The sequence below is a fragment of the Carboxylicivirga caseinilyticus genome (genome assembly GCF_050589785.1).
GTDB lineage: Bacteria > Bacteroidota > Bacteroidia > Bacteroidales > Marinilabiliaceae > Carboxylicivirga > Carboxylicivirga caseinilyticus.
Genome location: NZ_JBNGOX010000015.1, coordinates 57672 through 108099, shown reverse-complemented (window position 1 = coordinate 108099; position 50428 = coordinate 57672). Strand labels below are relative to the sequence as shown.

Annotated in this window: 41 protein-coding genes (1 of these 41 running past the window's edge); 23 read left to right on the top strand and 18 right to left on the bottom strand. The window is 36.0% G+C overall.

Annotation, left to right across the window (positions count from 1 at the left end; all coding sequences use genetic code 11):
• Positions 1-328 precede the first annotated feature (328 nt).
• The 5 genes from ACRD62_RS09965 to ACRD62_RS09945 all read left to right on the top strand — a co-directional run bounded on the left by ACRD62_RS09965 (position 329) and on the right by ACRD62_RS09945 (position 4607).
• Positions 329-1900, top strand: a complete 1572-nt coding sequence (locus tag ACRD62_RS09965; protein WP_430819980.1) for a hypothetical protein — start codon at positions 329-331, stop codon at positions 1898-1900.
• Positions 1901-2014: 114 nt separating this feature from the next.
• On the top strand, positions 2015-2608 hold the full coding sequence (locus tag ACRD62_RS09960; protein ID WP_430819979.1) for a hypothetical protein: 594 nt from the start codon (positions 2015-2017) through the stop codon (positions 2606-2608).
• Between the two features lie 78 nt (positions 2609-2686).
• Positions 2687-3181 (top strand): PH domain-containing protein, encoded by a 495-nt coding sequence (locus ACRD62_RS09955; RefSeq protein WP_430819978.1) that lies wholly within the window; start codon positions 2687-2689, stop codon positions 3179-3181.
• Between the two features lie 130 nt (positions 3182-3311).
• The gene (locus ACRD62_RS09950) at positions 3312-3746 is read left to right on the top strand and encodes a hypothetical protein (RefSeq protein WP_430819977.1); all 435 of its coding nucleotides are present in this window, start codon (positions 3312-3314) and stop codon (positions 3744-3746) included.
• Positions 3747-3848: 102 nt separating this feature from the next.
• Positions 3849-4607 carry a DUF1835 domain-containing protein gene (locus tag ACRD62_RS09945; protein WP_430819976.1) on the top strand — a complete coding sequence of 253 codons (759 nt, stop codon included), beginning with the start codon at positions 3849-3851 and terminating at the stop codon, positions 4605-4607.
• A gap of 276 nt (positions 4608-4883) precedes the next feature.
• Here ACRD62_RS09945 and ACRD62_RS09940 read toward each other — a convergent pair whose 3' ends face one another.
• Positions 4884-5810, bottom strand: a complete 927-nt coding sequence (locus ACRD62_RS09940; RefSeq protein ID WP_430819975.1) for an SPFH domain-containing protein — start codon at positions 5808-5810, stop codon at positions 4884-4886.
• Between the two features lie 27 nt (positions 5811-5837).
• Positions 5838-6269 (bottom strand): NfeD family protein, encoded by a 432-nt coding sequence (locus tag ACRD62_RS09935; RefSeq protein WP_430819974.1) that lies wholly within the window; start codon positions 6267-6269, stop codon positions 5838-5840.
• A 195-nt stretch (positions 6270-6464) separates the two neighbouring features.
• Between ACRD62_RS09935 and ACRD62_RS09930 the strand changes: the two genes are divergently transcribed.
• The gene (locus ACRD62_RS09930; RefSeq protein ID WP_430819973.1) at positions 6465-7685 is read left to right on the top strand and encodes a transaldolase family protein; all 1221 of its coding nucleotides are present in this window, start codon (positions 6465-6467) and stop codon (positions 7683-7685) included.
• Between the two features lie 49 nt (positions 7686-7734).
• Here the strand turns inward: ACRD62_RS09930 and ACRD62_RS09925 are convergent, their stop codons facing one another.
• Together ACRD62_RS09925 and ACRD62_RS09920 are read right to left on the bottom strand one after the other, a co-directional pair.
• On the bottom strand, positions 7735-8304 hold the full coding sequence (locus ACRD62_RS09925) for a DUF4494 domain-containing protein (protein WP_430819972.1): 570 nt from the start codon (positions 8302-8304) through the stop codon (positions 7735-7737).
• A gap of 109 nt (positions 8305-8413) precedes the next feature.
• Positions 8414-9568, bottom strand: coding sequence for a BamA/TamA family outer membrane protein (locus ACRD62_RS09920; RefSeq protein WP_430819971.1), 1155 nt, complete (start codon positions 9566-9568; stop codon positions 8414-8416).
• Between the two features lie 225 nt (positions 9569-9793).
• Here ACRD62_RS09920 and ACRD62_RS09915 point away from each other — a divergent pair, with 225 nt between their 5' ends.
• Positions 9794-10033, top strand: a complete 240-nt coding sequence (locus tag ACRD62_RS09915; RefSeq protein WP_321405438.1) for a phosphopantetheine-binding protein — start codon at positions 9794-9796, stop codon at positions 10031-10033.
• Positions 10034-10144: 111 nt separating this feature from the next.
• Here the strand turns inward: ACRD62_RS09915 and ACRD62_RS09910 are convergent, their stop codons facing one another.
• The 5 genes from ACRD62_RS09910 to ACRD62_RS09890 all read right to left on the bottom strand — a co-directional run bounded on the left by ACRD62_RS09910 (position 10145) and on the right by ACRD62_RS09890 (position 19249).
• Positions 10145-11611 carry a carboxypeptidase-like regulatory domain-containing protein gene (locus ACRD62_RS09910; RefSeq protein ID WP_430819970.1) on the bottom strand — a complete coding sequence of 489 codons (1467 nt, stop codon included), beginning with the start codon at positions 11609-11611 and terminating at the stop codon, positions 10145-10147.
• Positions 11612-11686: 75 nt separating this feature from the next.
• A complete protein-coding gene (locus ACRD62_RS09905; RefSeq protein ID WP_430819969.1) occupies positions 11687-12664 on the bottom strand; it encodes a FecR family protein in 978 nt (325 codons plus the stop codon).
• Between the two features lie 46 nt (positions 12665-12710).
• Positions 12711-13280, bottom strand: a complete 570-nt coding sequence (locus ACRD62_RS09900; protein ID WP_430819967.1) for an RNA polymerase sigma-70 factor — start codon at positions 13278-13280, stop codon at positions 12711-12713.
• A 54-nt stretch (positions 13281-13334) separates the two neighbouring features.
• The gene (locus ACRD62_RS09895) at positions 13335-14900 is read right to left on the bottom strand and encodes a LamG-like jellyroll fold domain-containing protein (protein WP_430819966.1); all 1566 of its coding nucleotides are present in this window, start codon (positions 14898-14900) and stop codon (positions 13335-13337) included.
• Positions 14897-19249, bottom strand: a complete 4353-nt coding sequence (locus ACRD62_RS09890; RefSeq protein ID WP_430819965.1) for a response regulator — start codon at positions 19247-19249, stop codon at positions 14897-14899. The genes ACRD62_RS09895 and ACRD62_RS09890 overlap by 4 nt, the downstream gene beginning before the upstream one ends.
• Positions 19250-19425: 176 nt before the next feature.
• On the opposite strand from ACRD62_RS09890, the gene ACRD62_RS09885 reads away from it, so the two are divergent.
• The 8 genes from ACRD62_RS09885 (at position 19426) to ACRD62_RS09850 (ending at position 34036) form a co-directional block, all read left to right on the top strand.
• The gene (locus ACRD62_RS09885; protein ID WP_430819964.1) at positions 19426-20424 is read left to right on the top strand and encodes an SRPBCC family protein; all 999 of its coding nucleotides are present in this window, start codon (positions 19426-19428) and stop codon (positions 20422-20424) included.
• A gap of 89 nt (positions 20425-20513) precedes the next feature.
• Positions 20514-21179 carry an FAD-binding oxidoreductase gene (locus ACRD62_RS09880; RefSeq protein ID WP_430819963.1) on the top strand — a complete coding sequence of 222 codons (666 nt, stop codon included), beginning with the start codon at positions 20514-20516 and terminating at the stop codon, positions 21177-21179.
• 10 nt (positions 21180-21189) lie between these two features.
• Positions 21190-22233, top strand: a complete 1044-nt coding sequence (gene rlmN, locus ACRD62_RS09875) for a dual-specificity RNA methyltransferase RlmN (protein WP_430819962.1) — start codon at positions 21190-21192, stop codon at positions 22231-22233.
• A gap of 118 nt (positions 22234-22351) precedes the next feature.
• Positions 22352-22672, top strand: a complete 321-nt coding sequence (locus ACRD62_RS09870) for a single-stranded DNA-binding protein (protein ID WP_430819961.1) — start codon at positions 22352-22354, stop codon at positions 22670-22672.
• 90 nt (positions 22673-22762) lie between these two features.
• Complete coding sequence (locus tag ACRD62_RS09865; protein ID WP_430819960.1) at positions 22763-23572, top strand: hypothetical protein; 810 nt, start codon at positions 22763-22765, stop codon at positions 23570-23572.
• A gap of 164 nt (positions 23573-23736) precedes the next feature.
• Positions 23737-31551: an Ig-like domain-containing protein gene (locus ACRD62_RS09860; RefSeq protein ID WP_430819959.1), complete on the top strand. Its 7815-nt coding sequence runs from the start codon at positions 23737-23739 to the stop codon at positions 31549-31551.
• Between the two features lie 56 nt (positions 31552-31607).
• Positions 31608-32516 carry a PorP/SprF family type IX secretion system membrane protein gene (locus ACRD62_RS09855; protein WP_430819958.1) on the top strand — a complete coding sequence of 303 codons (909 nt, stop codon included), beginning with the start codon at positions 31608-31610 and terminating at the stop codon, positions 32514-32516.
• A gap of 2 nt (positions 32517-32518) precedes the next feature.
• Positions 32519-34036: a hypothetical protein gene (locus ACRD62_RS09850; RefSeq protein ID WP_430819957.1), complete on the top strand. Its 1518-nt coding sequence runs from the start codon at positions 32519-32521 to the stop codon at positions 34034-34036.
• A 4-nt stretch (positions 34037-34040) separates the two neighbouring features.
• Here ACRD62_RS09850 and ACRD62_RS09845 read toward each other — a convergent pair whose 3' ends face one another.
• The 4 genes from ACRD62_RS09845 to ACRD62_RS09830 form a co-directional block, all read right to left on the bottom strand.
• On the bottom strand, positions 34041-35198 hold the full coding sequence (locus tag ACRD62_RS09845) for an MFS transporter (RefSeq protein ID WP_430819956.1): 1158 nt from the start codon (positions 35196-35198) through the stop codon (positions 34041-34043).
• Positions 35198-36298, bottom strand: a complete 1101-nt coding sequence (locus ACRD62_RS09840) for an SGNH/GDSL hydrolase family protein (RefSeq protein WP_430819955.1) — start codon at positions 36296-36298, stop codon at positions 35198-35200. The genes ACRD62_RS09845 and ACRD62_RS09840 overlap by 1 nt, the downstream gene beginning before the upstream one ends.
• Before the next feature lie 61 nt (positions 36299-36359).
• Positions 36360-36734, bottom strand: a complete 375-nt coding sequence (locus ACRD62_RS09835) for a DUF3127 domain-containing protein (protein WP_430819954.1) — start codon at positions 36732-36734, stop codon at positions 36360-36362.
• Between the two features lie 23 nt (positions 36735-36757).
• A complete protein-coding gene (locus ACRD62_RS09830) occupies positions 36758-37195 on the bottom strand; it encodes a peptidylprolyl isomerase (RefSeq protein WP_430819953.1) in 438 nt (145 codons plus the stop codon).
• Positions 37196-37510: 315 nt separating this feature from the next.
• On the opposite strand from ACRD62_RS09830, the gene ACRD62_RS09825 reads away from it, so the two are divergent.
• Both ACRD62_RS09825 and ACRD62_RS09820 read left to right on the top strand, forming a co-directional pair.
• Positions 37511-38077 (top strand): hypothetical protein, encoded by a 567-nt coding sequence (locus ACRD62_RS09825; protein WP_430819952.1) that lies wholly within the window; start codon positions 37511-37513, stop codon positions 38075-38077.
• Positions 38078-38348: 271 nt separating this feature from the next.
• Entirely contained in the window at positions 38349-39629 is a 1281-nt protein-coding gene (locus tag ACRD62_RS09820; protein WP_430819951.1) for a S28 family serine protease, read from the top strand.
• 81 nt (positions 39630-39710) lie between these two features.
• Here the strand turns inward: ACRD62_RS09820 and ACRD62_RS09815 are convergent, their stop codons facing one another.
• Positions 39711-40082: an arsenate reductase family protein gene (locus ACRD62_RS09815; protein ID WP_430819950.1), complete on the bottom strand. Its 372-nt coding sequence runs from the start codon at positions 40080-40082 to the stop codon at positions 39711-39713.
• A gap of 295 nt (positions 40083-40377) precedes the next feature.
• Between ACRD62_RS09815 and ACRD62_RS09810 the strand changes: the two genes are divergently transcribed.
• The 3 genes from ACRD62_RS09810 to ACRD62_RS09800 all read left to right on the top strand — a co-directional run bounded on the left by ACRD62_RS09810 (position 40378) and on the right by ACRD62_RS09800 (position 42691).
• The gene (locus tag ACRD62_RS09810; RefSeq protein WP_430819948.1) at positions 40378-40656 is read left to right on the top strand and encodes a hypothetical protein; all 279 of its coding nucleotides are present in this window, start codon (positions 40378-40380) and stop codon (positions 40654-40656) included.
• Positions 40657-40892: 236 nt separating this feature from the next.
• Positions 40893-42101 (top strand): hypothetical protein, encoded by a 1209-nt coding sequence (locus ACRD62_RS09805; RefSeq protein WP_430819947.1) that lies wholly within the window; start codon positions 40893-40895, stop codon positions 42099-42101.
• Positions 42102-42118: 17 nt separating this feature from the next.
• Positions 42119-42691, top strand: a complete 573-nt coding sequence (locus ACRD62_RS09800; protein WP_430819946.1) for an FMN-binding protein — start codon at positions 42119-42121, stop codon at positions 42689-42691.
• Here the strand turns inward: ACRD62_RS09800 and dinB are convergent.
• The gene (gene dinB / locus ACRD62_RS09795; RefSeq protein WP_430819945.1) at positions 42678-43751 is read right to left on the bottom strand and encodes a DNA polymerase IV; all 1074 of its coding nucleotides are present in this window, start codon (positions 43749-43751) and stop codon (positions 42678-42680) included. The two genes, ACRD62_RS09800 and dinB, sit on opposite strands and share 14 nt — an antisense overlap.
• 103 nt (positions 43752-43854) lie before the next feature.
• On the opposite strand from dinB, the gene ACRD62_RS09790 reads away from it, so the two are divergent.
• On the top strand, positions 43855-45300 hold the full coding sequence (locus tag ACRD62_RS09790) for an MATE family efflux transporter (protein ID WP_430819944.1): 1446 nt from the start codon (positions 43855-43857) through the stop codon (positions 45298-45300).
• Positions 45287-45949, top strand: a complete 663-nt coding sequence (mnmC2, locus tag ACRD62_RS09785) for a tRNA (5-methylaminomethyl-2-thiouridine)(34)-methyltransferase MnmC2 (protein WP_430819943.1) — start codon at positions 45287-45289, stop codon at positions 45947-45949. The genes ACRD62_RS09790 and mnmC2 overlap by 14 nt, the downstream gene beginning before the upstream one ends.
• An 89-nt stretch (positions 45950-46038) precedes the next feature.
• On the opposite strand, the gene bamJ (ACRD62_RS09780) is transcribed toward mnmC2, so the two are convergent.
• Both bamJ (ACRD62_RS09780) and bamJ (ACRD62_RS09775) read right to left on the bottom strand, forming a co-directional pair.
• On the bottom strand, positions 46039-46860 hold the full coding sequence (bamJ, locus tag ACRD62_RS09780; protein WP_430819942.1) for a BamJ family beta-barrel-assembly machinery protein: 822 nt from the start codon (positions 46858-46860) through the stop codon (positions 46039-46041).
• 66 nt (positions 46861-46926) lie between these two features.
• Entirely contained in the window at positions 46927-47511 is a 585-nt protein-coding gene (gene bamJ / locus ACRD62_RS09775) for a BamJ family beta-barrel-assembly machinery protein (protein WP_430819941.1), read from the bottom strand.
• 260 nt (positions 47512-47771) lie between these two features.
• Between bamJ (ACRD62_RS09775) and ACRD62_RS09770 the strand changes: the two genes are divergently transcribed.
• Entirely contained in the window at positions 47772-49379 is a 1608-nt protein-coding gene (locus ACRD62_RS09770; protein ID WP_430819940.1) for a MutS-related protein, read from the top strand.
• A 390-nt stretch (positions 49380-49769) separates the two neighbouring features.
• Here the strand turns inward: ACRD62_RS09770 and ACRD62_RS09765 are convergent, their stop codons facing one another.
• Positions 49770-50428, bottom strand: the end of a protein-coding gene (locus ACRD62_RS09765; protein WP_430819939.1) for a family 20 glycosylhydrolase. 1621 nt of this gene lie beyond the right edge of the window; 659 of the gene's 2280 nt are visible here — the last part of the coding sequence; its start codon lies beyond the right edge, outside the window — the gene reads right to left on this strand; its stop codon occupies positions 49770-49772.

Here is a 50428-nt window from a genome sequence, read left to right as displayed (position 1 = left end):
CTCCCTTTTAGGGGAGGTTTGGTGGGGTATAATGAAAGTAAAGTTACAATTTGAAAGATTCCTTATTTGCACAATCACTTTTTGGACACCCTCTTGGGATTTCCCGACCCACAAAAAACAAAATAAATTCATGCTTCGAATCAACATAAATGCTGTTTAATAAGATAAAAGATTAGACTTATTAAACTTGAAAAAGATTTGACTTAGCCTCAAAACTGCATTTTTTTAGCAAATTGAATGAGTGCAACAATATCCAATCAGGTATTATTAGGGAAAGTAATCTAATCTAGGTATTCTGCCACAGCAAAGGAAGTATAACAACGATAACATGAAAAAATTTAATTACCTCTTATTACCTGCCCTTCTTCTAACTTTTGCCATCAATACAATACAAGGGCAAGCTCCTTCACCTGATAAAATCAATTTTGTAAGACAAGGAGTACAAAGAATGATATTTGATGAGCATCAATCCATCCCACTGGCAGAGTTGAATCCTGAAAAAATAATTGGTTTGCAGGCAATGCACCCTGTTGATAATTATAAAACGGACCATGCTGATGTTTCAATAAATACGAACAAACTGGTTATTCAATCGAAAAGTACATCACTAACCGGAATATGGATAGGTGGTTTTAATCCTTTTGCAACCTATACAATTGATTTAAAATCTAGTGTTGGCGATGGAGAAATAGGTTTTCAGTTTACTGCAAATGATCAAAAAGAACAATTAATTGTAACAGTAGAATTTAAAGATAGCCTCCTTACTAATGCCAAAATAAGAGTTATCAAAGATGACAATCAAATACATCAACAGTCCATTGCCGCAAATCTCACCGACAAGGATCAGCTTAAGGGTAAAATTATCCTTCAAATGCTGGGAAGCGGATTTGTTCTCTACCAATATAACAAAGGGCTTCCGAAAGTAATTGGCCAATGCGATTTTAATAAATACATCGACTTACGACAAAAAAAATACATTCATTCCTTTCAGTCACGGCTTTTTGTGGAGCTAACAAATGGAACGGTACAGATCAATAAGGCAGCAGTGGCATTTACAACCGGTGTTGGGCAAGCTGACATCCGCGCCATTACCTACGAAAACGGTGAGCCATTGCTCGACCAGGATCGTTTATGGTATACCATGTCAATTCGTGGTCGTGCCCTACCTCATCATATTCAGGGTGTGTTTAGCATGAGTCCAGGCGCTTTCGATTTGAAACTGGAAGGTATCATCGTTTTTGATCGTAATGATGGTATTCTAAGAAATGAAATTGCCTCGCATATTTTTTACGATCGTAACGAAAAAATCTGGCGTGGAACAACAACCGGATTTAGTGCATATGCCAATCCCGAAAAAGAAAAAAAGCAACTTCTTGCAATAGAAAGCAAACACGATCCCCGCTTTGGATTTTCAGTGATGAAAGCCAGCACCTTTGGTGTGGTTGGAGATATTGAGGATCCTCATATCATTTATGATTCGGAGGTGAACAAATGGCGAATACTAACCTGTATTAACAAAGATGGATACAAAGCAATTATAATGGAATCGGATTTCTGGAACAGAGATTTTAAAATAATTGCAGGTCCGGTAAACCATAATTCAACCGGCACTTCCATTCAAAAGATAGGAAATAAGCGATATTGTTTCTCTGGCAGTAACGAAAAAAAACTTTTCATATACAGCTATCCCGACTTGAAAGAAACAGGTACGTTAAAGATGGATCTGCCACCCTGGGATGCAACTTCCGGATCAAGAGTTTGGCCAAATGTTGTTCAGTTGCCGGATGGATATCCGGTTAAATATGTAGCCTTAATGATGGACAGATTTAATTATCCGGGAATGCAGGGACCAAACTGGACATACGGAGCACTCTATCTCTATCATGGATATGATGAATAAATTTTCCACAGAATTTCTTATTTAAAGTTTGCTCAATTATAGATGAAAAAGAAATAAATGAGATATTCACTACCCTTAATCAAATAACTGACTATCCCAAACTAATAATTGAATATGAAACCAATGATCAGCAAAATTAAATCCTACTTAAAAGAACTTACGATTGTTACTATAGGTGTTTTAATTGCCTTATTAATTAGCAATTACAAAGAGAAAAAACAAGCAAAAGAATATTACAACGCCTCTGTAGAAACAATTAAAAATGAAATCGACTTCAACTATGAAATCTTGAAGGATATTATTGAAAACCAATCCCGATTATTGGATACCATCAACGCTCACAAGGCGGATCATATTACATTAAGTGATCTAATTGTTGAAAAAGGAGGTGGATTGCCTGCTGCCAATGTAAATAATTTTGGTCTGGAATTTTATAAAAAAAATGAAATCAATTCGGTTGATTTTGAGATGATGTCACGATTGATTCGATTTGAATATTTATCAAAACTCATAGATATTAAAATGGAAAAGTTAATGGATTATTTATATCCAAACCTTTTTATCGATTCCGAAGAAAGCAAACAGTTAACCATCATATATTTAAATAATTTATTAGAAAGTGAGATTACTTTAATGCTTTCTTATGAAGACTTTATCAATAAGGCTAAAGAATACAAAAACACTGAAAACAAACAGTTGAATAAATAAGTTTTTGCCATTTATTTGTCACAAACAACTTGCTTTAAAGCTTTTACATCCAACACTTAAAACGTAATAAAAGAACACATGACTGATATAAAGAATTCAGCAATAGCAGGAATCGTATTTGGAGTATTATTCGGAACGTTTCTGGGACTGTTTTTCGATATTAAAACAGGCATTATTTTTGGCTTAATATCTGGTTTGATATTTGGTGTTACTATATATTTATTTATCACTTCTAAAACTGTAAAAAAACAAACTCAGATTGCAATTACTGAGGATACAGAAATTATTCACTCCGGAGGTGCCAATCATTTAAAAAATGGAGAAGGTGTAGGAGGAAAACTATATTTACTTAAGGATAACCTTCAATTTAAATCACATCAATTCAATGTGCAAAATCATAGTCTGAGCATTGACCTAAAGGATATAACTGAAATTAGTTTCTATAACTCACTTGGAATTATTCCTAACGGGCTTATCGTTCATACAAGTAATGGAATACATGAAAAATTTGTGGTTAATGGTCGACGCATATGGAAAGAAGAGATTGAAAAACATATCAAAGTGGTTAAATAATTAAGTCATTATTTTATTGTACTGTCCCTTTAGGTCACCATTACAATCTATTAAATAATAAGTAGTCTGCATGACATTGATAGTTTCAGCAGGATTTTGTACCTTAAGTTAAGTGTTAACAATATCTTAGATGCATTTTAGATATCATATATTATCTGATTTAAATCTTATTCTCGAATCCTATTCGGGAGAATATGAGTTTAAAGATATTTTTGAATGCAAAAGGATGGAGATGCAGGATCCAAATTGGAAAGATTACTACGATGTTTTAGGTGATATAAGAAATGGTAAAATCACCTTAACTTCTGACGATTTGGTAAACATTCATAGCTATCTTAAGAATCATCAGGAAATTAATGCTCAAAGAAAATCTGCTATTTTAACGAATCTTCCCTACCAGGTAGTGTTTGGCACTCTTTTAAAAGGAACTAATAATAATATGTCAATGGTTAAACCTGAAGTATTTAGTACCATTGAAGCTGCCCTTTCATGGCTGGGTATTGATACCAGTGAAAGCGAAAGAGTAGAGAAATTACTTTCTCGTTTATCAGAAGAAGAAAAATAGTGTTTGTAAATATATTTAGGCTTCTCTTTAGCCTGAACAACACTCATTTTTCAATAAAAATCACTACTTTATCAAATCAATTTTATAAACACTATTTTCTCTGTGTCAGAACAATATCACATTTTAAATGGAGATGCATTAAAGCATCAGTTTCCTGATGCTATTAAAGGTAAGCTTATAGTGGCTCGTGAATGTCTTGTGGATGGTAGTGTAGAAGGTAAAAATTTATCTGAACTATATGAGACAAGAGCCCTATTTATAAGTCAAAACTTAGAAGGTTTTGAAATCAGGGATTACTATGAGAAAACGGTTACTGAATTTACCAAAATACAAAGCATACCCTCACATTCTGAAATTAACCTTTGGTTTGAAGAGGATTTGTTTTGTCAGATAAATTTATGGTTTGTTATTAATCTTATATACACTAACTACAACAATCAAACTATTTATTTAATCCGTCCGAAAGCTCATTTAGAATATAATTTTGGAGGAATGAATAACGAAGAATTACTTAATGCTTATAGTAATAAAACCAGGATTGAGTTTTCGGAATTAAAAGAATTAAGCAGATTATGGGCACTTTATCAAAAGAACGAATGTGATGAAATGATGAGCATTACCCAGAAGTTGGATCATAAATTTCCTTTTCTGAAAAAAGCAATCAACGCACTTATTGACAGATTACCTCAGAATGGTTCACCTGGCAGACCTGTTAAAACCTTAATTCAGATTATGGAAGAGTTACAAACAGAAGATTTCAATACAATTTTCGGAGAATTTAACCGAAGGGAAGCCATCTACGGATTTGGCGATTTGCAGGTAAAAAGAATTATGAATGATATAATATCCAACCGTTTATAAAATGCAGTTGATGTTTCACATAGCTTTCTTCAATCGTTAAACACTTTAAATTAATAAAAGTATTCAACCATTATTTAGGGCTTCACAAACAATCAATTTGTTTTGAAATAGAATGTGATAACATCAATCATTTGGCAGTTTCATTTATAAATCTATATTTGCACATATGATTTATGTAAAAATGAATCATTACCAGATTTATTCAACAATTGTATTTTTAGAGCAAAAAGAAATCCCGGCGAAAACCGGGATTTTTTGATTACAACACTTTATGTGTTATGATTTCTTCTTAGCAGTGTCGAGTACCGAGGTTGCAGTAGCAATAATACTTGATATATCAGCCATATTAGACGGAATGATCATTGTATTATTCGCCTTGGCCAATTTACCAAACTCACCCAGATACTGTTCGGCAATACGTAAATTAACTGCATCACCACCACCTTTTTCATTAATGGCCGAGGCAATTTCACGAATACCTTTTGCCGTTGCACTGGCCACAAACTCAATTTCAGCCGCTCTACCTTCAGCTTCGTTAATACGTTTTTGCTTTTCACCTTCCGAGCGTGCGATTAATTCCTGTTTGTCACCTTCAGCCACATTAATCTTAGCTTGTTTCTGGCCTTCCGATTGAGCAATCATGGCTCTTTTCTCACGTTCGGCACGCATTTGTTTCTCCATAGCGTCTTTAATACTCTGTGGAGGTGTAATGTTTTTAACCTCATAGCGGGTTACTTTAACACCCCATGGATCGCTGGCCTTATCTACTGCATCAACAATACTTGTATTAATGGTTTCGCGTTCTTCAAAAGTTTTATCCAGATCCAAACGACCAATCACACTTCGCATGGTAGTTTGAGCAATTTGAATGGCAGCAAAACCATAATTATCAATTCCATACGATGATTTCATGGCATCAATCACCTGTAAATACAAAACACCATCAACCTCAACCGCAATATTATCTTTAGTAATACACGATTGCGAGGCAACATCAATAGCCTGTTCTTTCAGTGTATGTTTGTATGCTACCTTATCAATAAGAGGTATCAAAAAATGAAATCCGGCCGTAAGGGTACCAGTATATTTTCCCAATCGCTCAACGATATAAGCTGATCTTTGTGGAACAATTTTAATACACGAAAGGAGTATAAAAAACACAATAACGCCAATCCCAATGGCGACAATAGCAGAAGGATTCATAAAGTTTAGTTTAAATTTTAAATATATTTAAACGGGTTCAACCCGCAGAGTTAAGCCATCTTTAGAGATAATACGTACTTTTTGATTCGCCTCAATTGCAACATCTGATACAGCTGTCCATTGAGTACCTTTAAATTCAATTCTACCCGCTTCCTCTTCAGTAATTGGAGTAAGGCAGGTTCCCTGGTGTCCAATAAATTCTTCGTCCGCATCAACTTCTACATTCTGCGTCTTTTTCACAATAACTTTTCGAAGAAATACCAGCGAAACAATAGAGGTGGCACTAAAAATCAGAAACTGAATACCCAATGATGGTTCAAAAAGATATACACACAAAGCTGTTATCCAGGCTCCAATTCCAAAAAACATGATAAAAATACCCGGAATTACAATTTCGAGTAGAAGTAAAATTACTCCGGCAATAAACCAGATTACTGCAGCATTAGAGAGTATTTCCATTGGTCGTAGATTAGTTTGTTATTTTCATAATAAAGATAACATAACTATGGTAATATTAGCTTCATAATTATGAATAATTCATCCATTCTTTTCTTTATCACACATCCATAAAAAGTTTGTCAATGTAATGAGACAGATAGGTTGATTTTGGATAATATCCTTAGTAAATTTAATTAAACTCAATCCTCTGGAAATATGATACATCCAATCTCATCTGCTACTATTCATCATTTAGCTGATCAATTTAACGATCAACCCCAGAAAGTGAACAACTCCGATTACTGGAATCAATATTTAAAAACCGGAACAAACCTTTGGCTCGATACGGGTGATATAGAAGCATCTTCAAAATTATGGAACAGTGCCTTTACAGCATTAACCACCAATAACACATTGCTAAATGCTGAGGTACAAAAAGGGCTTTATGATACAATCATCCCGGAGTTATCATCCAAATTAAGGTACCTGAGTGATGAAGAGAAAGTGAAAGAAATAGCATTTTGCCTGAATGCCATACATGGTTTACGCATTGCAAAGATCTTTAATTGCAAAGTAAGTGTTGAACTGCACACCGATCTGGCTCATGATGTTAACGGAATAGAAACAATTGGTAAGCGATTGTTCGATATTAATCCCAGCCATTTTATTATTAAAGTTCCGTTTACGGCTTCGGGTTTATTAGGTGCACGCAAATTGCACGAAATGGGAATACCCGTAAATTTCACATTGGATTTTAGCGTTCGTCAGAATGGTTTTGCTGCCGTAATAGCACAGCCGGCATACACCAATGTTTTTCTCGGACGATTAGGCGCTTATCTGAAAAATAACAATCTGGGAGACGGCCAGTATATTGGTGAGAAGGTCACACTTGAATCGCAAAGAAGCTTATTGGCTCTTGCCAACAAAGGAATTAGTAATACTAGGCTAATTGCAGCCAGTATACGTTCAAAAGATCAACTCTATCAGTTATTAGGCTGCGATACTTTTACTATTCCGGTTGGTGTTGCCACTGATGCTGTTCAAAATCTCATTCAAATTTCTAAATCAGATATTGTCATCAATAATCCAACTCTGTTTGATACAACAGATACTCAGGCAGTTCGTCTGCCTCATTTATGGCTAGTTGAAGAACATGAAAAAGAAGTAATCCATCGATTGAATGAAAAAACTCCTTCAACTGCCCAGGAATTGATTGAATATGCATACGAACGTGGATGCCACGATATCTTTCCTATACTTACCAAAGAAGAGCATGAATTTTTAAGGTCGGATGGAAAAATTCCTGTTCACGAGCGTTGGGCAGATAAAATAAGAGACGGCGAAGTAGGAATTGATTCTTTGCTTAACCTGGCAGGTTTATACTCTTTTGAGAAGGATCAGGCTGATCTGGATAACCGCATTAAATCATTTCTATAAAAAAAGGAGTCCAATCTGGACTCCTTTAATATTTTAAATCATGAATTGATTAATCTTCATATTCTTCTTCCGAGATTTCATCCCCGATCACTTCCTCTTCTTCTACTTCGTCTTCCTCTTCTACCTCAGCTGACACCTCATTTCTTTCTATTGGTTTAAGGTGAGAAGGAATTTCGGTATTGACATCATCACTAAAATAGGCGAAGAAATCCATTATCGGACTCTCAGCAATGGCATTAATATCAAAGTCAACAGTCATACCACCCATGCCCTGTTGAATTTTATCATAAGCATCTTTTACATTACTTGCCATCACCAGAATCTGGTTACTTACTTTCTTCTCTTTGCCTGATTTTTCGTCGATCGAAGCAAAAGAGATCTTACTCTTAAACCAACGATCGCCATCTTCGTTATCAAAAATCTCAGTATAATTGGCTTTTCTGATGTTCGTAACAATAAACTCACCACGAACCATCATTTCCATCTCCTTGTATATTCTCGATTCAGCCTCGGTAAATGAAACAGCATCGATCAGGTATGTCTCGCTTACTTTTTTCTCCTTACCCGACTGTTCATCTATCTTCTCGTATTTAACCTTACACTCAAATAAATTTTGCATACTTCTCTATTTTAAGGCTACAAAGATAAGATTGAATCGGAAGTGCAAAAATTTCTAAAACAGTCGGTTTAAGAAAAGTTATCAACATCTTCTGTAACACACGGCTGGCTTAAAAAGCTTCTGAAAACGTTACGTAAGCTCCTGCTTCCCCTTTACCTACACCATAATCGAAACGCATATTCATTCTGGTCTGAAGTTCCAATCTCAAGCCCAATCCACCATTGGGTAACCAGCCATTAAATTCATTGATTGAATGAGATACGGTACCAGCTCCCAACCAGGCCACATATCCCAGGCGGCTATTGTAATTACCTCTTTTATTCAAGGTGCGACGCTTAAACATATGCCGATACTCAGTAGTCATGCTTAAGGCATTCTGATCGCGAAATCGTCCGATGGTGTAACCTCGCATATTAAAAGGCCCTCCCAGCATGGCCATATCTGTCCAGGGCACTTCATCACCAAACGAAAAACGTGATTTTACATTCCAGGCAAGTGTTCTTCTTTCCCTTTTAATTTTCAAATATTGTCGATAATCAACTTCCAACGCTTTAAATTTGGTATTACCACCCAGATAACTTTGAAAAAACACCATAGAGGCACTAAGAAAAACTCCCTTGTATGCATTCTGAACAAAATCACGGGTATCATATTCAACAGCCAGACCAATTCCTGTGTTATTAATACCGGTTCCATTGGATAGCACATATTCATCTGTTAGCATCCGGGCATTTAATTGGGTTGCTTCTGTTCCGTTCATATCTACAACAGCACCAATAAACAGGTCGCTAAAAGTGCGAAACATAAACTTCTCAAAAAAGCGCCAGTATATTCTTTGATAACCAGTATTAGCCGGTGACTTTTCTATATTGATTCCGTTATCATAACCAACTCCCCAATAATTATCCGGCATATCTTTATAAAGAAACTCACCTAACATTCTGATTTTATCATCTGTCAGATAAATGACATTCTGAATATTTACTGAAATGGCTCCCGTTGAACTATATCCGAAAGAAAAAGGAATGGATGATCTGTTCAGCAAATTATTCCAACGCTGAGTTTTGAATGTAATCAACCCTCCGGCAGTCAACAAATACTCTGTTTCTGGAGTATAAGCAGGAGCCAGATAAGGCATTATCCTATAATTTTTATGCTCAATTTTCGCAATTCGTAACGAATCAATATTATTAATAATCAAGTTGGTCGAATCCTGCTGTCCAACCACCGATAACGAGATATAAAAAAGAAGAATGACAACCATTGTCAATTTCTGCCAACATCTATTCACAATAATGCTCCTTTGTAAAATTTTAGCTTCTCTGCTGCAAATGTACATTTTTTATTTACAATTATTTGAACCTGATTTACAATTACTTAAGTAAATAATACTAAGTTTTTTGAATTTTTTTCGAAAAAATTCAAAAAATGCATACGTCCAATTGCTAATTAGTTTGTCCTATAGATGAATTGATAATAGAATTTAGTTATGAATGCAAAAGCGATTAGACGAAATTTGTACAAAGTTTTAAGGAAAACAGGTGTACCAAAGAGTCGAATTAGTGAAGATGCCACCTTTCGTGATGAGCTTTTTGTTGACGAATTAGACATGAATTGTTTCTTATTTTATTTGGAAACAAAATTTGACTTGAATATAAAAAACGACGAAGTATTGCAATTAACATCTGTAAAATCAACCATTGATTATTTGCAGAAACATTGCGCATAAGATTTTTTTTCAATGACCAATCCCATGAGGTTGCTTTCGGAACAGGCAATAAAACCACTCATTTTATCGTCCCATCAACTTTTTTGAAAGCAACCTTATTTTTATTTCCTTCTACTTCCTGTCCTTAAAAACTTTCTCTAACTCATCATCTGGCTTGATAATGTTGTAGTTATCCCAAAACTCTTGATCGGTTTCTTTTATCTCATCGGCCAATATGTAATTGGATTTATAAAGTTCTGAAGTTTTAAACCGTTCTTCTCTATCAATTTTACAATCACTTACCAATAATTCGGAAATACCCACAAACTCAGAATTTATTTTCTCATCCTTATCATTGATATAAACAGCAATCTCGCCACCTATTTTATTTACTATCCATTTATCATTCAACCTGCGATAATCAATGTAATATCTGGCCACTCTGGGTTTGGCCTTAATTCTTCGGGTTGATCTTTTAATTAATGCTTTACGACTATTTTTTAAGGACCTTTTGGTTAGCTCAAAGTCAACATGTACAATGGCATACGATTGAGAATGAGCCATTATAATGCCTTCGTACTTGAGTTCTCCATCATCTTCGATTGGCCGAAAGCCTATCCGATAAACCATCTCATCATTTAAATAATCAATCCCCTCGTACGAATATTGATATACATCGTCATAACCATCTTTTGGCAAAAACTCCAGGTATCGCGCTACATCAATCCTCGAAAACTGATAAGGTCCACCCTCCAATTTAAAATTGACCGATTCCATAGTCTGCAAACCAGATAGCTTTCGACCTTTAACAAACCGAACCCTTTCAAGATTTAAAAACTCATTATACGATGGTTTTTGAATTTCGATAATGGCTTCAGATACCTGAACAAATTTTTGATCCTGTTTTATTGACTCACGGAAGAATCCTGTGAGAATGGTTTGTTCATTTATGTAATTCTTTGATCTGTTTTTGACGATTCCATTGATGATATCCTCAATTGCTTCATATCGGACTTCAATCTCCTGCAGTTTAATATCATGACTTCTCAAACGAACAGTCAGAGTACTTTCAATATTTTTTATTGGATAAAACTCATTTGAATAGCCAATAAATGAAAACACAAGCGTGTCGTTTAAACAATTGGCCGGCACCACAAATTCAAACTCTCCATCCATATTGGAGATGGTACCCATTGCTTTATTCTTAACAGCAATATTTACCATTGGTAAAGCATCACCTTCAGAACCGTCAATAACTTTACCCTTAAATCTCAGGTAAATTGAGACATCTTCCTGAACCTGCTCACTAATGACTATTTGATTATTCCGATAAGAGATGTGTAAGGGTCTGTCTTTTAAAACAGATTTAAGCAAATCAAATGGATGCATTTGACTTACATCCACCTGAACCAGGCTATCGACCGGAACAGCCCTTGCATCGTAGGATACTTTTATATTGGTTTTGGCCGAGATGGAATCCATTAATGCAGAAATAGTAATAGGTTTGTAGCGGAAGTTATAGACCTGAGCATTGACCGGTAACAAGAAGCTACAAATCAATACACACAAACACATTTTCCTGTTAATGGATTTCTTCATTCATTAGAACTTAGGATTGAAATTGTTACAATTACCCGAAGATAACTCTGCATTAAAATACAATTTTCTTTCCAGCTATCTAACTGATTGTATCTGATATTTATCGTTTTGTTGAGTGTATGTCAGATTGAAGGTTTGACATACAACATTTAAAACATGCTCTAAATCATCGTGACTAAACTGAGCATTCAACATCAAACTATCTGGTTTAATTTCATTATCTATCTCAATCTTTATATGATAAACAGACTGAATGACTGCAATTGCTTCGGTAAGTGTTACATCTTCAAATTCAATCTCACGAGTTTTCCACGCATTGTAATTAACATCTGTCACTGAGCTTTTGATCAAAAGATTTGCTTCCAAATTAAAATTAGCTGCCTCACCTTTTTCTAAAACAACATGATCGCCCATATGCCACACCTCCACACGACCAGACGAAACAGAAACATTCTCATCACCATTCAAAGCATTGGCTTTAACATTAAAGGATGTTCCGAGTACTTTAATCTTTAGATTCTGTGTTTCGATAATAAATGGTTTCTGTTCGTTTCGGGCTACATCAAAAAAAGCCTCACCATTCAAATGTACATTCCGTATTTCAGTATTAAAACTTTTTGGATATTGTAACGAACTTCCAATATTCAAATCAACTAATGTTCCATCCTCCAGTTCAACCTGCGTAATTTCATTTTGAGCTAAAACCTGCAATAATTTGTTGTTGGGAACCATATTTTTTATCAGAACATAGGCAGCCATAATAATTATCAGAGATGCGGCAACCGAAACTATTTTCTTCCAATGCATAGAAATATGCTTGTGCTGATTCTGATGAATTTCACTACTAACTTTTGTCCAGGCTTTATCAGTATCAATTGACTTAATTTCCTGAGCATATTTGGTGTCGCCCCAGAGTTGATTCAACTGGCCCAATAAATCTTTGTCTCCGGATAATTCATGACTTAATTGTTCATGCTCCGAAGCACTTAATTCGCCGGCCATATCTTTGGCTACCAAATCCCAATCAATGTTATGTGCTCTTTTTTGTTCCATAATTCAACTAAAGGACATTTAACCCTTCTTTTTCCCTTAATAGATTTTATAAAAATATACTCAGCAATTGCTGTTTTAGGGGCTGTAACTTTTCTCTCAGAAACTTTAAAGCCTTACCCATCTGAACCTCCACTGTCTTTGGCGATATATTTAATTTATCTGCAATCTCACGATATTTTAAACCATCCATCCTGCTCATTCGAAAAATTCTCTTCCGTTGTGCAGGAAGCTGTTCAATTACTTCATTGATCTTATTTAAATACAGCTCATCCTGGTAATGAGGCAATTCTTCCAATTGAATATCCACTCCTGCTTTTTCATAAGTACGTACAACCTTCTGATGCTTTAATTCATTATTGCACTTGTTACGAACAGCAACAACTAAAAAACCTTTCAACGATCTGATGTTAAGCTCGTCTCTTTTTAACCACATATTAACGAAAACATCCTGAACAAAACTCTCTGAAAGGTCACGATCGTGCAGATACTTCTGGGCAAACAAAACCAAATGAGGATAATAGCTTTTAAATACCCATTCAAAAGCTTTCTCATCTCCCTCTTTTATTTTTATCAGGAGAGATTGTTCATTCACATCTAAATTGAAAGATGATCCCATTCAGTATCCGATTTTATGAAGGACAATTTAATAAATAAATACCCCTACCCGCTATTAATCTTTTTCAAAATTAAATACGGTAACAACAGCGGCATGACTTGAGGGAAAACTCACCAGGTGATCATCCAGCACATAACTATCAACCGGATATAAACGATCACCAAAAGAATAAATAAAATCAGTGCGATCAGGGAATGCACTATTGAACTTTGTAGACCAGGTGAAACCCTTTTCAAGTGGCTCCCCAGCATTAAGAGCTTTATATGTATCTATAAAACCAGCCTTTTCCAGTTGCTGACTTACAGGATAATTCACCACCAGCCCCATATGCTGATCCTTGTTTGCTTCATCCCAGTCGAGATGCGACCCACTGTAGAATCCACCTCCCAGAATCATTGGAATATTTTCGTTGGTAAAAATCAGATGTCTTAGTTCACCCAGTATAAAAGTTATTTCTTTACCTCTGAACTCATTTTCGCGATAAACAATGGTATCCGGATCAGCTTCTCCGCTTTTAAGGTATGCATCCAAGCGAGGTTGTTGACTCAAAGCAACCGGACTTGCAAATAAATACCTGTCATCACCCAGATCAACTTTAATGCAACCTGAATTGTAGCTTCTGTAGACATTATTCGCCTCCTGTAATGGATACCGACTTAAAACACCCAAATCTTCATTTCGCTGATAAAAGTAATAACCCAAACCATCAGCCAGATAAGAGCCTTTACCTGCCATTTCCTGCAGTAATATTATATCAGCTTCTGTTGATCTTATGACATCTAAAATACGCTCCGGACCAACTCTCTTTCCTTCATGGATACCTCCCTGCCAAACATCCCAGGTCATCACCTTTAATTGATCACCACACACAGGTTTTGTAAACTTATGCGGATATTTAAGTCCATAAATTGTTTTAACCTCTTCATCTATTAATGAACGGGACCATACTGCCAGATCATCCAACCTTCCATTGAAAACATCCATATTTACCGATGCAGATGACGGACTTACACCTAATCGTATAGGTGTGGATTCGATATTAAATGTATTACCATACATCGAATAGATAGCGACATTGGTTCCATCAAAATACAACCTGGCTTCCTGAATATTTTTATTGTAACTGAAAACCAAATGATGCCATTTACCATTGTTAATTGCCTGATTTAATGATGCCGGTTTATAAGTCCATGTTTGTAAACTATCCCTATAAACCCAGCTCCAGCTCCCACAGTTTTCAGCACGAAGCTCCCATCCCAACAATCGATCATTTACCAATTCCTGTTGCGACAAAATACAGTAGTCTTCATTGTCTGACTTTGTCTTTTGAACCCAGACAGAGAAAGTATAACCTTCATAATCATCAAACGAAAATCCCTCATTATAACTAATAACCAATGGCTTTCTGTATTTAGCTGAAGCCATCAGATCGAGGCAGGTGTCAGGTACATCGTAATGATAACTCACCAAAGCATCACCTTCTATTTGAACATCATAAATTCCTTTATTGATTATCTGCCCATTGAAATCAAGCTCCATAAGAGGTTTACCCGGTGAACGCATATCTTCGTGACAGGCAAGAAGAATAAATGACACAACTACGATGCTAAGAAATCTCATTCTTTTGAGTTTTGGTTTGTTATCCCCTCAATATCCAAGTCCTTGTTTATACTTAGTTCTTTTAAAATGGTTGCCAACACCTTATTCATTTCAATAAATCTTTCACTAAACTCAGGATTACCCATTTTAAAATCCTTCTCTACTTTTATTGCCAGTTCATATAACTCAGGTGCTGCAATGGTTCCGGAAATTCCTTTAAATGAATGTAACATACGTTCAGCTGCTTCCCTGTCTTTTTCTTTTAACTCGTTAAACTCATTCGCAAAATTAAGATGGTCAAAATAAAACCGCTGTAGCAGCCTTTTGAAGAAATCCCAGCGATTGGCAAAACGCTTCACTCCTTCTTCCACATTAATCCCTTTTATAACCGGATATTCAGTATCCTCATAGGTTGCCTCAACCTCAGTCAAATCCGCATTATCATTCACAACAACCGGACGTCGTTTGGCTTGCATGATACCCCTTTGCTTATTTACCCAATGCAGCACTTTTTGATAGACCTGCTCAGGATCAATAGGTTTAGAAATCATATCAACCATACCGGCTTCTAAATACTTTTGCTTGGCCCCATCCATTGCATCCGCTGTCATTGCTACAATAGACATCTCTTTGTATCCCGGAGTCTTCAATATGGCTCTTGTTGCATCAAATCCATCCATAACGGGCATTTGAATATCCATCAGAACAAGATCGTAATAGTTGGGCCCTCTCTTCTGAATCAACTTCACAGCTTCTTTTCCATTGGAAGCAACCTCAACATGTACATTTGCCAATTCGAGTAATTCAATTCCGATCATTTGATTGGCATCATTATCTTCTACCAGCAAGACCAGAACATCCTGCAATTTCTTTAATTCCTTCAGATAAACATCAGGCTCTTTTTTTCGCCAGGAGACGGTTGATTTTTCCTTCCCTAAGGCTTCCATACATCCGTCGTATAAAGTGGAATAATTAACCGGCTTAACAACTGACCATACATTAGGATGTGATTCAATAAAAGACATCAGTTCCTTTTCCTGACTGAATGCCGGAGTCAGCATAATCATCGGAACAACTTTCTCATTATGCCTGAACAATTCCCGGGCAGCATCTGCATTATTCAAACCATTCAGCTCGGAGTCAACAATTACTAAATCATAAGATTTTGTTTGCTTGCTTTCAACCAACTTAACCGTTGCCTTATCGTAGCTATTTACCATGGTCACCTTAAAACCAAGCAACTCCAGCATATCTTTCTGAATGTATGAAGTTACCGGATGTGAGATTACCAATAAGATATCTCTTCCAATCAATTCCTTTGGAGGAATGAGCAAATCGCGTTTCTGTACTTTGTTCTTACCAACCTTAACGGTAAAGAAAAATGAACTACCCGAACCATATTCACTTTCAACCCAAATTCGACCACCCATCAGATCTGATAATCTTTTACAAATTGCCAGTCCTAATCCGGTTCCTCCATATTTTCGGGTAGTTGATATATCGGCCTGTGAAAATGACTCAAATAAAAACTCCTGCAAATCAGGTTTAATACCAATTCCGGTATCTTTTATTTCAAAAAGAAGCTCTACATCGTTATCATCTTCCTGCAACACCAATACACTCGTAACAATTTCACCTTCGTTTGTAAATTTAATGGCGTTGTTGACAAGATTAATCAGAACTTGAGATAATCGTAAAGGATCACCAATCAGATTAAGCGGCACATCGGCATCCAGTGCATAGATAAAATCAAGCCCTTTTTCATGAGCCTTATATGATACCATATTACTCAGATCATCAAACACCTGCTCCAGGTCAAAATCAATATTTTCCAATGACAGCTTACCAGCCTCAATCTTTGAGAAATCAAGAATGTCATTGATAATCCCTAATAATGATTTTGAACTTGCCTGAATTTTATGAAGATAATCACTATGACCGTGTGTTGCTTCCTTTTCAATGGCAAGATGCGTCCATCCAACAATTGCATTCATTGGAGTACGAATCTCATGACTCATTCTGGCAAGGAAATCACTTTTTGCACGGGTAGCAGCTTCTGCTGCATTTTTAGCCTCTTTAAGCAATAAGGCATCTCTTTCTTTGGCGATGGCAATACCCAGAGTTACGGTATAAGCTCTGAAAATAGCCCTGTTAGACTCAACCCAGGGTACGCCTTTAGTTGTATTACCGAAACCAATAAACCCCCAGAACTCATCACGGGCAAATACCGGAACAATTAAAATATTCTCAAGTTTAAGTTTATCGAAAAGCATTTGCTCTTCTTGAATAAAATCTTCCCTAAAACCACTAATCTCTTTTTTATCAGCAAGAAAATGATACCATCTCGAACCAATTTCCTGATAACTTACATGTTGAAGATCGGGACGAACAACCGGCTTAATCTGATCTTTCTGCCATTCGTAATGATGTGAAAAACGGGGTTGTCCATCATTCCCCACCGGATCATTTACAAAAATAAATGAATGATCCACCATTGCACTTTGAGCAACTATTCGCAATGATTTCATAATAGATTCCTCAGGCTCCTGATTGGCAATCAACTCCTTAACAGCCTCAGCCACACCTTCTAAAAACCTATCTCTCAGCATTACCTCAGCAATGGCTTCTTTTTGGGCAGTCATATCAATCATTACCCCTTGCAGGTAATAACCTGAATTATCCGGTAATTTAATAGGCATTCCTTTCTCATGAAGCCATTTTCTTTCGCCTTTTACATCTTCAATGCGATATTCAATTTCGTAAGAATGATTGCGGGCAACAGCTTGTTTAATAGTCTCAAGAACCCTTTCTCTGTCACCTTCAACTATCATGTTGGTAAAAGACTGAATCCCTTTTAAGAAATTCTCCCGGTCAAAACCCGTTACTTTTGAAAATCCACTACTCAAGAAAGACATAGAACGACTATCGTCCATCATACCTGTATAAACAATACCCGGCACATTGGTTACAATGTTTCTGTAATTCTCACGGCTTCTTTCCAGATCGCGCAATGCTTCATTTAGCTCGGTGATGTCGGTTGAAATACTACAGATGGCAATAATTTCCCCTTCTGTATTACGAATCGGAAATTTATTGGATAAGAAATAACGTTGCCCTTTACGCAATTCCATTCCTTCTTCAAACTGAATGGCAACACCACTATTTACAACCTGCTCATCTACCTCCTTCCAACTCTCAACTATTTCTGGTGAAAAGAATTTATCAGCCTTCTGGCCTATTACTTCTGACTCTGTGATGCCTACTTCTTCACACCAGTTATGGTTGACCAGGGTATATCTGCCTTCAAGATCTTTTACAAAGATCATGGCCTTGCTATTATTAATAATGTCGTCGAGTAACCTTCTGTTATCTTCAATGGCTCCTTCAATATCTTTTCTTTTCCGCTCATCAGAAGTGATTGTGTATAAGAAAAATGCCAGCACAATACCGGCACCCAGAAGGGCCACAATTACCAGAACAATTAAAAAATTCATGCTCAGATCACCCCATTTGGTAAGCTGACTGCTTTGAACAAGTGTAGCCTTCTTGGATCTTTTCTGCATCTCGCTGCCTGCCCCTACAAGACCTCTTTGAGCAGAGCTAATGCTTTCGGAAAGAGAAATACCCTGATTATTGGATTGTTCATATGCTCTGACAAGATTACGGAAATCTGTCATGTAGTTTCGAACTTCCAGGTTATTTACAATATTCTCTATCTCAAAAGACTTCTTTAAAATCTTATCGAATTTAATATTTAACGAATCATGTTCTATCCCATTCATACTTCCATCATGCATCTTGTTTTGCATAACTCTGATATAGACAAGATTTCTATGGATTAAATTATATTCCGCTCTTATATCATTAAATTTTGAAGAGCCTGGCTGAAACCATGTATTGATTTTTGATAATTGTAAAGCTTCTAGTTGTTCTATTTGAGTAAATAATGAATCATTTTCCTTTGCAACTTTAACTTTTAAATCAAGTAGTGAGATGTATAGATTGAAATTCTTATTAAATTCAGAAATAAGGCCTGTCATTGGTTCCAGTTCCTCCTTACTCTGATCATTAATATCTGAAATTTTTATCTCATTCAATAAATTAGTAATATTTCTGCTGATTGTATCTACTCTTATTTTCAAGGATGAGCTGCCCGATATAAGAACTCTTTTTTCGTTTAGTCTCAGATCACTGATTTGATCCTGTAAGCGATTTACAACATCAGTATTATTTACTACATGCGATAATCGATGAATACCCCTGATACTCATAAATGAAACGATAAACAGAATCATTATGAGAATACCAAAACCAATGATAACTTTTCTCTGAATAGACTTACCCAGTCCCCCAAATCCAAATTGTCCCATCTAAAATACTTTTCTATTGAATCATTAAAGATAACAACATTTTTAAAGTAATAGTTTGTAATATACAGCCTGCCTAAATTAGATGAATAATTTATCCAAATTTGACTTTGAGAAAATTGCTAATTAATTTAGTGATGATATCCCCGCCAGATTAATAATGAGAAAATTTTTCGGTTATGATGTATTTGATAATTATTTTATTAGTAGTTGTTTTCATTGTACTGATCTGGCTTACTTTGATGGATGGTTCATACTATGTAACCAGGTCTATTCAACTGGATGTTTCAAGAGAAAAAACATTTGAATTAATTTCTAATTTTAATACATGGACCTTGTGGTCGCCATGGTTATGTCTTGAACCCGATGCCAATGTCACAGTTAGCAAAGATGGTAAAGAAGTAGGAGCTGTTTATGCCTGGACAGGTAAAATGGTCGGCTCAGGTGAAATTGAACACAAATCCTTTATCGAAGATATTTCATTAGATCAGGAAATAAGGTTTCTTAAACCCTTTAAGTCAAAATCAGATGTTTTCTGGAAACTGAGTGGTAAAGGTGAAACCTGCGAATTAACCTGGGGCATGAAAGGTAAAATGCCTTTTTTATTTAAATTTATGGCAAAAAATATGGAGCCTTGGATTGGAATGGACTACGAACGAGGATTGAAAATGATCAAAGATCATCTCGAAACAGGTTCCATCGCCTCAGAAATTGAAATCGAAGGCATTACACAGTTACAGAAAGGAAAATTTATTGGAATCAAAACTTCTTGCAACATGCAGGAAATAGCTTCATCAATGAAAGTGGTTTTTAAAGAGTTAAATGAGTTTGCACACACCCATAATTTAGAAGCAGAAAAAGCACTTGCTATTTACCACAATTTTGATTTCAAAAATCCGGTTTGCGAATATTCTGCCGGACTGGTAATTGACAAAGTGCCTACCCTGGATAATGGCTTTATCATTGGAGAACTCACCGATCAAAAAGCTTTAAAAATTACATTTACCGGAGATTACAAACATTTGGGTAATGCATGGTCTGCTGCTTATATGTATGCACGTAATAAGAAACTTAAAATCAATAAAAAATCCGATCCTGTAGAATTTTACTTAAATGATCCATCCAAAGAAACGGATCCCTCAAAATGGATAACAGAAGTTTATCTTCCCTTAAAATAAATTTAAAGCAGCATACTTTTGCTACTTTTTTAATCTATTTAATTTCTAAACAATTCTAAATTTAGTCTGTTTCCTCCCTAAAAAGCTAAATGATCAACCGCAAACGAAAGGAACTCTATCCGGTTACTGTCATAGAGAATAATCTTATCAAAGAGGACGTTCATTACCTCAAACTGGATAAGAAATTCAGTTTCAAGCCAGGACAAGTACTTGCCATAGCATTGAAGCAAAATGATGAGCCTCGCTTGTATTCAATTGCTTCGGGGATTGATAAGGATTATCTGGGAATTTTATTTGATGTAAATCCTGATGGTCAACTTACACCCACAATGTCACAATTAAAATCAGGTGATCAACTTTACATTTCAGAACCCTTCGGTAAGTTTTTGTGCGAAGGGACTCCGGCTATGTGGATTGCAACAGGTACAGGAATTGCGCCATTTGTTTCGCTGGCAGAATCCAATAAGGCAAATAATATTACTTTAATTCATGGAGCAAGAACAATTGATGCTTTTTATCTTCAGGATACATTTATTAAAATACTGGGAGAAAACTACAATCGCTTTTGCACTTCAGAACAACAGGAAGGTATTTACCATGGAAGATTAACAACCTACCTGCAACAGCAAAAACAATTACCTACGGATTATAAATACTATCTTTGCGGAAATTCTCAGATGATAATTGATGTAAGAGAAATACTTATTGAAAAAGGTGTTCCATTCGATCATATTATTGCTGAAATATATTTTTAAATAGAAGGTTATGGCCAAAGAAGCATTGTACGGTAAAACATTAAATGAATTGAAAGAAGTGATGACAGAGTTAAATCTCCCTTCTTTTACCTCCAAGCAGGTAGCCGATTGGTTGTACAAAAAGCATGTAGCATCGATAGATGAGATGAATAACCTGTCGAAAAAAGCCAGAGCCTTGCTTAACGAAAAATACGAACTTGGTCTAATCAATCCCGAGTCATTTCAGGAATCGATTGATGGCACAAAAAAGTATTTGTTTAAAACAGTCGGATCTCAATATATCGAAAGTGCCTATCTGCCTGAAGAGAATAGAAATACCCTTTGTGTTTCATCTCAGGTTGGCTGTAAGATGGGCTGTTTGTTTTGTATGACTGCCCGCCAGGGTTTCCAAAAACAACTTACAAGTGGTGAAATACTAAATCAGATTGCCAGCTTACCCGAAAGAGATACTCTCACCAATCTGGTATATATGGGCATGGGAGAACCCATGGATAACATTGATAATGTTTTAAAAAGTCTCGAAATCATAACGTCTGACTGGGGTTATGGCTGGAGTCCGCGACGAATAAATGTTTCCACCATTGGAGTTGTTCCTGCAATGCGACGTTTTATTGAAGAGTCAGAAGCTCACCTGGCAGTTAGCCTTCATTCGCCATTTAACGAAGAAAGAAAACAGCTAATGCCAATTGAGAATGTGTATACTGCTGAACAGGTTGTTGATACCATCAAACAATATGACTTCGGAAGACAACGAAGAATCTCCTTCGAGTATATCATGTTTAAAGGAGTAAATGATACTGCAGAACACGTTAAAGGGCTCACCAAGCTATTAAACGGAATAAGATGCAGAATCAATTTAATTCATTTTCATCCGATCCCCAACTCTCCGTTACAAGGCAGTGACCGATCGCAGATGGAATGGTTTAGAGACCAGCTAAGCGCTAAAGGACTCAATACAACTATCAGAAAATCAAGAGGTGAAGATATTTACGCTGCTTGTGGATTACTTTCTACCAAAAAATTAATCAGTTCTGGAGAGGAAAAAGATTATTGATTTTATTTATTATCAATAATTTTTGTTTTCTTTATAAAAAATCTCACCTTTCCTTGTTCAACCAAGAAAAGATCATTAAATTGTTTATGTTAATTTTTAACTAAACAATGGTTGTATCATGTTGAAACTAATCTTAAATGGAACAGTAGGTAAAGATGCCGAAATAAAAGAGGTTGGCAATCGTAAGGCCATTAATTTCAATGTTGCGGTATCGATGGATTACAAAGATCATTCAGGAAAGAAAATTGAACGTACAGAATGGGTGCATGCAGTTATCTGGAAGAATGATAATCAAAGCATTAAAATTGCTGAGTATATTAAAAAAGGACAAAAAGTTTTAATTGAGGGGGTTCCGGGAAGTGAAAGCTTTCAGGATAAAGAAGGGCAGGTAAAGAGCAGTTTACATGTCAACGTTAAGGAACTGGAGTTTCTTAATTAATTTTTTCACTAACAGAATTAAGCCACCTTGAGTGGCTTTTTTTGTTTCTCTTGGTTAATCTTTTATATTTTTGAGGTAAAATTATTGATCATGAAAAAGATTTTCCCAATCATATTATTGTTTTCAGTATTATTTGTTGCCTGCGGCCCTAATCGCGAAGAACTGGCTAAAGCTAAATTCGACAAAGCTCAGGAACTGTTCCTGAATAAACAGTTCAACGATGCTAAATTAATGATTGATACCATCAATGAAGATTTTGCTGATCAGATTGAATTTACCACCCGGGCAAACGACTTACTGAGGAAGATAACCATTGACGAACAAAAAAATAATCTTCGTTTTCTTGACAGTCTTCTCGTTGAAAAAGAGAATGAACTGGAACCTTTACTTAAAAATTTCACAGAGTCATCGGATTACGGAGCTAAAAAGATACTGATCCACAAACGTCAGAAGCCAGAAAATTCATATAACCGCGTTTACATCAGAGCTCATCTCGACTGGGATGGCAACTTTTATATTTCAAGTCATTATACAAGCACTTCGCACATTAACCATAACCAGATTAAGGTCTATTTTAGTGGCAACCATGCTTTAAGTGAAAAAGTTGAAGAAGACGGTTTTCAGAACAGACATTTTGAGGATGGTGAAAATGTTTGGGAAGTAGTAAATTACAAGGATGGTAAAGACAATGGAGTAATTGATTTTATTGCTTCTAATTCAGATCAGTCACTTAAGGTTCAATTCATTGGGAAAAAATACTATTACATTGTAATGGAAAAATTTGATAAAGAAGCCATAAGAGATGGTTACGAAATATCGTTTGTTTTAAAAGAAGTAAAACGAATAAAAGATGAAAGAGAGAAAGTTAAGAAAGAGCTATCAAGATTAACAAACGAATAAAACATCCTATTTCACAAGTAATCCCAAATATTGAATCCATAATTTTAAGGTATCAATCTGATTTCGCATGTAAAAACCAGCTTTTCATCAAAAAAGAAGCTTAAAACCCAATTATGGGTGATACTTTTATGTGTTCGAATTGTCATTTATAAAAAATGATTCAGATGCAATCCTATCCTATAACAAAAAAATACTTAGGTATACTTCTTTTAGTGCTGGGTATATCAATTAGTATCAAGGCACAAACTCTTGTTATTAGTGAAATAACTAACAACACCAGTGAATCAGGAGATTTTATTGAATTTACAATCGGAACAGAAGCTGTTCCTGATCATGATTTTACAGTTACAATCGTCTCACTCGATGACACTGAACTAACCGTGAGTCCGGCAAGTGTTAACTTTGTAACCGGAACATCATCAACACATACAATCACGGTTACAGGAATTGACGATACAGTGGCAGATGGTGATATCGATGCCAACATTGATTTAAGAATTGATGGTATCAGTCAGAATTTAGTAACAGTAACCAATACTGATGATGAAACAGCAGATTTTACTTTAACTCCAACTTCAACAAATTTTACTGAAGGCCAAACTGATCAGTTATCGGTTATACTAAGCAGTCAACCTGTATCCGGCCAGGAGGTAATTATCGATTTTAACAGTAGTGATGCCAATGCAGCTTCTTTATCTACCTCATCACTAACTTTTAACTCATCCAATTGGAACATTACTCAAAATATTACCATTACGGGAGTCTCTGATAATGACGCATATGATGAGTCAGCAACCATTACTGCAAGTGTCAATGCCAGTTCTACAAGCATACCTTTTCTTGATATTGTTAAAACAGTAGATTATACCATAACTGATGATGAAACTGCAGATTTTAATTTATCTGCTACTTCGTTAATTATTAATGAAGGTTCCTCCGTTGCCTTTTCAATTGCATTAGCAACACAACCAGCTAATGATGTAGTTATTAATTTAGCCAGCGACAATACTAATGCTGCTGCTGTTAGCCCGGCAAGTATCACCTTTACCAGCAATAACTGGAGTACATCACAAATAATTACAGTAAACGGTGTACAAGACAATAATGTAACCAATGAATCAGCAACCGTAGCAGCATCTGTTGACCCAACAAGTGATGCAGGGTTTACTGGCCTTACTGATAAAGTTGTTACGATTACAGTTAACGATGATGATGTTGCCAATTTTACAGTATCCCCTAATCCTCTTGGCATTAGTGAAGGTAGTACAGGAACTTTTTCTGTTGTTTTAACTGCTCAACCTTCAAGTGAAGTTGTTATTAACCTGTCAAATGATAATACAGATGCTACATCTTTTGTTATGGATCCTCTTAGTTTCACAACCGAAAACTGGAATACTCCTCAGGCAATAACAGTGACCGGGCTAACTGATGCAGATCCATATAATGCTTCTGCGACAGTGACCTTAACTGTAGACAACACCAATAGTGATTCAGATTTTCATGATTTGACAAAAACATTAACAATTAATGTTACGGATAATCAAACTCCTGATTTTGTTCTATCCACACAAGTTTTATCTGTTGATGAGAATTCATCCGGTAGCTTAACAGTCACTCTTAATTCACAACCAACCAATCCGGTAACCATTAATTTAACGAGCGATGACACTGATATTGCAACGGTATCTCCGGCTTCTATAACTTTTACAAACAGTGATTGGAATGATCTTAAAACAATTACAATATCAGGCGTTGATGATGCTGATTTACTAAATGAAGCAACAATTATTACTGCAGCTGTAGCAGTTGGAAGCGATGCCGGATTTACATCCATTGCTAATAAAACTATTAATATCACGGTTAGTGATGATGATATTGCAGATTTCTCACTAAGTAATACATCTCTATCGATAGATGAAAACAGCACTGAAGATTTTACAGTTGTTCTTAATGCTCAACCTTCTTCAGATGTGGTTATTAATCTTGTTAGTTCTGACAATGGAGCCGCAACTTTATCGTTGGGGTCATTAACATTTACTGAAAGTAATTGGGCAAATCCTCAGACAGTCACAATAAGCGCCATAAACGATAACGATGTTATTAATGAAACAGTGACAATTACGGCCAGTGTTGATAATGCCAATAGTGATGATCAATTTGATAATCTTATCAAAACATTAACTGCGAATGTTACTGATGATGATATAGCAGATTTTGAGTTATCGTCAACAGCCTTAATTATTACAGAAGGAACACAAGTGGCTTTCACCGTATGGCTTGCCGCCCAACCTATTGACCCGGTAACCATAAATTTATCAAGTAATAATACTGCCGCAGCAACCACAACTCCTAACAGCTTAACTTTTACAGCAAGCAACTGGAATACAGCTCAAACAGTTACCATTACCGCATTAAACGACAATAATCTTACCGACGAATCAGCAACTATTACTGCAACTGTTTCAGATGGAAGTGATGCTTCCTTTATTAATCTGGATAATAAGGAAATTAGTATTACAGTTACAGACAATGACATTGCTGATTATACTGTTTCACCTTCGCCATTGAGTTTAACAGAAGGTGGTACAGGATCATTCTCAGTTGTTTTATCTGCTCAACCAACCAATGATGTAGTTATTAACCTTTCGAATGATAATACGGCTGCTGCCAGTTTTGATCTAACTCCATTAACTTTCAAAACTGAAAATTGGAGTACTGCTCAACAAATTGTGGTTACAGGCCTTGAAGATGATGATGCTGTTGATGAAACAGCTATAGTAACCCTTTCAATAGACGGCTCAAGTGATCCTGATTTCATCATATCAGATAAAACATTAACCATTAATGTCTCTGATAACGAATCAGCTAATTTTGTTCTATCTGCATCGGAAATTAATATTACTGAAGGAAACTCTGCCAACTTTACAGTGGTACTAACAGCAGCCCCAACTAACTCGGTTACAATTGATTTAGGAAGCAACAATACAGAAGCTCTATCACTTTCAAATAATCAGATAGTTTTTGACAACAGCAATTGGAATCAGGCACAGACAATTTCCATTACAGCTCTTGAAGATGATAATGTAATTAATGAATCTGTTACAATAACAGCATCGGTTGGTTCCGGAAGTGATTCAGGCTATTCAGGGTTACAGGATAAAACAATTACTGTAATCATCACCGAAAACGACACCCCGGATTTCTCTGTAACACCAACATCTTTAGAAATTAATGAAACCAGTAGTCAATCATTTAGTGTTGTTCTTCTGGCTGAACCATCAAGTGATGTTGTTATTCAGTTAACGAGTTCAGATGAAGGCGCCGCAACTGTCGATGAAAGCACTCTGACCTTTACCACTGACAATTGGGCTACTCCTCAAACTATCACAGTTAACGCAATCAATGATGCTGATTCAAACAATGAATCAGTTAATATATCCGTAATTGTTGACAATGATAACAGCGACACTGACTTCAATGATATTAGTAAGACGGTAAGTGTAATAATCAATGATGATGACTCTGCTGGATTTACCTTGTCAGAATCTGAAATAAATGTAGATGAAGGAACTAGCGGAACTTTTAACATCGTCCTTACCGCAGAACCGGTAAACCCTGTCACCATAACTTTAACAAGCTCAAATTCAAATTCGGGAAGTATATCGCCATCATCTGTTACTTTTAACTCAGGCAACTGGAATCAAACACAAACAGCTACCATTGCTGGATTGGAAGATAACAATGTTATTGATGAAGTATTAACTATTACTGCATCAGTAGAATCGGGCAGTGATGCATCATTTATAAACCTCGATGATCAGCAGGTTAATGTAACAATCACTGACAATGACTCACCCGACTTTTTAATCTCAACAACATCCTTAACAATACCAGAAGGTAGTACCAGCTCATTTACTGTAACTCTGGCAGCTCAACCAACAAATAATGTTATCATCAATATTGCGACGGCTGATGCCAATGCTGCCTCAGTTTCGCAAAACTCATTAACCTTTACCAATGCCAATTGGAACACTGCTCAAACAGTAATAGTGGGTGGAGTAACTGATTCTGACAGTAACGATGAAACAGTAAGTGTAACCTTAAGTGTAAATGCATCAAGCGATGCTGATTTTACAACAATTGACGATAAAGTGGTTACTGTTAACATTGAAGACGATGATGTTTCAGACTTGACAATCATACCTTCTCCTTTAAGTGTTACCGAAGGAAGTACCTCATCATTTTCAATCACCTTAACGGCTCAACCTGTTAGTCCTGTCATCATTAATCTGGTAAGCGACGATACCAATATTGCAAGTCTAAGTACTGCATCAATAACTTTTTCAACTGCCAACTGGAATATACCTCAACAAATAGTAGTTTCTGGGGTACAGGATGATGATATAAACAATGAAACCACCTCCATTTCAATATCAGTTACTAACGCAGGTAGTGCAGCCAGCTATCATAACATAAGTAAAACATTAACAGTAAATGTTATTGAAGATGACACGGCTCCTGTTTTCACATCAACACCTATTACAACCATTAACGAAGATGAAATATATTCATACAACATAATAACTTCTGACGCTGACGGAGATATTGCATCTCTCGCTGCAATACAAATTCCGTCGTGGTTAGGTTTTACTGATAATGGAGATGGTACGGCATTGTTAACAGGCACACCTCTTAACGAACACGTTGAGAACAGCCCATATAGCATAACTATCAGGGCTACGGACAGATTTACAACTGTTGACCATTCTTTCTCTATAACTGTTGCCAACACAAATGATGCTCCTGTATTTTCATCAACTGGCATAACGCAGGCAACTGAAGATTCTCCGTATTTATATAATATTACGGTAACTGATGATGATAATGACAACCTTACCATTTCAGCTACAACATTACCTTCATGGATTAATTTTTCGAGTGTTACAAACGGGCAGGCTCAATTAAGTGGTACTCCTACAAATAATGAAGTTGGCACACACGCGGTGTCATTAAGAGCTTTTGATGGTACCACAGCAACATTTCAGAATTTTGAAATAACAGTAAGCAATGTCAATGATGCTCCTGTTATTACTTCAACACATCTGACAACAGCTACAGAAGATACCGAATATAACTATACTGTTACTACACGAGATGATGATGGAGATATTGTAAATATTAGTGCATCAACCTTACCTGCATGGTTAACAATATCCGACAATGGTGATGGAACGGCTCTTATTACAGGTACTCCAACTGATAAAGATGTTAAAAGCTCACCTGTTTTATTAAGATTAAATGATAATACAGTAACAAGGTATATCGGTTTTGAAATTTTAGTAACTAATATTAACGATGCTCCAGTCATAAATAATACAACCTTTTCAACTCGTGAGAATACAAGTGATACTATCAAAATATTAGACATAGCATGGGATGACGACAACAACATACCTGGTGCTACTGAAGATAATAAAGAAGGAGATATAGATATTAATAGTATTACACTGGGATTAATTAGTTCAACTAATGGTATTGTTGAGATTAATATTCAAGATACTATTATCATATATAAACCATACAATGGTTTCACTGGGTCTGATAGCTTTTCTGTTATTATTCAAGATAAATCAGGCGTATCAAGTAATGATGGAACTATTACCATTCAAGTCTCTAATCAGGCTCCGATAGCTATTAATGATCAATTTACAATAAATGAAGACTCTCCCACAACATTTAATGTTTTATTAAATGACACAGATCTTCAAAATAATATTGATCCATCTAGTGTTAGTCTTGTTTCAACAGATCCCCCAAAACCATCAAATGGATCAGTTCTAATAAATGATGATGGAACAATTAGATATACACCTAATCTCAATTTCTTTGGATCAGATAATTTCTCTTATGAAGTTTCAGATACAGATGGTTATAAATCACAGGCAAATGTTTCCATAACCATTAATCCGGTCAACGATGCACCAACATTGGAAAATGATGCAGAAACAACTGCTGAAGATTCACCAGTGACAATAAATGTTTTGGATAACGATTCCGATATTGATGATGCAATCGCTCCATCAACCCTGCAAATAGTTGATCAACCTTTGAATGGTGCCGTTAATATCAATACCGTTGATTACACCATTACCTATACACCAACATCTGATTTCAATGGAACAGATTCCTTTAGTTATTCGGTTAGTGATGAGAGTGGTGATTCAAGTGAAGCAAGTGTTAGCATTACGGTAACCCCTGTTAATGATGCCCCTACACCGGTAGATGATAACGTTCAAACACAGGAAGAAACACCGATAGTCATCTATGTTTTAGCAAATGATACCGATTTGGAAAATAACATAGATAGTTGCTCTGTTACAGTTATTACAAGACCAACACACGGAACAACCTTAAAAATTGGTTGCGGCAGAATTCAATACACTCCAAATGATAATTTTAATGGTGACGATTCTTTTACTTATCAGGTGACTGATAGTATAGGAGGTTCTGGTACAGCTACCGTTTATTTAACCGTTACTACTGTTGCTGATTCACCTGTTGCCATTGCAGATAGTTATACAACGGATGAGGACGTGGCGGTTGTAATGGATGTCCTGTTAAATGATTACGACAATGATAATGATATAAATATCAGTAGTCTTTCAATTGCATCGGAAGCTTCCAACGGAAATCTGGCAATTAATAACGGAGAAATAACGTATACTCCTAACCAGGATTTTAATGGTTCTGATAGCTTTACTTATCAAATTTGTGATGATACAGAATTGTGTGCGACAGCAACTGTTACTATCACCATTAATTCCGTAAATGATGCTCCGGTTGCTGAAGATGATAATGATTCAGGAATAGGCAATGGTTCTGTAAGAACTAATGTTGCAAGCAACGATTACGATGTTGAAGACAATCTTAACCTTAATTCGATCAACATAATCAGTCAACCGCAAAATGGTTCGGTTCAGGTTGAAAACGGAACAGGATACATTATTTATACACCTGAAACCAATTTTGATGGAACAGATCAATACTCATATGAGATTTGTGATGGTGAAGGAGAATGTGCTCAGGCAACAGTGTATATCACCATAACTTCTCAGGACTTTACACCTGTAACTACAAGTGATTATATTGATTTAGACGAAGATGGTTCTGTAAGTATATACCCACTGGATAATGATTCAAGTCCAAACAGTGCTTTGGATCCATCAACTCTGACCATTATAGAAGGACCTTTTAACGGCTCATATAATCTTAATATCTCCAATTCTCAAATAGTCTATGTTCCGGATGAAAATTATTACGGTAAAGACACAATCGTTTATCAAATTTGTAATGAAGCTTCTATATGTGCTGTTGATACAATCTTTATCGTAATAAATTCAGTAAACGATGCTCCGGCACCCAAAGATGATTATATTACAGTGCTTGAAGGTGAAACCATCGAATTAGATGTCACCTTAAATGATACTGACATTGAAAGTCCTGATTTAATATGGGCCCGAATAGCCACTTATACTCCAAGTATTAAGGGGACAGCCATTATGCTCTCTGATAGAAGAACACTAAATTATACAGCTCCATACAATTGTGGTTGTTCAGAGGAAGTTGTTGATTATATTCTGGAAGATGGAACTGGAGCTATCTCGGGAGCCAGAGTACATATAACCATTGAAAAAGCTCCTGATAATATACCTGAAGTATTCTCACCTAACGGGGATGGATATGATGATTACTTTGTGATTCCGGGTATTGGAACAGAAGAATTTGATAACAATGAATTATTTATTTTCAACCGTTGGGGAGCACAGATATACCATATGAAAAACTACGACAATTCATGGGATGGAAAATCGTCAGTTAGCTCTATGGGAAGTGATGAATTACCTGAAGGAACCTACTTCTATGTGTTTAAACTATCAAGTGGAAGAGTAATTAAAGGCACTGTGTATCTAAAAAAATAACCGATCCTTAATCAAAAAGAACGATGTACTTTCAAAAATATATAAGACCCCTATTCATGATTCTTTTATTACTATGTACACAAATAAAAGAAACCAAGGCTCAACAGGACCCATTGTATACTCAATACATGTTTAATACGCTGGCTTTTAATCCTGCCTATGCAGGCTCCAGAGGTACAACCAGTATTATGGCTTTATCCCGTCATCAATGGGTAGGATTTGAAGGAGCACCTACAACCCAAACAATTACTGGTCATATGCCATTAGGGAACATTGGCCTGGGTATGAGCATCATTCATGATAAATTATCACCTGCGAATCAAACAGGTGTTTATTTTGATTATGCCTACCGCATCAGAACCTCTGAAAACAGTCATCTCTCATTTGGGCTAAAAGGAGGATTCAATCATTTTCAGTTAGATGTTGCTCAACTGCTGCTGGCTTCACCCAACGACCCGGCTTTGACTAACATTGGTTTAACCAGCAAATATTTACCCAATTTTGGTTTCGGACTTTATTGGTATTCTGACAAATACTTTTTTGGTGTTTCGATACCAAAACTGATGGAAAACAAATTGGTAAACGGAGATATTGAAATCCTGGGTCAGGCTGGTGCAGAAGTAAGACACTATTTTGCTTCAGCTGGATTTGTTTTCTCTCTGGGAGAAGAAGTAAAGGTGAAGCCAACGATATTATCCCGCTTTACACAAGCAGCACCATTATCATTAGATGCCAATCTTAATTTTTTATTTAAAGAAAAACTATGGGTAGGTGCTATGTACAGGATGAGTGATTCCTTTGGTGGCATCTTACAATATCAATTTACTCCACAATTCAGAATTGGATATGCATATGACATGACCAATAACGAATTTAGAAATTACAACAATGGAACTCATGAAATCATGATTTCATATGAATTGAATTTCACAAAAGGGAAAGTACAAAATCCAAGGTATTTTTAAGTATGAAAATAGTTCTTATCATCACATTAAGTCTAGTCTCTTTAATTGCAACCAGTCAATCAAAAGAGTTAAAGAAAGCAGATGGCCACTTTAATAAATTCAATTATAAAAGTGCCATTAAAGAATACAATGCCATACTTAAAACTGGCAAGCATACATATTACAGCACTTTACAGATCGCAAAATCGTATAGCAAACTAGGAGAAAGCCAAAAGGCTGTAGAATATTTTAAAAAAGTGATCGATTATCCTGAGTTTGATTACAACAATTACTTCCTGCTTGCACGCGAACTTCAAAAGGAACGTCAGTACGATGAAGCTGAGATTTATCTTGAAAAGTATTACGCACAAAATAATAGCGAAAATCAACATGCAATTAGCGACCTAAAAACATATATCGAAACGCTAAAAGCAGATTCATTGCGCTATAAGATTGATCATTTGGACTTTAATAGTAAATATGATGAATTCGGGCCTACCATTCTCGAAGGTAAGGTTGTTTTTTCATCTAATCGTCCGGCTACAGGAATTACTAAAAATAAGGATATCAGAACAGGCGAGTCTTTTTATAACCTATATGCAATTAAAGAAACTGAATTAAGGAATTCAAAAGAAGTCAAACCCTTTAGCAACAATCTTAACTCAAGATACAACGATGGACCCATCAGTTTTGACAGTAACTTCAACACTGCCTATTTGACTCGTAATACCCAAAGTGTTGATAAAAAAGTCAATGTCTTAAATTTATTTATTGCTTATAAACACGGAAAAGACTGGTCCAGAAAAGTACAACCAATTAATCTGTTCAGTGGTAATTATAATTTAGCCCATGCTTTTATCGATTCAAAAAATCAGCTGATTTACTATAGTTCAGACATGCCAGGAGGATATGGTGGAATGGATTTATATGTAAGTAGAATTAAGGATGGTTTCCTGAGTAAACCAGTTAATCTGGGACCAGCAATAAATACAATTGGTAATGAAATGTTTCCTTTTATGGCAGAAGACGGAACGCTTACATTTACTTCTGATGGCCTGCCGGGATTAGGTGGATATGATTTGTTTTTCGCCAAATCGAAAGAGGGTAAATTTGCAAAGGCCTTTAACATGGGTTATCCTGTTAATACTTCAGCTGATGATTTTTGCCTTTTTCTGGATAATACAAACAGCTTTGGATACTTCTCTTCGAATCGCCCGGGAGGAAATGGAGGTGATGATATTTATAGTGTTGTAATTAACGATCCGCTTGACTACTGTTTGATAAAAGGAGTTGTTACAAACGCAACAGATAATACCCCAATAAAAGACGTTTGGGTTGATATCAGCAACAATAAAGGAGGTTTTAAAACACGCGTTATAACCGATGAAAATGGTGAATTTTCCTACTACTTAAGTAAAAGTACTACCTATACCTTATTGTGTCGCAAAAAATTATTTGAAAACGAGATTAATACGATTTCACCAACAATGATGAAATCATCTGATGAGATAAATGTGAATATCGTATTAACTGAAAAATAAGTTGTTATTGCTTTTTGGGAATACGAAATGAAAATGGTATTGCAAGGAATGCAAATAATCCAACAATATGATAGGTTGTTTCGAGGGTAAAAATATCGCCTAAAACACCAACTATCATAACCATTGTAGCACCAATCAAAAAGGTAGATGTCATAAATACGGCATTCACAAAATTATGATGCTCTGTTTTATATTCATTTACAATAGCCAGAAATACAGGTCCGGTTGCAAATAAAAACAAACCACATAAAACCAAAAATACCATCTGTAATACTCCGGTAGTATATAAAAACCCAAAGAATAAAACAGGAGCTGCAGAAGTAGCAATTACCATCATACTTCTCCGACCGATTTTATCAGAAATTGTTCCGGCAAACATAGTCCCAACCACTCCGGCAGCCTGTAAAATAGACAATGAAATACCAGCCCATATTTTGGAATCACCGTGCCCGGTAATATAAACAGGCAGATAAAATGTTAAGGCCGACTTCATGGCTGCCCTGAAAAAAAGTATCAAAGCAATTGTAGAAATTAAAGGCAAGAACTTTCGGAATACTTTCAGGTACTCCATGCTCGAATTGGTTTGAATACTTTCAGCTATCGAAATTCGTCTTAATCTGAAAAAAAGCATAACAGATGCCAGTATTCCGGTTGGGATAAAGTACGTGATTCCTTTTAAACCCCATAATTCAATTGCTCCCACAACAGCGATTGGGCCAACTGACCGGGCCAGCTCACCTCCTACCATGTAAAAGCTCATGCCCATACCAATTCTGCTACCTGACACTTTACGCATCATAACAGGTGACGGAACATGAAAAAAGGAACTACTGATTCCGCTGATTAATACTAATAAAACAAGGAAAATTTTATGAGGAGCCACTGCCATCAAACTCATTGAAACAGCTGTTACCGCTGGAGTAAAAATGACAAAATACCGCGACTTTGTTCTTTCAGCTAAAATTCCGACAAATGGATTAAATAATGTTGGCAAACGCTGAACAACAGAAAGAATACCTGCAAATGTCAGACTTATTCCCATACTTTCTCTTAAATAAGGCAGTAAAGGAGCTAAAAAGGCAGTGTAAACATCATGAAAGAAATGGGCAACGCTCAGCAATAGAACTTTGCCCGTTTCAAATTTTCCTTTGTGATTCTCCACTATTTATTATTTAATATTTCATTTTTTATAAATTCAACCAACTGATCTGCCATATCAAAGTCGTGGAATACAGTTGGATGAGCAGGATGACCATTATGAGGGAAAAACAACATATGCAATTTCTCATCTCCTTTCTTCTGAAGTTTCTTTACCGACTCTTCGACATATCCAGGCCAGGCACTTCCTTCTCTGGTTGCATCCATACTACCTAACGAACAAATTATTTCGGCATTTGGATATTCTTTACGTATCGATTTTACAAATTCCAGGTGAGCCTTTATAATTGTTTTAGCATCCGGTTTTATGCCATTAAAACGTTTTTTGAACTGTTCATGTTCAGGCTTTTCAACCAGCCAGCTATCGTTTTGAAACAAATTTATCACAACAATATCAGGTGTCCATTGCGTAAAATCCCATTTACTTGTTTCATCAAACGGATTGGTACGGTTATAAATTTCAGGCATAATGTAGGCATCCCAACTCACCAGAATACCAATCCCACTCAGAGATATACTTCGATGTTCAGCATCTAATTTTCTGCTTGCAATAGATGCATACGACAGGTAATGATTTTTAAATCTTGGATTTCCATTCTGACGGCCATAATCACTTAAGTCTTCATTACCCATTCCTGATGTAATGGAATTGCCGTAAAACTCAATTTTTAATTTTTTATCCGTATTAACAGGCATTGGCTTTATTTCGCCATTCACTTTAAAACCTTTAAATATTGTTGATCCTTCCCAGGGTTCGGTTCGCTTTGTCAATTTTGCAATATGAGTACCCTCAGGCAAACCATGAACCAATTGATAATATTTCGCTCCCTTCTCACAGTCAATCAGAATAGGAAACTCTTCATATCCGTCGATAATAACCTGAAAAAAATTATCACCCTTCTCATCATCTAACGATACACCCAACTCAGTTCCTGTAAACTTTATACTAACGGCTGAACCAGCCCAATATAACACAGGAAAATCTTCCTCACTCACACCAATACGACCTTCATACACCTCCTGATGGGATAATGAATCAGAATAATTTTGCCCGTTGACAACTAAATAAACAAATGTTAATAAGAATATTGAAAGTGCACGCATAATTATGGTTTATGATTATAAAAAAAGTCCTGAACCGGATGGTTCAGGACAGAATATTATCTTAGAATGGTAAATCTTCATCAGGTCCGGCTGGCGGTATTTCTGCTTCTGAAAAACTTGGTGCAGGAGCATCAGGAGGTAACATTGCATCTTCCTTTTCAATTCTCCATGCTTCCAGGTTAGAAAAATAATTAACCCGACCATCTTTTTCCCATTTACGACCTCTGATATTGAAGCTAACTTTTATTTTATCTCCCAATTGAAGAGGATCAAGCAAGCTACACTTATCTTGTGTTAACTGAAACTTAATGAAATCATTCCAGTCTGAGTTACGCTCATTCACAACTTCAATAACGAACTCACGCTTTTTGAAGCTGGCACTAATATCTACGGTATCGTCTTTAACAATTAAATTACCTGAAATCTCAAAATTCATTTTTCTTCTATCTTTTTTAAAAACTACTCGTTTACTACCACCTTAAGAATTTTATCTCCCTGGCGAATATCATCAATAACATCCAAACCTTCAACAACTTTACCAAAACAGGTATGCTGACGATCTAAATGCTGAGTATTTTCTCTATTATGACAGATAAAAAATTGTGATCCTCCTGTATTACGGCCAGCATGAGCCATTGATAGCACGCCTTTATCATGATATTGATTATCTCCGGTTAATTCACAATCAATTGAATACCCAGGTCCACCAGCTCCAGTGCCATCTGGACAACCTCCCTGAATAACAAAATCAGGAATAACCCTGTGAAAATTCAAACCATCATAAAATCCCGACTTTGCTAACTTCACAAAATTATCAACGGTATTTGGGGCATCATTTTCGTAGAACTCTACTTTCATAATGCCTTTTTCAGTATGTATCTCTGCTGTTCTCATCATATAAATATTTGAAACAAAAATACGATAAATAGTTGAAGGTTCACAATTAATTACTCATCAAACCATATAGATAAAAACTCATTCTTTTCTCTTAATAACTTATTAAGAATTTGCTTTAAGAAGACTTAGAATTAATAAAAATTCTTTTTCGATACACCTGTTCGCTTTCGCACACCGATTTGTTTCAAATTCGCACGATATTTAAAGATGTAAATGTCTTTTATTTTTTATATAGTCCTCATTTATTGTTTGTTAAAACTTTTGGCACATCGATTGATTTAAACTGATCAGTTACAAACAATAAAAAATAAAGTCATGAAAACCTTAAGAACAAAACAAACAGTAAAATTAGTTAGCGTTATCACTCTTTCTTTAATCGTATTCGGTACTTCACTTATAGCTCAACCTACATTCATGTCGAATGAGGATTATACAGAAAATGAAATTCAGGTAGAAGAATGGATGACAAATTATGAAACATTCAACCCTACATTTAACGATGAAATGTTTACCGAAGAACCTTTACCAATTCAATCTTGGATGTTGAATGCTGACGAAATGATTACTGTATTGGATGACAGCTTCAGCGAAAGTCCAATGCCAATTGAAGAATGGATGGTAAATTATAACAAATTTACAGGTCAGGTTGAAGAACCCATGATAGCAGTTGAAGATTGGATGATTGATTACAATGTATTCAATGAAAAAAGTTTCAATATTGAACAGCTAGTAGCTGAACAAACAGAAGAACTTATTGATATTGAGGCTTGGATGACAAATCTGGAAGCTTTTAATGAAAAAAGTTCGAATTTTATTCCTTCAATCGAAACAATCAACTTTGAAACAGAACCTTTATTAATGGCTCTTCATGATATTAACTAATCATGACATAAGGTTTCTGACAACAAATATATTTCCCCGGAGGCTGGCTCATTGAGTCAGCCTTTTTTGATGCTTTTTATTGCTGACTGAATTAAAATTTATTACTTCGTGATAAAGAAATCATCATGAATATTCTACCATCATACCATTCACCTGATAAGCCGGACAAAGGCTTGTATGAATGTTGGATTTATTAACTCCAACAACAGTCAAAACTTTGATGATATTATTGAAAAGCCCTTCATTTCGAAACAAATTAATTTACCTCAATATGCACAAAATATTAATTGCAATTATTCTTTCAACTGTTTTTGTAAGCAGTTGCATTACAAAACCTCGTTCATTAAACGAACTTCTGAGTTCAGACTACATCGTAAGCTGCGATTCTATTTCAGCTGATACAAGTGCTTTTAACGAAGCTTATTTAATAAAATTTAAACAACCTGTCGATCATAACGATCCTGGTCAGGGAACTTTCACCCAAAGAGTCTGGCTATCACACTATAATGCTGATGCACCAACAGTAATTGTTACAGAAGGATATTCAGCTTCCAGAAATTACACTACTGAACTGGCCAAAATGCTAAAAACAAACCAGATCATTGTTGAACATCGTTATTTCGACCAATCGAAACCTGAAACCACAGATTGGCAATACCTCAACATAGAACAAGCCGCAAAGGATCATCACAGGATTATTGAGTTTTTTAAGGAGTTTTATACGGGCAAATGGATTAGCACAGGAATTAGTAAAGGTGGCCAGACTTCTATTTATCATCGCTCCTACTTTCCTGAAGATGTTGACATCAGCGTTCCTTATGTAGCTCCCATCAATCTTGGACGGGAAGAAGATCGTTTGTTTAAATTCTTCGATAAGGTTGGCACTGATGAAGACCGACAAAAAATTAAAGATTTTCAGTTAGCGGTATTAAATCATCGTGATGAAATGATGGCAAAGTTCAAGAATTTTGCAACGGATAGAGGCTTTACCTATCGTATGGGAATGGAAAAAGCTTTTGATTTGGTTGTTTTGGAATATCCTTTCTCATTCTGGCAATGGCATGGCAATACCAATGAGATACCTGTAGAATTGAACGATGTTGATGTCCTTTTTAAGCACTTGGCACAATACAGCGATTTTTCTTATCCGGCCGATCAGATATGGGAAGGCATTAAACCATTTTTCTATCAGGCATATACTGAGCTGGGCTATTATGGATACATAACAGGTGACTTAAAGCCCCTTTTAAAAGGATTTGATCAGGACACTATTAGCAGTTGCTTATTTGCTCCTGATGGCGAGAATTTAGAATTTGACAGTGACGCAATGCCTGAAGTAATGGAGCGATTAAAGAGATCGAACCCTGAAATACTTGCCATCGTTGGAGGTACTGATCCATGGGGTGCCACAAGTATCATTACCGACAGTCTGTCAAACACGGTTAAGATAGTTAATGCCAGTGGAAACCACAGAACCAGAATCAATAATTTAAACGAAGAACAAAAAAGCCAAGCCATAAATCAATTGAAACAATGGCTACAAAATAAATAGAAACAGAAAGAGGCTTCAAATGAAGCCTCTTTTTTACAATTACTACACAGAAAGTGTTTGGGTTAGGTAGTAATGGATATTTTATTGTTGACGGTATTTCATGTTTAAATAGTTCATCAGACTGGTAACACTTTTATTGCTATTCCCTATAAATATCATATCATCTATTAGAAAAATAGGTCTCTTTAAAAAAGTATATTCTCCGATAATATGAGTTCTGATGTCTTCTTCTGACAACTCTTTGTGTGCCAAACCTTTTTCCCTGTATTTTTTCGACTGCTTGTTAAATATCGCCTCATAACTTCCGGCTTTCTTTGCTAAGCAATCAATAACTTCTATACTTAAGGGCTTCTCTTTAATATCAACAACCTCTAATCGGCCAAATTCTTTAGCTCCTTTAAGTATCCGTTTACAAGTACTACATGATTTTAGTATATAGGCTTTACCTATCAAGTGGTTAAGTTTATTGGTTAATGGTACCCAAAGATATAAAAAGGCGATGGAGCAATTAAAGACAAAAAGTGATAATGTTTTGTACTTTTTATCAACTGTGAGATTTCATAGATAAACGCAGAAAAAAAACCGTTAACTGTTTTTCTGATACCCCTTCTGCCCTTATTATTGAGGCAAATCATCTTGCCTATGCAGACTTTAAAAATTAATAACTTATTCAGTACAATGTATTCATATCTTCTTTCATTATAAATGTTTACCTTTGGAACGTAATTAAATACGTAAAACAATTAATATGGCAAGCGTTAAAGAATTAAAGAAGGACATTAACTTCTTAGCCTCAGAATTACTTACTGAAGCATATGTGAAACAACTACTTATAGAGGATGTTGATCAGAATAAGATTGCCCAGGTTATGGTTGATGCTATGACTTACAGAAATGATTTGATTGCTCGCACCAATCATCCTGATGGTAAAGACAACCCAAAAATGGTTAAGACCTATTATCAGAAACTAAGAAAAGATATGATGGAACAGTTTGTTGCTATTTCAGAAAGCATCAACGAAATCTAAACATATAAGCTTCCGTTATCAGGCGGAAGCTTTTTATCCCCATTTATAGGGGTACCCGACAAAGTCGATTTTCTATTTCCCCCATTACTACCTGCATTCAAAAGCATTCCATTCGATAATTATCTACTTTTCGAATAACAGAGAAGAATATTTTAACCATTTATTGGGATTTCCATCTACCTGGCATTGAAGTATTTTTGCATCGAAAACACTTTTTTGATCTAATATTTACATCAATGAAAAAATTCCTATTAGTGGGTTTGCTTGCTATTGGCTTATGGCAAACAAAAGCTCAACAGGTTACAGACACCAATGGATTTAATCAGAATTCAGCACAAAGATTACTTGACTCCAACAAAGGATTAACAATAGGAGGATATGGCGAGGTACATTACAACCAGCCTATAAGTTCCGATGTACAGCATAATGGAAAATTAGATGTTCACAGGGTAGTTATTCTAATAGGCTATAACTTTAACGAACGTACTCAATTTGTTTCAGAGGTTGAATACGAACACGTTAGTGAAGTATATATCGAACAGGCATTTTTACAATATAAACTTAATAATTCAATCAACTTCCGTGGAGGATTAATGCTGATACCGATGGGTATTATTAATGAATACCATGAACCTACCACCTTCAATGGTGTTGAACGCCCTTTAGTTGACAATTATATTGCACCAACCACCTGGCGCGAAGTTGGAGTTGGAATAACTGGGAATATCTTACCTGTTTCAGTTCGTTATCAAGCATATATTGTAAATGGTTTTAACGGATACGATGGCTCACTAAAGTTTAACGGATCCAATGGGTTGCGTAAAGGACGTCAGAAAGGAGCAGAATCATATATCAGTTCACCAAACCTATCAGCAAAAGTTGAATATTTTGGAACCCGAGGCCTTAACATCGGTTTGTCAGGTTATTTCGGAAGATCTCAAAGCAAAGCCTTCGATGGACTGGATAAAAATGACAATACTGCAGGTCTTTCTGCTGACTCAACCTATATTGGTCTGGCCATGCTTGGTTTGGATGCCCGTTATAACCTTGGCGGTATAGAATTAAGAGGACAGTATTATTACTCAGAACTCTCAAACACTGATAAATACAACGCTTTTGGTTCAACTAACAGCAGTGATTATAACGATTTGGGAAGTGCCATGATGGGTTATTATGTTGAAGCAGGTTATAATATTTTGAAAAACAATGAAAACACCTCTTCTCAACTAATACCATTTGTTCGCTATGAGCAATTTGACACGCACCGTAAAGTACATGAAAGCATAACACGAAACGATGCTTACAACAAAACAGCTATCACAACAGGCTTCTCGTGGCGCATAACTCAGGGAGCTGTGGTAAAAGCCGATATGCAGTTTATCAAATCAAAAGCTGACTCTGAGTTCAGCAAGGTATTTAATGCCGGTGTAGGTGTAATGTTTTAATACTATATACAAAGAAAATGAAAAACGTGTTTATTGCTATATTGCTGGTTGGCTTAAGTTCATTTTCATTTATTGGAGATGAAATAGATTATAACCATAAAACTGTAATGAAGACTCTGATTAAGAACGGCAATATGACCAATCCATCTTTTGAAGAGATACTATTACCCAAGAACATAGAAGACAGTTATAATTTTCAGGGTAAATTTTTTACAGTTGTTGATAGCAATGACAACACGATTAAAACAATTTATATTGGAAGAGTGAATAGCTGCCGTGCAGGTGGCTGTTCCATTTCCAATACCGAAATGAACGGGCCATCGGAATACTTCGATTACATGGTGTGTTTTGATATAAACAATGTAGTTGTTTTGGTGAAAGTATTTAATTACCAGGCAACCCATGGACATGAGGTTACAGCCAAAGGTTGGCTCAAACAATTTGAAGGGTACTCATCAGGAAACAGGCTGGAAGTCGGCAAAAATGTTGATTCTATTTCAGGAGCAACTATTTCGGTAAACGGAATAACAAAAGATATTACTGAAAAAACTAAAGTACTGGTGGCAATTAAAAATGCTACACCTCATTAAAATCAATTTTTAACTGGGTCGCATCAACCTGTCGGTCTTCAGGAAAGTTGGAAACGGTCAACCCTAACAGACGAACAGGACGGTTGATGGGTGCTTCTTTTAAAACCATCTGCACCAACTCACTTAACTGCTTTTCTGTTTTGATTAAGTATTCAACTGTTTTTGACCGTGTCATCTGTTCGAAATTATCAAACTTCACCTTAAGTGTAATGGTTTTACCGGTCTTACCCGACCGGGATAAACGCTTTAGCAATCCGGTTTGAAGCACCTCTATTTCGTGTTTTATTTGCTGAGGATCATATAAATCTGAACCATAAGTATTTTCAATACCTACCGATTTACGCTCACGATGTGGAAGAACAAGTCTGTCATCCTCTCCCCTGCAAACATGATAAAAATATACACCTGCCTTGCCAAAATGATGCACCAGTCTGTTCAAATCAAATTTCTGCAAATCTTTCCCGCAATGAATATCAAGTGCATACATTTTTTCAGCGGTCTTCTTTCCAACACCAAAAAACTTCTTGATCGGCAACTGATCAATAAAATCCATCACCTCATCGGGTTTGATCACAAATAAACCATCAGGCTTACGCTGGTCGCTTGCGATCTTGGCCAGAAACTTATTAATACTTACCCCTGCTGATGCCGTTAGGTTGGTTTCCTCTTTTATTCTTTGTTTTATCTCACTGGCAATGAGTGTAGCTGAAGCCATACCTTTTTTATTTTCAGTTACATCCAGAAACGCTTCATCCAGTGATAAGGGTTCAACCAAATCGGTGTATTCGTGAAAAACACTCATAATCTGTCGTGATACTTCCTTATACACATCAAAGCGATGACGTTGAAAAATAAGATCAGGACAACGCTTAATAGCTGTTCGCGAAGGCATAGCAGAATGAATACCAAATTTACGTGCTTCGTAACTGGCAGCTGCAATAACGCCTCTGTCACTACTGCTACCAACTACAATCGGCTTTCCTTTTAACTCAGGAAAATCGCGTTGTTCGATTGATGCAAAAAAGGCATCCATATCAATATGTATTATTTTTCGAACCACCGGGTAAAGTTAGAAAAAGAATACCTGAATACTTATTTTACCCTATCTTCGCAGCTGCAAGATTTTTTATCTCCATACCAATCAACAAAAAGAAACAAAACAGATGAAGAGATCTGTAGATTTAACACAAGGACCCATACTCGGTCAGTTGGTTAAGCTGGCATTACCCATAATAGGCACTTCCCTAATGCAGATGGCCTACAACCTGACTGACATGATATGGTTAGGCCAGGTGGGTAGCGATGCTGTAGCATCAGTGGGTGCTGCAGGATTTTATGTGTGGCTGGGCATGTCGTTATTACTGGTTACACGGGTTGGTGCCGAAGTTGGTGTGTCGCAAGCTTTGGGACGTAAAGAAAATGAAACCGCTGCACGATTTGCCCGTCATTCTTTGTTCTGGGCCATCGTTTTATCTGTTATCATTGCAACCATTGTTCTGCTTTTAACGCCTCAATTAATTGGTACTTTTCGATTATCAAAAGATATAGTTGAATCCGGAGCTATCTCATACCTAAGAATCGTATCATTGGGATTCATCTTCAGTTTTACCAATCCAACCTTTCAGGGTATTTATAATGGTATGGGAAATAGCAAACTTCCGTTCTATTACTTACTGGTTGGCTTAGGATTAAATATGCTTCTCGATCCGATATTGATCTTCGGGGTAGGCTTTATCCCTGCATTGGGAGTAAACGGCGCAGCATGGGCGACCTTTACTTCACAGCTGGTCGTATTCCTGATTTTCATTATCCGCTTTGTATGGATGAAAGAAATAATGGATCCCGATTTTAAGAGATTTCGCTTAAGTAAAGAAATCTCAATCAAGATTTTTAAATTGGGTACCCCGGTAGCAACTGAGAGTGGTTTATTTGCAGTTTTTGCCCTTATATTGGCGCGAATGATTACCAAATGGGGTGATATTCCGATTGCCGTGCAAAGTGTGGGTGCACAGATTGAAGCAATATCATGGATGACCTCATCGGGATTTGCAACTGCTTTAGGAAGTTTTACAGGCCAAAACTATGGTGCAAAAAACTGGTCGCGCATTCGCCAGGGTTATTTTACCACCCTGGGTATAGGCATATTTTTAGGAAGCATTGTGACTGTTTGTTTTATTGTTTTTGGAGAAGCGATATTCTCGGTATTTTTAAATGAACCCGAAGCCCTTGGAATGGGAATCATCTATTTGAAAATACTTGCCGTATCGCAGATTTTTATGATAATTGAAATTGTCACCCGGGGAGCCTTTAATGGTATTGGGCGGACTATTCCTCCATCCGTGACAGGCATAATATTTACCGGAGCCCGTGTTCCGGCTGCTATGATCTTATCTGCTGAGAGTGTACTCGGAATGTTTGGTATATGGTGGGCTATCAGCCTTTCAAGTGTGGTTAAAGGCACCATCTTATCAATTTGGTATATTTTCACTATCCGAAAACATGACAAACCTGATTCTATCGAAACCAAATCAAAATTATTAACTTTTATACCCAGCAGGATCAGACAAAATATCTGGGTAAGAAATAACCAAAATAATGCTAAAAAATAGCGATCGAAAAATAGAGTTAAAAGTATCGGCCGATGGTTCGCATACACTTTATGTTCCTGAATTGGAAGAACATTATCACTCGGTAAACGGAGCTATTAACGAATCGATGCATGTTTTTATCGAACCCAACCTTCGCTATAGTACCAAAGAGGAAGTATCGGTCTTAGAGATTGGTTTCGGCACCGGTCTGAATGCATTTTTAACTGCATTGAATCAAGGCAATAAAAGTATTTTTTACCATTCATTGGAAAAATATCCAATTGCTGAAGAACTTGCTCTAAAACTGAACTATTGCGCTAATCCCGAGGAACAACTTTTTTTTGAAAAAATGCATTTAGCAGCCTGGCAGAAGGAATCAGAAATAACTCAAAACTTTACTCTGCTTAAAGATGAAGTCGATTTAATTTCAGCAACATTTAAAAGAAAATACGACCTTGTTTATTTTGATGCTTTTGCTCCGGAAAAGCAACCTGAGATGTGGGAACCGCAAATTTTTCAGAAGATCTACGATGCAATGAATGATGGAGGAATCCTAACCACTTATTGTGCCAAAGGAGCTGTCCGACGAACCATGCAAACTTGTGGTTTTGCTGTTGAACGTTTACCCGGCCCTAAAGGCAAAAGAGAAATGTTAAGAGCAATCAAATAGAATATAGATTCATATCCTAATAGAAACTTCTGGATACAAAAAAGCTGCTATCAAATTGATAACAGCTTTTAGATATAATGCATACTCTCTTATTTCTTTTTCTCTACCTCAACCAATTCGATATCGAAAATAAGCGTTGAGTTAGGTCCAATTTTTTGTCCGGAACCTCTTTCACCATAAGCAAGATCAGCAGGAACATACAAACGCCATTTCGAACCTTCAGGCATCATTTGTAAAGCCTCAGTCCATCCTTTAATAACACCTGTCACTCTGAATTCTGTTGTATCGCCTCGCTCAACTGAACTGTCAAATACCGTTCCGTCGAGTAAGGTACCATGATAAGTACATTTTACCTTATCCGATTTTTCTGGAAATGGTCCGTTACCTTGATGAATAATCTCGTACTGCAACCCACTCTCTGTAACATTAACCTCAGAACGTTGTTTGTTCTCTTCCAGGAACTTCTGTCCGTCTTCAAGGTTTTTTGCAGCTATGGCTTTTTGCTCCTCATTTTTCTTTTCTTTGATACTTTCAAATTTCTTACGAAGCATCATGTCGGCACTTAAATCAGTAAAATAAGATTTCCCGTAAGCCAATTGATTTAAAAATCCTTTAAAAAAGGCATCTTCATTGAGTTCTTCAAACTGATTGATTTGATACTCTTTAAAACTTTCTGTCAACTTACGTTTTGATATCGCTTTAGCCATATCAACAAATGCCAGCGAGTCCATTTCAAAAGGAAGACGTTCCCACTCCTTTTTCATGTTATTAGCCATAATGTAACCTAAAGCATAACTCACGCTGTCCGTTTCGTTTTTAAAATCCATTTTTCCGGTACGTGGCACTCTGGAACATGATGAAAGCACCACCACTACTGCAAGTGCTGCAACAAGTAGATTTGATAATTTCATACTTAAAAATTTACTGATAAAAGACCATAGCCTAAAGTATCTACAGTCAACAATGATTACTATTAATTATTTAATTCCTAAAAGCTCAACTTCAAAAACAAGTGTTGTATGAGGACCGATATGCTGACCAGCACCTCGCTCACCATAAGCTAATTCAGATGGAATAAACAAACGCCATTTACTTCCCACAGGCATCAACTGAAGTGCTTCAACCCACCCCTGAATAACTCCGCTTACCGGAAAGGTTGCAGGTGTACCGCGTTGCACTGAACTATCGAATACTGTACCGTCAATTAAAGTACCATGATAATGACATTCAACCTGATCAGCAGCGGATGGTTTAGAACCATTACCTTCAGTAATAACTTCGTATTGAAGACCACTATCCAAAGTTACCACGCCTTCTTTCTTGGCATTTTCTGCTAAAAAGTCTTTACCTGCCTGAATAGTGGCAGCATGTTGCTTTTGTTGTAATTCTCCAAAGAATTTTTGCAATATATCGTTTGCTTCAGCCTCAGTCATTTCAGTTGCTTTACCTTCAAAAGCTGCTTCCAATCCTTTTGCTAATTGTGCATAGTCTAAACTCTCAATACCCGATGACTTGAAATTTTTTGCCAGGCTTACACCTAATGCATAACTTACTTTTTCCATTTAAAATATCTTATCGATTTGTAAACAAGCCACGAAATTACATTTTTACCATTATAATCAAAACCATACTAAAGCGATATCTGGTTTTAACTTAACTTTAACCTTGTGATGGATTGGTTATAATAAAGGATTGTGTTAAAACATAAAAATTGAGTCTGAAAAAATAAATTATAGATCAGAAATTGCTATTAAAAAAACTTCAGAATAATAAACCTCTTATTTTTACAAACAAATTAAAGTTAAATACACATCCCTATTAAATGATTTTTCGATTTAAAAAGAAATCCTTAAACCAATTCAAAGAATTATTTGGTAAGATAAAGGATGCAGAATATGTTTTTGATTTAATCAATTTATATTTTAAAAATAATGATGACAAAAATCTTAATGATACAATATCTGAACGAACCTGTCAAGATTTAGACTTTGAAGAGTTATTCATGTTTCTCGACAGAACAACTTCAAAGCCAGGCCAACAGTTTTTATACAACCAATTGCGCTCCACCCCATCCAATATTAGTTTCACGCAAGACGAAGAAATAATCGATGAATTAACAGGGAATAATTCAATATTTGAAATGCAATATGAATTATCAAAATTAGCGAATGACGATGCTTATCATATAGCTTCGCTTTTTCATGATAAACAACCGCAGGCCCCCTCCTGGTTTAAGATTGCTCAATTCTCGCCCTTAGTTGTGATTGTTTGTTTGATTCTCTTTCCATTTATTCCAGTTTTCTTATTCATACTTTTTACTATAATAATTTCGAATTTCGTTATACACTATTGGAATAAAAAGAATTTGATTCACTATTCAGCTTCCATCCCACAACTAATAAAGCTAAAAGAATGTGCTACATTGTTGTATAGTTATCCGGCACTAAAAAACATTAACAATGACATACTAGAGTCAGTCAAGGTAATAAACAACATAAATAAACAGATGTTTCTTTTTCAATTGGAAACCAAAATACAAGGAGAGTTTCAAGCCCTATTCTGGTTCATTATTGAAATTTTTAAGATCTGCTTCCTACTTGAACCAATTATTTTATTCAACGTTTCAAAGCAACTGAAATCAAAAAGAAAGGATATTAAAAAGATATTTGATTTTGTTGGCAAGGTAGATTCACTAATCTCTATTTCTTCATTACGTTATGGGTTGGAATCTTTTTGCAAACCACAAATTGAAAATAATTCTAATCTGGTTGCAGAAAATATTTATCATCCTTTGATAAATCAATGCATTTCTAATAACATTGATGTAAAAAACAGTTCTGTCCTTTTAACAGGCTCCAATATGTCAGGAAAAACTACTTTTATTCGTTCGATAGGAATAAATGTATTGACAGGTTTAACAATTAATACATGTTTTGCGAAGAAAGCCTGCTTCCCACAATTCCAAATACATTCAGCAATTCGAATAAGTGATGATCTTCTGAATAGTAAAAGTTATTACTACGAAGAAGTTCAAACCATTCATTCAATGATTAATAAAAGTACATTGGGGCACAATTTATTTTTACTTGATGAGATATTTAAAGGCACAAATACCGTTGAACGCATTGCATCCGGGAAAGCTGTATTATCATATCTGGCCTCAAATAATAATTTGGTATTTGTTTCTACGCATGATATTGAATTAGCTGATCTTTTAAAGGACGAATACGAATTATATCATTTTTGTGAGTCCATAGATAATGGTTCGATTCATTTTGATTATCAACTAAAGCAAGGTCCATTACAAAACAGAAACGCTATTAGGATACTGGAAATTAACAATTATCCCAAATCAATTATTGAAGAAGCTTTTTCCATCTCCAGAGAATCGGACCTAAGACATCAGAAAATATTGAGTTATAATAAGTAGTATACACTTGTCCCTTCGGAACTCTTTATCATTTACCACTTGCATAGCACTTACGTACAATGCTGTTACAAACGTCCCTGACGGGACTATCATTATTTAGAAAAAAGCAGAAACTATTTATAGTATATTCTTCAAATTAAGCATCTACTAATATATTAGGTTGTATAATATATAGGATACAATACCGATTGTTCATTTGGGATTAACTTCTGCTTTACTGATTACACAGCACTTGAGTGCTGACCTTTTACAGACGTCCCTTCGGGACTATCATATGCTTCTATCATTATAAAGCTTAAACTGAACTTACCAATGCTCCTTCCAGACGGCTATATCATATTAAACTACTAAAATCTATACTCAACAGACTACTTCTTAAAGACTAAAAAATTAATGACTATAAATTTCGCCTGATGCAGTAATAAATTCTTTTTCACCCCATAAACGAAACTGCACTTTGGGTCCATTCCAGGCTTGGGGCCAACCACCCATTATATTATTCAGGTAAACCAATTTCACCGGATGTTTGCCCTTGCGTAATGCAATAGTTGAGTTATTTCGTGAAAATCGTTTTACTTCTCCATTATTATCAATCAATAATTCTCCGGCGATAAAAAACTGATCAAGATTGCTAGCAAACTCATATATTCCATCTTCTGGCACTTCTATATAACCAGTAAAAACAGAAGCATAAGCTTCATCATGGCCATCACGCTTATAGCCCTTTACAGGTTTCATCAAGTTGATGCTTTCATCCCAACTTACAATACTATCCAACTCTTCCGTATTTAAGAAATATCCTTTTGTGTATTTCTCAACCAATCCTGAATCGGTTGACTCCGGCTCAACAGCCTGCACGTAATTTGTTTTCTCTAGATGAATGGCTCTGACCCGACTCATTTTTCCTGTCTTCAATACTGTCGCGATCTTTATTGTTTTACTATCGGCAAAGATCAGTGGCTTCATATACACATTTGAATGTACCTGTGGATCTGATCCATTTGTTGTATAAACCATATCCAAATCCCGGGTATTCGAGAACTCAACTT

What these genes read in the sequence shown, in the direction of transcription:
- ACRD62_RS09965 (WP_430819980.1), top strand. Translation starts at nt 329, where the DNA reads ATGAAAAAATTTAATTACCTCTTATTACCTGCCCTTCTTCTAACTTTT.
- ACRD62_RS09960 (WP_430819979.1), top strand. Translation starts at nt 2,015, where the DNA reads ATGAAACCAATGATCAGCAAAATTAAATCCTACTTAAAAGAACTTACG.
- ACRD62_RS09955 (WP_430819978.1), top strand. Translation starts at nt 2,687, where the DNA reads ATGACTGATATAAAGAATTCAGCAATAGCAGGAATCGTATTTGGAGTA.
- ACRD62_RS09950 (WP_430819977.1), top strand. Translation starts at nt 3,312, where the DNA reads ATGCATTTTAGATATCATATATTATCTGATTTAAATCTTATTCTCGAA.
- ACRD62_RS09940 (WP_430819975.1), bottom strand. Translation starts at nt 5,810, where the DNA reads ATGAATCCTTCTGCTATTGTCGCCATTGGGATTGGCGTTATTGTGTTT.
- ACRD62_RS09935 (WP_430819974.1), bottom strand. Translation starts at nt 6,269, where the DNA reads ATGGAAATACTCTCTAATGCTGCAGTAATCTGGTTTATTGCCGGAGTA.
- ACRD62_RS09930 (WP_430819973.1), top strand. Translation starts at nt 6,465, where the DNA reads ATGATACATCCAATCTCATCTGCTACTATTCATCATTTAGCTGATCAA.
- ACRD62_RS09925 (WP_430819972.1), bottom strand. Translation starts at nt 8,304, where the DNA reads ATGCAAAATTTATTTGAGTGTAAGGTTAAATACGAGAAGATAGATGAA.
- ACRD62_RS09920 (WP_430819971.1), bottom strand. Translation starts at nt 9,568, where the DNA reads ATGGTTGTCATTCTTCTTTTTTATATCTCGTTATCGGTGGTTGGACAG.
- ACRD62_RS09915 (WP_321405438.1), top strand. Translation starts at nt 9,794, where the DNA reads ATGAATGCAAAAGCGATTAGACGAAATTTGTACAAAGTTTTAAGGAAA.
- ACRD62_RS09910 (WP_430819970.1), bottom strand. Translation starts at nt 11,611, where the DNA reads ATGAAGAAATCCATTAACAGGAAAATGTGTTTGTGTGTATTGATTTGT.
- ACRD62_RS09905 (WP_430819969.1), bottom strand. Translation starts at nt 12,664, where the DNA reads ATGGAACAAAAAAGAGCACATAACATTGATTGGGATTTGGTAGCCAAA.
- ACRD62_RS09900 (WP_430819967.1), bottom strand. Translation starts at nt 13,280, where the DNA reads ATGGGATCATCTTTCAATTTAGATGTGAATGAACAATCTCTCCTGATA.
- ACRD62_RS09895 (WP_430819966.1), bottom strand. Translation starts at nt 14,900, where the DNA reads ATGAGATTTCTTAGCATCGTAGTTGTGTCATTTATTCTTCTTGCCTGT.
- ACRD62_RS09890 (WP_430819965.1), bottom strand. Translation starts at nt 19,249, where the DNA reads ATGGGACAATTTGGATTTGGGGGACTGGGTAAGTCTATTCAGAGAAAA.
- ACRD62_RS09885 (WP_430819964.1), top strand. Translation starts at nt 19,426, where the DNA reads ATGATGTATTTGATAATTATTTTATTAGTAGTTGTTTTCATTGTACTG.
- ACRD62_RS09880 (WP_430819963.1), top strand. Translation starts at nt 20,514, where the DNA reads ATGATCAACCGCAAACGAAAGGAACTCTATCCGGTTACTGTCATAGAG.
- rlmN (WP_430819962.1), top strand. Translation starts at nt 21,190, where the DNA reads ATGGCCAAAGAAGCATTGTACGGTAAAACATTAAATGAATTGAAAGAA.
- ACRD62_RS09870 (WP_430819961.1), top strand. Translation starts at nt 22,352, where the DNA reads ATGTTGAAACTAATCTTAAATGGAACAGTAGGTAAAGATGCCGAAATA.
- ACRD62_RS09865 (WP_430819960.1), top strand. Translation starts at nt 22,763, where the DNA reads ATGAAAAAGATTTTCCCAATCATATTATTGTTTTCAGTATTATTTGTT.
- ACRD62_RS09860 (WP_430819959.1), top strand. Translation starts at nt 23,737, where the DNA reads ATGCAATCCTATCCTATAACAAAAAAATACTTAGGTATACTTCTTTTA.
- ACRD62_RS09855 (WP_430819958.1), top strand. Translation starts at nt 31,608, where the DNA reads ATGATTCTTTTATTACTATGTACACAAATAAAAGAAACCAAGGCTCAA.
- ACRD62_RS09850 (WP_430819957.1), top strand. Translation starts at nt 32,519, where the DNA reads ATGAAAATAGTTCTTATCATCACATTAAGTCTAGTCTCTTTAATTGCA.
- ACRD62_RS09840 (WP_430819955.1), bottom strand. Translation starts at nt 36,298, where the DNA reads ATGCGTGCACTTTCAATATTCTTATTAACATTTGTTTATTTAGTTGTC.
- ACRD62_RS09835 (WP_430819954.1), bottom strand. Translation starts at nt 36,734, where the DNA reads ATGAATTTTGAGATTTCAGGTAATTTAATTGTTAAAGACGATACCGTA.
- ACRD62_RS09830 (WP_430819953.1), bottom strand. Translation starts at nt 37,195, where the DNA reads ATGATGAGAACAGCAGAGATACATACTGAAAAAGGCATTATGAAAGTA.
- ACRD62_RS09825 (WP_430819952.1), top strand. Translation starts at nt 37,511, where the DNA reads ATGAAAACCTTAAGAACAAAACAAACAGTAAAATTAGTTAGCGTTATC.
- ACRD62_RS09820 (WP_430819951.1), top strand. Translation starts at nt 38,349, where the DNA reads ATGCACAAAATATTAATTGCAATTATTCTTTCAACTGTTTTTGTAAGC.
- ACRD62_RS09810 (WP_430819948.1), top strand. Translation starts at nt 40,378, where the DNA reads ATGGCAAGCGTTAAAGAATTAAAGAAGGACATTAACTTCTTAGCCTCA.
- ACRD62_RS09805 (WP_430819947.1), top strand. Translation starts at nt 40,893, where the DNA reads ATGAAAAAATTCCTATTAGTGGGTTTGCTTGCTATTGGCTTATGGCAA.
- ACRD62_RS09800 (WP_430819946.1), top strand. Translation starts at nt 42,119, where the DNA reads ATGAAAAACGTGTTTATTGCTATATTGCTGGTTGGCTTAAGTTCATTT.
- ACRD62_RS09790 (WP_430819944.1), top strand. Translation starts at nt 43,855, where the DNA reads ATGAAGAGATCTGTAGATTTAACACAAGGACCCATACTCGGTCAGTTG.
- mnmC2 (WP_430819943.1), top strand. Translation starts at nt 45,287, where the DNA reads ATGCTAAAAAATAGCGATCGAAAAATAGAGTTAAAAGTATCGGCCGAT.
- bamJ (WP_430819942.1), bottom strand. Translation starts at nt 46,860, where the DNA reads ATGAAATTATCAAATCTACTTGTTGCAGCACTTGCAGTAGTGGTGGTG.
- bamJ (WP_430819941.1), bottom strand. Translation starts at nt 47,511, where the DNA reads ATGGAAAAAGTAAGTTATGCATTAGGTGTAAGCCTGGCAAAAAATTTC.
- ACRD62_RS09770 (WP_430819940.1), top strand. Translation starts at nt 47,772, where the DNA reads ATGATTTTTCGATTTAAAAAGAAATCCTTAAACCAATTCAAAGAATTA.